General features: G+C 74.2%; 48 protein-coding genes (1 of these 48 running past the window's edge). 19 read left to right on the top strand and 29 right to left on the bottom strand.

The window, feature by feature from the left end; translation table 11 throughout:
* Window positions 1-90: 90 nt before the first annotated feature.
* Window positions 91-807, bottom strand: a complete 717-nt coding sequence (locus ABT160_RS20880) for a GOLPH3/VPS74 family protein (RefSeq protein ID WP_351649184.1) — start codon at window positions 805-807, stop codon at window positions 91-93.
* A 278-nt stretch (window positions 808-1,085) separates the two neighbouring features.
* On the opposite strand from ABT160_RS20880, the gene ABT160_RS20875 reads away from it, so the two are divergent.
* On the top strand, window positions 1,086-2,600 hold the full coding sequence (locus tag ABT160_RS20875) for a long-chain-fatty-acid--CoA ligase (protein ID WP_351649183.1): 1,515 nt from the start codon (window positions 1,086-1,088) through the stop codon (window positions 2,598-2,600).
* A 111-nt stretch (window positions 2,601-2,711) separates the two neighbouring features.
* Here ABT160_RS20875 and ABT160_RS20870 read toward each other — a convergent pair whose 3' ends face one another.
* A complete protein-coding gene (locus ABT160_RS20870; RefSeq protein ID WP_351649182.1) occupies window positions 2,712-3,323 on the bottom strand; it encodes a TetR/AcrR family transcriptional regulator in 612 nt (203 codons plus the stop codon).
* Window positions 3,324-3,409: 86 nt separating this feature from the next.
* Here ABT160_RS20870 and ABT160_RS20865 point away from each other — a divergent pair, with 86 nt between their 5' ends.
* Together ABT160_RS20865 and ABT160_RS20860 are read left to right on the top strand one after the other, a co-directional pair.
* Window positions 3,410-4,783, top strand: coding sequence for an FAD-dependent monooxygenase (locus ABT160_RS20865; RefSeq protein WP_351649181.1), 1,374 nt, complete (start codon window positions 3,410-3,412; stop codon window positions 4,781-4,783).
* A gap of 349 nt (window positions 4,784-5,132) precedes the next feature.
* Complete coding sequence (locus ABT160_RS20860) at window positions 5,133-6,767, top strand: ABC-F family ATP-binding cassette domain-containing protein (RefSeq protein WP_351649190.1); 1,635 nt, start codon at window positions 5,133-5,135, stop codon at window positions 6,765-6,767.
* Between the two features lie 44 nt (window positions 6,768-6,811).
* On the opposite strand, the gene ABT160_RS20855 is transcribed toward ABT160_RS20860, so the two are convergent.
* The 4 genes from ABT160_RS20855 to ABT160_RS20840 are packed head-to-tail and all read right to left on the bottom strand — an operon-like array spanning window position 6,812 to window position 10,265.
* Window positions 6,812-7,174: a DUF952 domain-containing protein gene (locus tag ABT160_RS20855; RefSeq protein WP_351649180.1), complete on the bottom strand. Its 363-nt coding sequence runs from the start codon at window positions 7,172-7,174 to the stop codon at window positions 6,812-6,814.
* A gap of 48 nt (window positions 7,175-7,222) precedes the next feature.
* Window positions 7,223-7,510: a hypothetical protein gene (locus ABT160_RS20850; RefSeq protein ID WP_351649179.1), complete on the bottom strand. Its 288-nt coding sequence runs from the start codon at window positions 7,508-7,510 to the stop codon at window positions 7,223-7,225.
* 52 nt (window positions 7,511-7,562) lie between these two features.
* Window positions 7,563-9,167 (bottom strand): DHA2 family efflux MFS transporter permease subunit, encoded by a 1,605-nt coding sequence (locus tag ABT160_RS20845; protein WP_351649178.1) that lies wholly within the window; start codon window positions 9,165-9,167, stop codon window positions 7,563-7,565.
* Window positions 9,168-9,224: 57 nt separating this feature from the next.
* The gene (locus ABT160_RS20840; RefSeq protein ID WP_502984274.1) at window positions 9,225-10,265 is read right to left on the bottom strand and encodes an NAD(P)/FAD-dependent oxidoreductase; all 1,041 of its coding nucleotides are present in this window, start codon (window positions 10,263-10,265) and stop codon (window positions 9,225-9,227) included.
* A 98-nt stretch (window positions 10,266-10,363) separates the two neighbouring features.
* On the opposite strand from ABT160_RS20840, the gene ABT160_RS20835 reads away from it, so the two are divergent.
* Both ABT160_RS20835 and ABT160_RS20830 read left to right on the top strand, forming a co-directional pair.
* Window positions 10,364-10,957 (top strand): helix-turn-helix domain-containing protein, encoded by a 594-nt coding sequence (locus ABT160_RS20835; RefSeq protein ID WP_351649177.1) that lies wholly within the window; start codon window positions 10,364-10,366, stop codon window positions 10,955-10,957.
* Between the two features lie 136 nt (window positions 10,958-11,093).
* Complete coding sequence (locus ABT160_RS20830; protein ID WP_351649176.1) at window positions 11,094-11,987, top strand: class I SAM-dependent methyltransferase; 894 nt, start codon at window positions 11,094-11,096, stop codon at window positions 11,985-11,987.
* 11 nt (window positions 11,988-11,998) lie between these two features.
* Here ABT160_RS20830 and ABT160_RS20825 read toward each other — a convergent pair whose 3' ends face one another.
* The 8 genes from ABT160_RS20825 to ABT160_RS20790 form a co-directional block, all read right to left on the bottom strand.
* Window positions 11,999-13,096 carry an agmatine deiminase family protein gene (locus tag ABT160_RS20825; RefSeq protein WP_351649175.1) on the bottom strand — a complete coding sequence of 366 codons (1,098 nt, stop codon included), beginning with the start codon at window positions 13,094-13,096 and terminating at the stop codon, window positions 11,999-12,001.
* A gap of 1 nt (window position 13,097) precedes the next feature.
* Window positions 13,098-13,928 (bottom strand): ABC transporter ATP-binding protein, encoded by an 831-nt coding sequence (locus ABT160_RS20820; protein ID WP_351649174.1) that lies wholly within the window; start codon window positions 13,926-13,928, stop codon window positions 13,098-13,100.
* Window positions 13,921-14,925: an ABC transporter ATP-binding protein gene (locus ABT160_RS20815; RefSeq protein WP_351649173.1), complete on the bottom strand. Its 1,005-nt coding sequence runs from the start codon at window positions 14,923-14,925 to the stop codon at window positions 13,921-13,923. The genes ABT160_RS20820 and ABT160_RS20815 overlap by 8 nt, the downstream gene beginning before the upstream one ends.
* On the bottom strand, window positions 14,922-15,782 hold the full coding sequence (locus tag ABT160_RS20810) for an ABC transporter permease (protein WP_351649172.1): 861 nt from the start codon (window positions 15,780-15,782) through the stop codon (window positions 14,922-14,924). Before ABT160_RS20810 ends, ABT160_RS20815 begins: the two co-directional genes overlap by 4 nt.
* A complete protein-coding gene (locus ABT160_RS20805) occupies window positions 15,779-16,747 on the bottom strand; it encodes an ABC transporter permease (protein ID WP_351649171.1) in 969 nt (322 codons plus the stop codon). Before ABT160_RS20805 ends, ABT160_RS20810 begins: the two co-directional genes overlap by 4 nt.
* Complete coding sequence (locus ABT160_RS20800; RefSeq protein WP_351649170.1) at window positions 16,744-18,402, bottom strand: ABC transporter substrate-binding protein; 1,659 nt, start codon at window positions 18,400-18,402, stop codon at window positions 16,744-16,746. Before ABT160_RS20800 ends, ABT160_RS20805 begins: the two co-directional genes overlap by 4 nt.
* Window positions 18,403-18,538: 136 nt before the next feature.
* On the bottom strand, window positions 18,539-19,552 hold the full coding sequence (locus ABT160_RS20795) for an agmatine deiminase family protein (protein ID WP_351649169.1): 1,014 nt from the start codon (window positions 19,550-19,552) through the stop codon (window positions 18,539-18,541).
* Between the two features lie 226 nt (window positions 19,553-19,778).
* Window positions 19,779-20,360, bottom strand: a complete 582-nt coding sequence (locus tag ABT160_RS20790) for a TetR/AcrR family transcriptional regulator (RefSeq protein WP_351649168.1) — start codon at window positions 20,358-20,360, stop codon at window positions 19,779-19,781.
* 99 nt (window positions 20,361-20,459) lie between these two features.
* On the opposite strand from ABT160_RS20790, the gene ABT160_RS20785 reads away from it, so the two are divergent.
* Both ABT160_RS20785 and ABT160_RS20780 read left to right on the top strand, forming a co-directional pair.
* Complete coding sequence (locus ABT160_RS20785) at window positions 20,460-21,092, top strand: TetR/AcrR family transcriptional regulator (protein WP_351649167.1); 633 nt, start codon at window positions 20,460-20,462, stop codon at window positions 21,090-21,092.
* Window positions 21,093-21,205: 113 nt separating this feature from the next.
* On the top strand, window positions 21,206-22,378 hold the full coding sequence (locus ABT160_RS20780; protein ID WP_351649166.1) for an agmatine deiminase family protein: 1,173 nt from the start codon (window positions 21,206-21,208) through the stop codon (window positions 22,376-22,378).
* A gap of 162 nt (window positions 22,379-22,540) precedes the next feature.
* Here ABT160_RS20780 and ABT160_RS20775 read toward each other — a convergent pair whose 3' ends face one another.
* Both ABT160_RS20775 and ABT160_RS20770 read right to left on the bottom strand, forming a co-directional pair.
* Window positions 22,541-23,491 carry an AEC family transporter gene (locus ABT160_RS20775; RefSeq protein ID WP_351649165.1) on the bottom strand — a complete coding sequence of 317 codons (951 nt, stop codon included), beginning with the start codon at window positions 23,489-23,491 and terminating at the stop codon, window positions 22,541-22,543.
* A 346-nt stretch (window positions 23,492-23,837) separates the two neighbouring features.
* Window positions 23,838-24,824 carry an AraC family transcriptional regulator gene (locus ABT160_RS20770; RefSeq protein WP_351649164.1) on the bottom strand — a complete coding sequence of 329 codons (987 nt, stop codon included), beginning with the start codon at window positions 24,822-24,824 and terminating at the stop codon, window positions 23,838-23,840.
* A gap of 538 nt (window positions 24,825-25,362) precedes the next feature.
* Between ABT160_RS20770 and ABT160_RS20765 the strand changes: the two genes are divergently transcribed.
* Entirely contained in the window at window positions 25,363-26,298 is a 936-nt protein-coding gene (locus tag ABT160_RS20765; RefSeq protein ID WP_351649163.1) for a helix-turn-helix transcriptional regulator, read from the top strand.
* 33 nt (window positions 26,299-26,331) lie between these two features.
* Entirely contained in the window at window positions 26,332-27,345 is a 1,014-nt protein-coding gene (locus ABT160_RS20760; RefSeq protein ID WP_351649162.1) for a helix-turn-helix transcriptional regulator, read from the top strand.
* Window positions 27,346-27,373: 28 nt separating this feature from the next.
* Here the strand turns inward: ABT160_RS20760 and ABT160_RS20755 are convergent, their stop codons facing one another.
* The 7 genes from ABT160_RS20755 to ABT160_RS20725 all read right to left on the bottom strand — a co-directional run bounded on the left by ABT160_RS20755 (window position 27,374) and on the right by ABT160_RS20725 (window position 34,486).
* The gene (locus tag ABT160_RS20755; RefSeq protein ID WP_351649161.1) at window positions 27,374-28,198 is read right to left on the bottom strand and encodes a rhomboid family intramembrane serine protease; all 825 of its coding nucleotides are present in this window, start codon (window positions 28,196-28,198) and stop codon (window positions 27,374-27,376) included.
* A gap of 77 nt (window positions 28,199-28,275) precedes the next feature.
* Window positions 28,276-28,632 (bottom strand): monovalent cation/H(+) antiporter subunit G, encoded by a 357-nt coding sequence (mnhG, locus tag ABT160_RS20750; protein ID WP_351649160.1) that lies wholly within the window; start codon window positions 28,630-28,632, stop codon window positions 28,276-28,278.
* The gene (locus tag ABT160_RS20745) at window positions 28,629-28,922 is read right to left on the bottom strand and encodes an MrpF/PhaF family protein (RefSeq protein ID WP_351649159.1); all 294 of its coding nucleotides are present in this window, start codon (window positions 28,920-28,922) and stop codon (window positions 28,629-28,631) included. The genes mnhG and ABT160_RS20745 overlap by 4 nt, the downstream gene beginning before the upstream one ends.
* Complete coding sequence (locus ABT160_RS20740) at window positions 28,919-29,500, bottom strand: Na+/H+ antiporter subunit E (protein ID WP_351649158.1); 582 nt, start codon at window positions 29,498-29,500, stop codon at window positions 28,919-28,921. Before ABT160_RS20740 ends, ABT160_RS20745 begins: the two co-directional genes overlap by 4 nt.
* A complete protein-coding gene (locus ABT160_RS20735) occupies window positions 29,497-31,053 on the bottom strand; it encodes a Na+/H+ antiporter subunit D (protein WP_351649157.1) in 1,557 nt (518 codons plus the stop codon). Before ABT160_RS20735 ends, ABT160_RS20740 begins: the two co-directional genes overlap by 4 nt.
* Window positions 31,050-31,598 carry a Na(+)/H(+) antiporter subunit C gene (locus ABT160_RS20730; RefSeq protein ID WP_351649156.1) on the bottom strand — a complete coding sequence of 183 codons (549 nt, stop codon included), beginning with the start codon at window positions 31,596-31,598 and terminating at the stop codon, window positions 31,050-31,052. The genes ABT160_RS20735 and ABT160_RS20730 overlap by 4 nt, the downstream gene beginning before the upstream one ends.
* Window positions 31,595-34,486: a Na+/H+ antiporter subunit A gene (locus ABT160_RS20725; protein ID WP_351649155.1), complete on the bottom strand. Its 2,892-nt coding sequence runs from the start codon at window positions 34,484-34,486 to the stop codon at window positions 31,595-31,597. The genes ABT160_RS20730 and ABT160_RS20725 overlap by 4 nt, the downstream gene beginning before the upstream one ends.
* A gap of 426 nt (window positions 34,487-34,912) precedes the next feature.
* On the opposite strand from ABT160_RS20725, the gene ABT160_RS20720 reads away from it, so the two are divergent.
* The 3 genes from ABT160_RS20720 (at window position 34,913) to ABT160_RS20710 (ending at window position 36,905) form a co-directional block, all read left to right on the top strand.
* Window positions 34,913-35,152 (top strand): DUF397 domain-containing protein, encoded by a 240-nt coding sequence (locus tag ABT160_RS20720; protein ID WP_351649154.1) that lies wholly within the window; start codon window positions 34,913-34,915, stop codon window positions 35,150-35,152.
* A gap of 99 nt (window positions 35,153-35,251) precedes the next feature.
* Window positions 35,252-36,214 (top strand): helix-turn-helix domain-containing protein, encoded by a 963-nt coding sequence (locus ABT160_RS20715; protein WP_351649153.1) that lies wholly within the window; start codon window positions 35,252-35,254, stop codon window positions 36,212-36,214.
* A 166-nt stretch (window positions 36,215-36,380) separates the two neighbouring features.
* Window positions 36,381-36,905 (top strand): mycothiol transferase, encoded by a 525-nt coding sequence (locus tag ABT160_RS20710; RefSeq protein ID WP_351649188.1) that lies wholly within the window; start codon window positions 36,381-36,383, stop codon window positions 36,903-36,905.
* A gap of 45 nt (window positions 36,906-36,950) precedes the next feature.
* Here ABT160_RS20710 and ABT160_RS20705 read toward each other — a convergent pair whose 3' ends face one another.
* A complete protein-coding gene (locus ABT160_RS20705; RefSeq protein WP_351649152.1) occupies window positions 36,951-37,343 on the bottom strand; it encodes a VOC family protein in 393 nt (130 codons plus the stop codon).
* The gene (locus ABT160_RS20700) at window positions 37,340-37,633 is read right to left on the bottom strand and encodes an ArsR/SmtB family transcription factor (protein WP_351649151.1); all 294 of its coding nucleotides are present in this window, start codon (window positions 37,631-37,633) and stop codon (window positions 37,340-37,342) included. The genes ABT160_RS20705 and ABT160_RS20700 overlap by 4 nt, the downstream gene beginning before the upstream one ends.
* Before the next feature lie 148 nt (window positions 37,634-37,781).
* Between ABT160_RS20700 and ABT160_RS20695 the strand changes: the two genes are divergently transcribed.
* The gene (locus ABT160_RS20695) at window positions 37,782-38,297 is read left to right on the top strand and encodes a DinB family protein (protein ID WP_351649150.1); all 516 of its coding nucleotides are present in this window, start codon (window positions 37,782-37,784) and stop codon (window positions 38,295-38,297) included.
* Here the strand turns inward: ABT160_RS20695 and ABT160_RS20690 are convergent.
* The 3 genes from ABT160_RS20690 to ABT160_RS20680 form a co-directional block, all read right to left on the bottom strand.
* On the bottom strand, window positions 38,294-39,121 hold the full coding sequence (locus ABT160_RS20690) for an SAM-dependent methyltransferase (protein ID WP_351649149.1): 828 nt from the start codon (window positions 39,119-39,121) through the stop codon (window positions 38,294-38,296). The genes ABT160_RS20695 and ABT160_RS20690 overlap by 4 nt on opposite strands.
* 241 nt (window positions 39,122-39,362) lie before the next feature.
* Window positions 39,363-39,923, bottom strand: a complete 561-nt coding sequence (locus tag ABT160_RS20685; protein WP_351649148.1) for a GNAT family N-acetyltransferase — start codon at window positions 39,921-39,923, stop codon at window positions 39,363-39,365.
* 7 nt (window positions 39,924-39,930) lie between these two features.
* Window positions 39,931-41,487 carry a carboxylesterase/lipase family protein gene (locus tag ABT160_RS20680; RefSeq protein ID WP_351649147.1) on the bottom strand — a complete coding sequence of 519 codons (1,557 nt, stop codon included), beginning with the start codon at window positions 41,485-41,487 and terminating at the stop codon, window positions 39,931-39,933.
* Between the two features lie 142 nt (window positions 41,488-41,629).
* Between ABT160_RS20680 and ABT160_RS20675 the strand changes: the two genes are divergently transcribed.
* From ABT160_RS20675 to ABT160_RS20650, 6 genes are all read left to right on the top strand, one after another.
* Window positions 41,630-42,325: a DUF6215 domain-containing protein gene (locus ABT160_RS20675; RefSeq protein WP_351649146.1), complete on the top strand. Its 696-nt coding sequence runs from the start codon at window positions 41,630-41,632 to the stop codon at window positions 42,323-42,325.
* A gap of 161 nt (window positions 42,326-42,486) precedes the next feature.
* Entirely contained in the window at window positions 42,487-43,104 is a 618-nt protein-coding gene (locus tag ABT160_RS20670) for an acyl-CoA-like ligand-binding transcription factor (protein ID WP_351649145.1), read from the top strand.
* A gap of 100 nt (window positions 43,105-43,204) precedes the next feature.
* On the top strand, window positions 43,205-43,969 hold the full coding sequence (locus ABT160_RS20665) for an SDR family NAD(P)-dependent oxidoreductase (RefSeq protein ID WP_351649144.1): 765 nt from the start codon (window positions 43,205-43,207) through the stop codon (window positions 43,967-43,969).
* Between the two features lie 119 nt (window positions 43,970-44,088).
* Window positions 44,089-45,129, top strand: coding sequence for an NAD(P)-dependent alcohol dehydrogenase (locus tag ABT160_RS20660; protein WP_351649187.1), 1,041 nt, complete (start codon window positions 44,089-44,091; stop codon window positions 45,127-45,129).
* Between the two features lie 198 nt (window positions 45,130-45,327).
* Window positions 45,328-45,966, top strand: a complete 639-nt coding sequence (locus ABT160_RS20655) for a peptidoglycan DD-metalloendopeptidase family protein (RefSeq protein WP_351649143.1) — start codon at window positions 45,328-45,330, stop codon at window positions 45,964-45,966.
* Between the two features lie 58 nt (window positions 45,967-46,024).
* On the top strand, window positions 46,025-46,780 hold the full coding sequence (locus ABT160_RS20650) for a LysM peptidoglycan-binding domain-containing protein (protein WP_351649142.1): 756 nt from the start codon (window positions 46,025-46,027) through the stop codon (window positions 46,778-46,780).
* 55 nt (window positions 46,781-46,835) lie between these two features.
* Here ABT160_RS20650 and ABT160_RS20645 read toward each other — a convergent pair whose 3' ends face one another.
* A protein-coding gene (locus ABT160_RS20645; protein WP_351649141.1) for a class I SAM-dependent methyltransferase crosses the window boundary here: on the bottom strand, window positions 46,836-47,419 show its 3' portion. It continues 124 nt past the right edge of the window; only the last 584 of its 708 coding nucleotides appear in the window; the start codon falls outside the window, past its right edge — the gene reads right to left on this strand; the stop codon is at window positions 46,836-46,838.

The raw sequence follows: 47,419 nt of genomic DNA, 5'->3' as shown, positions 1-47,419 counted from the left end.
GGCCCCCCCCCGCCCCCCCCCCGGGGGGCGCGCCCGGGGTGCGCCCGCCCCCGCGCCCCCTGCGGCATGAGGGCCGGGCCGTTCGCCGGTTCAGCTGGTCGCCGCGGTCACCGACGCGGCCACGGCTGCCGCGCTCGACGCGGCGACGGCGGCCGTGGTGCGCAGCACCGCCGCGCTGACCGCCTCCGCGCCCCAGTCGCCGCGCTCGATCTCCTTGGCCCGCTTGACGACGGGGCCGGTCCACGGCACGGAGCGGTGCAGGCTCACCAGGGTGCCGCTGGCCGAGAGCAGTCCGATGAGCGCGGCCGTACGGGCGTCGGGTTCCGCGCCGTCCACCAGGACGGCCCGCACCCGCTCCACCAGCGCCGCCTTGCGGCCGGTGTCGGCGACGCGCACGGCGGTGGTGGGGAACAGTCCGAGCGCCTTCCTGCGCTCGCGCGTGATCACGCCGCGCTCGGCGAGGCGGTCGAGCACGGGCTCGCGCAGCAGGGGGCCGGCGGACGCCAGCAGCGTCTGCACCCCGCGCGGCTTCTCGGCCGCCTTGTCGTACGCGTCCCGCAGCAGCGGGTCCGCGGGCGGGCGCCCGGCGACGGCGTGCACGCGCAGCCCGGTCAGGCCCTTGTCCCGCTCGTCCACCTCCACGTGGCCGCCGAGCGCGAGGTCGGCGAGGACGGCGCCGCCCTGGGTGTAGAAGAGCGTGCCGGCACCCGCGACCGCTCCTGACGCGTCGTCCATCATCAGGAGCGTCAGGTCCTCGACGATGAGCGGTTCGCTCGGCAGGTCGTCGCGCGTGGTGTCGTTCCGCATGGTCTCCTTCTTCCGGCCGTGGGCGTGGGGGGCCTCCGCGAGCGGGCCACCGCCCTCACCACTCTCGCGCCGCGCCGCGCGGATGCGGGGTGCGGCCTGTCACCACTGTTCATGACGAATGTCATCGCCGCCCGTCGACGGTCGGCCGGAGACGGCCCGGGTGTTGGCCAACCGACCGCTCACCGGGCGGGCGCGGCGGGTGGTAGACCGCTGGTGGAGCGGAAGGACCCGGTGACGCGCTCCAGGCAAGGCCAGTCGCCCGTGCGAAGGAGGCCGTGATGTACCTGACGCAGAGCCTGCACCGCGTAGTCCAGCGAGACCCCCACCGACCGTTCACCGAACACGGCGGACGCGTGCTCACGTACGCGCAGGGCGTCGAGAGGATCGCCCGCATCGCCGGGGGACTGCGCGACCGCGGGACCGGGCCGGGCGACCGGGTGGCGCTCCTCGCCCTGAACTCGGACCGCTTCCTGCACGTGCTGTTCGCCGTGCCGTGGGCCGATGCCGTGCTCGTACCGCTGAACACCCGGTGGAGCCCCAAGGAGGTCGCGTACGCCCTGGAGGAGGCCGAGGTCGGCACGCTCTTCGTGGACGACGCGTTCGCCGGGATGGCGGACGAACTCCGCGATTCCCTAACGGAGTTGAGAACCGTCGTGCACATCGGCGACGGCGAGCCGCCGGCGGATGCGGTACGGCTCGACGACTTCCTCGCCGAGCCGCTGCCCGACGCCCACCGCCGCGGTGACGCGCTGGCCGGGATCTTCTACACCGGCGGCACCACCGGCTTCCCCAAGGGCGTGATGCTCAGCCAGCGCAACCTGGTGGTCTCCGCGCTGGGCTTCTACGCGGCGTCGGAGGTCGCCACGCCCGGCGTCTTCCTGCACAGCGCGCCGCTGTTCCACCTGGCCGCCCTCTCGGCCGCGCTGGGCGCCGTCCAGCTCGGCTTCACCAACGTGACGCTGTCCGCCTTCGACCCGGCCACGGTGCTCGCGACGATCCAGCGCCGCGGGATCACCGACACCGTCCTGGTCCCCACGATGATCCAGATGCTGGTCGACCATCCGGAGGCCGACGCGTACGACCTCTCCAGCCTGCGCCAGCTGACCTACGGGGCCTCGCCGATCACCGCCGCGCTGGTCTCCCGCACCCGCGCCAGGCTCCCCGGGACGCGCCTGGTCCAGGGGTACGGGATGACCGAACTGAGCCCGCTCGCCACGGTGTTGCAGGACGCGGACCACGACGACCCCGAACGCAGGCGCTCGGCCGGGCAGTGCGTGCCGCACGCCCTGGTCAAGGTGGTGGGCCCGGACGGGGCCGAGCTGCCGCCGGGCACGGTGGGCGAGATCGCGGTCAGCGGTGACCACGTGATGCTCGGCTACTGGAAGCGGCCGCGCGAGACGGGCGAGGCGGTGCGCGACGGGTGGATGCACACCGGGGACGGCGGCTACCTCGACGGGGACGGCTACCTGTACGTGGTGGACCGGGTGAAGGACATGATCATCTCCGGCGGCGAGAACGTCTACTCCGCCGAGGTGGAGAACGCCATCGCCCTGCACCCGGCGGTGGCGCAGTGCGCGGCGGTGGGGGTGCCCGACGAACAGTGGGGCGAGCGGGTGCACGCCGTGGTGAAGCTGGTGCCCGGCGGCGAGCTGACACTGGATCAGCTGCGGGCGCACTGCAAGGAGCGGATCGCCGGCTACAAGGCGCCGAGGTCGCTCGACGTGGTGGAGGAACTGCCGACGTCGGCGGCCGGGAAGGTGCTGAAGGCGGAGCTGCGGGAGCGGTACCGCTAGCAGCGGTACGGGGAGGAGCGGCGCCGGTGTCAGCGGCGCCGTCCGGACGGCCGGGACCACGGTCCGGGGGCACTCCCCCGGACCCACCCGTCCGCGCTCACCCGTCCGGGCTCAGCCGGTCGGCGGCACTCCGGCCAGGCCGTGGTGGAGCAGGTCGGTCAGGACGTCGACGGCCTGCTCGTCGGTGATCGTGAGGCCGTCGGCCGGGTTGACCACCAGCCAGGTGTGGGCGAAGCCGTCCAGCAGGGCGTAGTACGCCGAGAGCCTGAGCTCGGGGCTCGACCGTGAACCGGGGAGCTCCGCAAGGTGTCCGGCCAGGTGCCGCGCGTCGTCGGCCAGGATCCGCTGCAGGCGCCTGCCGAGGTCGGGGTCGGCCATCGCGGCCTGCCTGACGGCCGTCATCTCGGCCAGGTGCGTCTTGTAGAAGCGCCAGTAGACCTCGACGTGCCAGCGCACCGCCTCGATCCGGCGGAAGTCGGAGTCGTGGCCCTCGACGCCGGCCACCGCCTCGTCCGCCACCGCGAGCAGGTCCCGCAGGAGCGCTTCGAGCAGCTCCTCCTTGCCGGAGAAGTGGTTGTAGAACGAGCCCGTGGCCCGTCCGGCCGCCGCGGTGATGTCGCTGATCTTGGTGTTCAGGTAGCCCCGCTCGGCGAACACGCGCCGGGCCGCCGCCTTCAGCGCCGCCTCGGTCTCGGCCGCCTTCTCCCTGCGTGTCGTGGCCACCGCCACCTCCCTCTTGACGTCGCACTCTAGCGCCGTCCACACTGAATGCAGATTCACTGAATCTCTATTCACCCAATGGAGGGGTCATGAACGTACTCATCGCCGGGGCGGGGCCGACCGGACTCACGCTCGCCATCGACCTGGCCCGGCGCGGCGTCCCCGTCCGCGTGGTCGACAAGGCGGCGGAGCACTTCACCGGCTCGCGCGGCGACGGACTCCAGCCGCGCACCCTGGAGGTCTTCGACGACCTCGGGGTGATCGACACGGTCCTGGCGCAGAGCCTCGCCTCGCCCCTGATCAGCATCCACGTCGACGGGGCGGTCGTCGGCGAGCGCCACTTCCACACGCCCACCGGGCCCCGGCCGGACCGCCCCTACCCCGACGGCCGGATGCTCGGCCAGTCCCGTACCGAGGCGATCCTGCGCGACAAGCTCGCCGAGTACGGCGTACGGGTCGAACTGGGCACCGAGCTCCTGCACTTCACCCAGGACGCGGACGGGGTCACCGCCACGCTCGCCACCGGCGAGGAGGTGCGCGCGGACTACCTGGTCGGCGCCGACGGCGGACACAGCACCGTGCGCAAGGCGCTCGGCATCCCCTTCGAGGGCGTCACCGACGAGTCGATCCGGATGCTGGCCGGGGACGTGTCGGCCAAGGAGCTCGACCACGCGAAGGGCCACTGGTTCGCACGGGCCGACAACCCGGTGGAGGGCGTGCTGCTCACCCCGCTGTCCGGGGGCGAGCAGTTCCAGTTCGCGGCGCCGCTGGTCCACGACGGCGTCCGCCCGGACCTGGAGTCGCTGCAGGCCGTGCTGGACGCGTACGCCGGACCCGGCGCCGTCACCCTGCACGACCTGACCTGGGTGACCGTCTGGCGCTCCAACGTCCGGCTCGCCCAGCGCTTCCGCGAGGGCCGGGTCTTCCTGGCCGGCGACTCCGCGCACGTGCACCCGCCGACCGGCGGGCAGGGCCTCAACACCGGCGTCCAGGACGCCTACAACCTCGGCTGGCGGCTCGCCGACGGCCGCGAGGAGGTCCTCGCGGACTACGAGCGCGAGCGCCGCACCAACGCCCTGCGCGTCCTCGGCATCAGTACGGACCTGCTGCGCAAGCACCTCGACGGCGACGAGCGCGCCCTGGAGCGCGGCGAGGACACCCGTCAGCTCGACGTCAGCTACCGCGACCCGGCCGACACCTCCCGTGTCACCACCGGTGACCGCGCCCCGGACGCCCCGCTGACCGCGCCCGACGGCGGCACGCTGCGGCTCTTCGACCTCTTCCGCGGCCCGCACGAGACGCTGCTGCGCTTCGAGCCGACGACCGCGGCACGCCATCCGCACACGGTCGACCTGTTCCGCGCGCCGGGCCGCGACGGGTACTGCGCGCCGCTCGCCTTCACGTACTACGACGCGGCGGACGGTACGGAACTACTGGTCCGCCCGGACGGCTACCTGGGCTGAGCCCGAGGGGGACTCCGGCCCGGCCCGCCCTGAGGGGCGGCCGGGGCCGGAACCGTCGCGCGCGGGGCCGGTGTTAGCCTGGGCCGCGAGTGATCTCCATGGGCACTCAGACCTCCAGGCCTCCAGGCCTCCAGGCCTCCAGTGAAGGAAACGACGATGGTGACGGCGGGCGACGACGACATCGTGGGGTGAGCCCCGCGCAGAGGCCGTCCGGTGGCGCACGAGGCGTCGGCGGGACGGCTGGTCCGTCATGTCCTTCCCACCGTTTCCCGGGCGCCGTACCCACCCCGGCCGAAAGGCCCGGCCGTGCACCGGCGCGCCCGTGGCGTTCCCGCGAGGATCCCCCATGATGTCCGACGCCCGCGTCGTCTGCTCGAACCTGTCCTTCTCCTGGCCCGACGACACCCCGGTCTTCCGGGACCTGTCCTTCACCGTCGCCCCGGGCGCCACCGGCCTGGTGGCGCCGAACGGCTCCGGCAAGAGCACCCTGCTCCAGCTGATCGCCGGGGACCTGCGGCCCTCCGCCGGTTCCGTCACCGTCCAGGGCGTGCTCGCCCACCTGCCGCAGAACCTGCCGTTGTCCTCCGGCCTCACGGTCGCGGAGGTGCTCGGCGTCGCCGACGTCATCCGCGCGCTCGACGCCGTCGAGTCCGGGGACGTGGGCGAGGAGCACTTCGCCACGATCGGCGACGACTGGGACGTGGAGGAGCGCACCCGCGCCCAGCTCGACCGCCTGGGCCTGGCCGGGCTCGCCCTGGACCGGCGCCTGGGCACCCTCAGCGGCGGGCAGATCGTCTCGCTCGGCCTCGCCGCCCAGCTGCTCAAGCGCCCTGACGTGCTGCTCCTGGACGAGCCGACGAACAACCTGGACCGCGACGCCCGGCACCGGCTGTACGACGCGCTCGACGGCTTCGGCGGCTGCCTGCTGCTGGTCAGCCACGACCGGGCGCTGCTCGACCGCATGGACCACATCGCCGAACTCGACCGCGGCGCCCTGCGCACCTACGGCGGCGACTTCACGCACTACGAGGAGGCGGTGCGGGTCGAGCAGGAGGCCGCCGAGAAGACCCTGCGCCACGCCGAGCTGGAGCTCAAGCGGGAGAAGCGCGAGCTCCAGCAGGCCCGCGAGCGCGCCGAGCGGCGGGCGGGCAACGCGGCGCGCAACCTCAAGAGCGCCGGGCTGCCCCGCATCTTCGCGGGGAACATGAAGCGCGGCGCCCAGGAGTCCGCCGGGCGGGCCGGGCAGACGCACGCCGCCCGCGTCGGCGACGCCAGGACGCGGGTGGACGAGGCCGGGCGGGCGCTGCGCGACGACCAGCGCCTCACCCTGGACCTGCCGGACACCAAGGTCCCCGCGGGGCGCGACCTGCTGGTGGCCGACGGCCTGCGCGTCGGCCGGGGCGGCACGCCCCTGTTCGGCGGTGACGGCCTCGACCTGACGGTCCGCGGCCCCGAGCGCATCGCGCTGACCGGTCCCAACGGGAGCGGCAAGACGACCCTGTTGCGCGTGCTGCTCGGTGAACTCGCCCCGGAGGAAGGGGTGTTGCGGCGGTCGGACAGCCCGGTGGCCTACCTCTCCCAGCGCCTGGACCTGCTCGACCCGGACGCCACCGTCACGGAGGAGTTCACGCGGCACACCCCGCACCGCACCGGGGCCGAGCGGATGAACCTGCTCGCGCGCTTCCTGTTCCGGGGCGACCGGGCGCACCTGCCGGTGCGCGCCCTGTCGGGCGGTGAGCTGCTGCGGGCGACGCTCGCATGCGTGCTGTGCGCCGAGGCCGCGCCGCAGTTGCTGCTGCTCGACGAGCCGACGAACAACCTCGACCTGGTGAGCACCGCACAGCTGGAGGGCGCGCTCGCCTCCTACCAGGGCGCGTTCGTCGTGGTCAGCCACGACGAGCGGTTCCTGGAGGCCATCGGCGTCGACCGCTGGCTGCGGCTGGCGGACGGGCGCCTGACGGAGGCCGAACCGCCCGGCCGGTGAGCACCGGAGCCTGAGGGATCCGCCGAGAACGGTGGGCCGGCGGGTCAGTGGTGCGGCGTGAGCTCCACGGCCCGTCCGGCCCCGTCCCAGACGACTTCAAGGACCTCGGTGACGGCCTCGCGGTCGAGCGGGCCGAAGACGTGCGGGAAGAGGACGTCCTCGGCGACGCCCGGCGGCGGGGTCGGCGCGGCGGCCTCCCACTCGGTGCGGGCCGTCAGCCGGTGCTCGTCGACGACGAGGACGAGCAGGGGGCGCGGGCTGTCCCGGTAGAAGGCGTTGACGACGGCGAGGGTGGTCGCGACGTCGGCGGAGCAGTGGACGAACCCCTCGGCGGCGAGCGAGGCGGGGGCGTACGGCCGGTCGGCCGCCGCGGTCCAGTCGCTCCGCGCCACAGCGTGATAGATCATGCCCCGGTTATACCTCAGGGGCCGGTACGCCACCGGGGCGCCGGGTGCTCACGCCCTGCCCGGCTCCGGGGTGTCGCCCGACCACTCCCAGCGCCCCGGGTCCCCCGCCCTCGGCACGTACCGCGCCCGGCCCCCGGTGCCGTACCGCCCCAGTTCGGTCGGGAGGTCCGCCCCCTCGTCGAACTCACCGGGAGCGGCCCCGGTGATGTCGAGCAGCAGGCCGTCCAGCGGGCCGCCCACCAGTTCCGCGTAGCTCCGTCCCGGCTTCGGGCCGGGGTCCTCGTGGTCGCGGCCGTACACCCGGCCGCGCAGCAGTTGCTCGTCGTCGCTGTCCATGGCGCACAGCCTCGCACCCGCCACTGACAACGCCGGTCCGGGGCCTCCGGGATCAGGTCCCGGGTGCCTCGTGCGCGCTGTCCGGGGCGCCGGCCGCCGCCGTCCGCTTCCCGGGGCCGCGCACCGCGACGTACAGGAACAGGGCGGCCATCACGGCGACGCCCGCCCACATGGCCTGCTGCCAGCCCTCGACGAACGACTGCCGGGCGGCGTCCACGACGGCCCCGGCCCGTGCTCCCGCGCCCGGCGCGGCCTCGACCGCGTTGGCGACGCCTTCGCGCGCCGTGGCGGCGACGGGCCCGGGGACGCCGTCCAGACGGCCGTCGACCGCACTGCGGTAGCCCGTCGACAGCAGGGCGCCGAGCAGCGCGACACCGAGCGCGGTGCCGAACTCACGGGTGACGTCGTTGAGCGCGGAGGCCACGCCCTGGCGCTCGCGCGGCAGGGCGGCGGTGATGGCCTCGGTCGAGGGGGTCATCGACAGGCCCATGCCGAGTCCCATGGCGAGCATGCCGGGCAGGATCGAGGCGTAGCCGCCGTCGACGGAGACGAGCCCGGCCATCAGGGCCAGGCCCGCTCCCGCGAGCAGGACGCCGGTGGCCATGGTGGCGCGGGGGCCGACGCGTGCGGCCAGCTTCGGCGCGAGGCCGGAGGCGAGCATCATCAGGACGGCCATCGGCATCATCGCGAGCGTCGACAGCAGGCCGGACCAGCCGAGTACGGCCTGGAGGAAGGGGAAGAGCACCACGAAGACGCCCGCCTGCACGCCGAAGACCGCGAGCAGCGTGACCGATCCCCCGGCCAGGCCGCGCTCCCGGAAGAGGCGCACGTCCAGGAGCGGGGCGTCCGCGCGGCGCAGCTCCCAGGCCACGAAGCAGACGGCCGCGAGGACGCCCACGACCAGGCCCGTCAGGGTGGCGGGCGCGGTCCAGCCGCGCTCCGGTCCTTCCTGGAGCACGAAGATGAGGCCGACGACGGCGACGACGGACGTGAGCGCGCCGACGAGGTCGAAGGAACCCGGCTTCTCCTCACGGGAGTCGGGGACCGCCCGGAGGGTCAGGCCGAGTGCCGCGAGGACCAGGACCACGGGCAGCACGAACAGCCAGCGCCAGCTGGCGGCGTCCACGAGCGCGGCGGAGAGGAACATGCCGAGGATGCCGCCGCCCCCGGCGACGCCGGTCCACACGCCGATGGCCCGGCCGCGCTGCTCCGGCGGGAAGGTGGAGGTGATGACGGCCAGCGTGACCGGCATGATCATGGCGGCGCCGACGCCGCTCAACACCCTTGCCGCGAGCATGACTCCGGCCGACGGGGCGAGTCCGGCGAGCACACTGGCGAGGCCGAACACGGCCAGTCCCGCGACCAGCATCGGCTTGCGGCCGAGCCGGTCCCCCAGCGCGCCGAGCGGCAGCAGCAGCGCGGCCAGGGTGAGCGTGTAGACGTTGATGATCCACAGGATCGTGTTCTGCGAGGCGCCGAAGGTGACCGCGAGGTCGGGCTGGGCGACGTTGAGGCCGGACACCGAGGCGATGACGGCCATCAGCGCGACGCAGACGGCGATCAGGACCGTACGCAGCTGACGGGCGTCGGGCACGCTCGCGTCCGGAGCGGCGCCGTCGGGTTCCGCCGACGGCTGTGCCAGCTGGTTCGTGGACATGGGTTCCTCTCGGAGGGCGTGGATGGATCGTGGGGGCGGCCGTGGGCGCCTCGTGGGCTACCGCGCGCCGGCGGTGGCCGCCGCGAGCGCCGCGTCCGTGTCGGCCACGGCGAGGTCGGCGTTGATGCGGGCCCCGGCGAGGGCGCCCGCCGCGGCGGAGGCGCCGACCTGGGCGGCGGGGTCGGTGGCGTTGCCCGCCACCCAGACGCCGGGCACGTCGGTGGCCCCGGCGACGCCGGAGGCGTAGTGGCGGCCCATTCCGCCGGGCAGGTCGCGCAGGGGCAGGCCGAGGCCGGCCAGTCCTTCGGTGCGCGCGGTCATGGTGGTGGCGACGGCCAGGACGCGCCGGGCGACGAGCGTCCCGTCGGCCAGCCTGACTCCGGCGATGCCGCCGTCGGCGGCCTCCTCGACGGCCGTGACCGGGGTGTCGACGACCCGGATGCCGCGCGCCGCGAAGCGCGCGCGGGTGTCGTCGTCCAGGTCGGTCCCGCGGGTGAAGTAGACCAGGTCCTCGGTCAGTTGGCGGAACAGCAGGGCGTGGTGGACGGAGGCGGGGCCGGTGGCGAGGATCCCGATGGGCTCGTCGCGCACCTCCCAGCCGTGGCAGTACGGGCAGTGCACCAGGCCCTTGCCCCAGTGCCGGGCGAGGCCGGGCACCCCGGGCAGTTCGTCGCGCACTCCGGTGGCCACCAGCAGGCGGCGGGCCGTCAGCGCCCGGCCGTCGGCGAGGGTGACGGTGAAGAGCGGGTCGCCCCCGGTGCCGGCGGGTGCGGCCGAGGCGACCTCGCCGGTGGCGACCAGGCCGCCGTAGTGGCGTACTTCCCGCCGTCCCCTGGCGAGCAGTTCGGCGGGCGGGGTGCCCTCCAGGCCGAGCAGTGCGTGGACGCCCTCGGCGGGTGCGTTGCGGGGCGTGCCGCTGTCGATGACGACGACCGAGCGGCGCGAGCGGGCGAGCATCAGCGCGCCGCTGAGGCCGGCGGCGCCGCCGCCGATGACGACGGTGTCGACGGTCGCGCCGGGGAGGGGGTCGCCGTGGGGCTCGGTGTCCCGGTCGTCGGCGGGGTGGGTGGTGACGTTGAATGTGGTGGTGTCAGCCATGGCTCGTACCCTCTCTGCGTCGCGTGGCCCCAGCCGTTCCGGGCCATCCGCACTGCGAAGGTAAGCGCATTTTGCGGCTCGGGCATACACTCTTGCCTATGACGCAAGACGATGACGATCTGGACAGCCTGGTACGCAAGCGGATCCGCGCCCTGCGCGTGGCTCAGGGCTGGTCGCTGGAGGAACTGGCCACCCGCGCCCGGCTCAGCCAGTCCACGCTCAGCCGCATCGAGAACGGCCAGCGGCGCCTCGCCCTGGACAGCCTGGTGACCCTCGCCCGCGCCCTGGACACCACCCTGGACCAGCTGGTGGAGACCGCGTCGGACGACGTGATCTCCAGCCCGGTCATCGACAGCGCGCACGGGCTGATGCGCTGGGCCGTGAAGGCCGACCCGGGGATGAGCGTGGTGCGCCAGCGGATGACCGCCCCGCCGCCGGACAACCCCGCGCGCCTGCGCGCGCACCCCGGCCGCGAGTGGCTCGTGGTGCTGTCCGGCACCGCCGTCCTCCTGCTCGGCCACCGGCGCTTCCGCGTCGAGACCAACCAGGCGGCGGAGTTCCCGACGATGCTGCCCCACGCGATCGGCGCCGAGGGCGGGCCCTGCGAGATCCTCGGCATCTTCGACCGGGACGCACGGCGCGGCCACCAGCGGCCGGACGGTGAGCCCGAGGCGGGCCAGGACGGGACCTGAAGAGAGCCGCGACGGAGCCTCTGACCTGCGGGAATCCTCGCGGTTTCTTGCGCGGACCGCACCGTGCGCGGCCACCTTCTTGCCATTGCGGCAAGCAGTGGTGCCGTACGCGCATGGGCACCGTAGCGTGGGCCGCATGCCTCACGCTCACTCGCACACGCCCCAGCACGCCGCCCACCACGGACACGGCGACCAGCACGGCCACGGTCACGACCACCAGCACGACGCGGGCCAGGCCGAGATCCTCGACCTCGACGCCCAGGTGCTGGCCGAGCACATCGCGGACATCACCGCGTGGCTGCCCGTCGGCGCTCCCCCGCGCCGGATCGTCGACCTCGGCTGCGGCACCGGAGCCGGTACGTTCGCGCTCCTCGACCGCTTCCCCGAAGCCCACGTCACCGCCGTCGATACCTCCGCCGGACACCTCCAGCGGCTGCGCGAGAAGGCGTGCGCCCAGGGACTCGGCGACCGGGTGAGCACCGTCCAGGCCGACCTGGACGAGCCGCACTGGCCCGACCTCGGCGCGCCGGACCTGGTGTGGGCCTCGGCCTCCATGCACCACATGGCCGACCCGGACCGCGCGCTGCGGCAGGTGCGCGACGCGCTGGCGCCCGGTGGCCTGTTCGCGGTCGTGGAGCTGGCGGGCTTCCCGCGCTTCCTGCCGCAGGACGCCCCCGCCGAGCGCCCGGGCCTGGAGGAGCGCTGCCACACCGCGAGCGAGGGCTTCCACGCGGAGCACGTGCCGCACCGGGGCGCCGACTGGGGCCCGATGCTGACGGCCGCCGGCTTCGCCGTCGAGGACCAGCGCACCGTGACCGTACGCATGGAGGCCGGGGGCGACCAGGCGGTCGGCGCCTACGCGCAGGGCAGCCTCCAGCGGCTGCGGGGCAGCATCGCCGAGGCCCTCGACCCGGAGGACCTGGCCGCGCTCGACGCGCTGCTCGACACCGGCGGCCCGCGCAGCATCCTGCGCCGTGACGACCTCGTCGTGCGCACCGAGCGCGACGTGTGGGCCGCGCGCCGCGCCTGACCGGCGGGTGCCTACGCCACCGGCTGCTGCTGGGTGACGCAGTGGATGCCGCCGCCCCCGGTGCCCAGGCGGTCGATGTTCAGCTGCACGACCGCCCGGTCCGGGTAGAGCCGGGTGAGCGTCGCCCGCGCCGCCTCGTCCGCGCGGGTGTCGCCGAAGTGGGCGCTGATCACCGCGCCGTTGCAGAGGTAGAAGTTGGCGTAGGAGGCGAGGAAGTCCCGGTTCGTCGAGCGGATCTTGTCGTAGTCGGGGCCCTGGAGCCGGGAGGTGGCCACGGGACGGCCGTCGGCCGTGGTGGCGGCCGAGAGCGTGGCGTACTGCGCCCGGGCGTCGCGCGCGTACACGTCGGTGTCGGTGCTCAGCGGCATCTGGACCAGGGCCTCGCCGGGGGCGAGGAAGCGGGACGTCGCGTCCACGTGGTCGTCGGTGATGTCCTGGCCGCGCACGCCGTCGAACCAGATGACCTTGGACGCGCCGTAGGCGGCGCACATCGCCGTCTCGATCTGCCGCTCGGTGAGCCGGGGGTTGCGGTTGCGGTTGACCAGGCTGCTGCGGGTGGCCATCAGGGTGCCCGCGCCGTCCGCCTCGATCGCGCCGCCCTCGCCGGTGAACGCGGCGCGGGTGAAGGGCACTCCGGCCCAGGCGGCGACGCGCTGGGCGACCTGGGCGTCCCTCGCGTAGGTCTGCTTGCCGCCCCAGCCGTTGAAGCCGAGGCCGACCGCGTCGAGGCCGCCCTGTCCGTCGGTGCGGAAGACCGGTCCCGAGTCGCGCATCCAGCAGTCGTCGACGGGGATCGACGTCAGCACGGTGACCGAAGTGCCGCACAGGGAGCGGGCCTTGGCCGCGCTCGCGCTGTTGGCGCACATCACCACCGGCTCGTACGCGGCGATGGTCCTGGCGATCAGCGCGATGTCGGCCTGGACGCCGCTCAGCGTGCTGCCCCAGATGGCGGTGGAGTCGGGCCAGGCCATCCAGGTGCGGGTGTGCCGGGCGTCCTCGACCGGGACCCGGAGGGCGCCCGCGGCGGCCCGCGCGGTGGCGGGCAGCGCGCCGGCGAGTGCGGCGGCACCGGTCGCCGCGAGGAAGGTCCGTCGGTTGAATCCGGTCATCTCAAGCCTCCTGAGGGGAAGTGGCCTGCGGGGACGGCAGCTCCTTGCGGGCCGCCGCGATGCGCTCCGGCTGCCACCCGGGTCGGGGCACCGAGTCCAGGAGCAGCCGGGTGTAGGGGTGTTGCGGCGCGGCGAGCACCGTCGCGGTGGGGCCCGCCTCCACGACGCGGCCGCGGTGCATGACGAGGACCTCGTCGGTGACGCACCGGACCACGCCGAGGTCGTGGGTGATGAACAGGTAGCCGATCGCGGTCCGCTGCCGGATGTCGGCGAGCAGGTTGAGGATCTGGGCCTGTACGGAGACGTCGAGCGCGGCGACCGCCTCGTCGAGGACGAGCACGGCCGGTTCCACGGCGAGGGCGCGGGCGATGGCGACGCGCTGGCGCTGGCCGCCGGAGAGGTGGCGGGGCAGGGCGTCGGCGGCGCGGGCGTCGAGGCCGACCTGGTCCAGGAGTTCACGGACCCGGGGCGCGGGGTCGCGGTCGGGGAAGTGCAGCCGCAGCGTCTCGCGCAGCACCCGCTCGACGCTGGTGCGCGGGTCGAGCGAGGAGTACGGGTCCTGGAAGACCAGCTGCACCTCGCGGGCCCGGGCCAGCCGCTGGTCACGGCCGCGGGCGCGGGTGGCGCGGACCCGGCCCCGTACCCGCACCTCGCCCGCGTCCGCGTGTTCCAGGCCGACGACGATGCGGGCGGTGGTGGTCTTGCCCGACCCGGATCCGCCGACGATGCCGAGGGAGCCGCCCTCGGGGAGGGTGAAGGCGACGTCGTCGACGGCGCGCACGGGGCCGTAGGCGCGGGACAGGCCGGTCGCTCGCAGCAGGGGTTCAGACATCGCGGGCCGCTCCTTCGGGGGCGAGGCGGTCGCTGTGGTGGCAGGCGGCGGTGTGGTCGGGGCGCTCCGGGTGCGGCCGCGTCGCGGGCCGGGTCCGGCAGAGGTCCGTGGCGAGCGCGCAGCGGTCCGCGAAGGCGCAGCCGGTCACGGGCGTGCGCAGGTCCGGTGGCCGGCCGGGGATGGCGGCGAGCCTGCCGCCGGGCGCGGTCAGGCGCGGGGTGGAGGCGAGCAGGGCGGCGGTGTACGGGTGCCGGGGGCGGGCGAACAGGGCCTCGGCGGGGCCGGTCTCGACGATCCGTCCCGCGTACATCACGTACACGCGGTCGCTGATGGCGGCGGCCAGGTCGAGGTCGTGGGTGACGAAGAGCAGCCCGGTGCGGAAGGCCGCCCGCAGCCGGGCGAGGAGGGCGATGACCTCGGCCTGGGTGGTGGCGTCGAGCGCGGTGGTGGGTTCGTCGGCGAGCAGCAGGGCGGGGTCGCCCATCAGGGCCGCGGCGATGACGACCCGCTGGAGCATGCCGCCGGAGACCTGGCCGGGGTAGGCGCGCAGCACGGAGGGTTCGAGGCCGACGGCGGTGAGCAGTTCGGCGGCCCGGGCTGCGATGGCCGCGTCGTCGCGCGGGCGTGCCGCGCGGGCGCCTTCGGTGAGGAAGTCGCCGATGCGGCGCAGGGGGTTGAGGGCGGCGCGGGGGTCCTGGAAGACCATGGCGGCGCCGTGGGCGCGCAGGGCGCGCAGCAGGTCGGGGCGTGCGGTCAGGGCGTCCTCGCCGTCGACGCGCACGCTGCCCTCGACGGCCGCGCCGGGTGGCAGCAGGCCGAGGGCGGCGCGGGAGGTGAGGGACTTGCCCGAGCCGGACTCGCCGACGAGGGCGACGGTCTCGGCGGGGCCGACGGTGAGGTCGACGCCGTCCAGGACGGGGCGCGCGGTCCCGGGCAGGGTCAGGCGCAGGCCCCGGACGTCGAGCGCGGGTGCCGGACCGGTGGTCGGGTGGTTCATCGTTCCCTCCTGGCGACGCGGTCGGCCCAGCGTTCGCCGACCACGTTGAAGGCGACGACGGTGAGGACGACGAGGACGCACGGCCAGATCGCGGAGAGCGGGTAGCCGTGCTGGACGGCGGTCTGGCCGTCGAAGACCATGCGGCCCCAGTCGGGGGTGAGCGCGGGGACGCCGAGGCCGAGGAAGGACAGGCCCGCCAGGTCCATCAGGGCGTAGCCGAAGTTGATGGTGGACTGGGCGAGGACGACGGGCGCGACCGCGGGCAGCACGTGGCGCAGACAGATCTGGAGCCCCGAGTGGCCCTGCACCTGGTAGGCGCTGACGTACGGGCGGGCGCGTTCGGCGAGCACCAGGGAGCGGGTCAGGCGGCTGACGTACGGCAGGTAGGCCAGGCCCAGGGCCACGACCGGGGCGAGCAGCCCCTCCCCGTACACGGAGACCACCAGGATCGCCAGCAGCATGCCGGGGAACGCGAAGACGAGTTCGGTGGAGCGGGACAGGACCGAGTCGAGCCAGCCGCCGCGCCAGGCGGCGGCGGTGCCGACGGCGACGCCCGCGAGGGTGGAGAAGACGACCACGCCGAGCGGTCCGAGCAGCGAGGTGCGGGCGCCGACGAGGAGGCGGGAGAGCGTGTCGCGGCCCGCGGTGTCGGCGCCGAACGGGTGGTCGGCGGAGGGTCCGGCGAGGGCGGAGCCGAGGTCGACGGCGTTGGGGTCGTGCGGTGCGACCCAGGGGGCGAGGAGGGCGGCGAGGACGACCACGGCCACGAAGAGCAGGCACACGAGGTGGAGTGGTGAACGCGCCGACCGGACGCGGAGCTTGGCGAGGCCGGGTCGCCGGACGAGGGCGGTGGTCACGGCGCGTCACCCCGGGTGCCGAGGGCGATGCGCGGGTCGACCAGCGGCAGCGCGAGGTCGACGAGCAGGTTGACGGCCATGAACAGGGCGACGATGACGAGGGAGATGGCCTGCACGGTCGGGAAGTCCTTGGTGGTGGTGGCGAGTTCGAGGAGCTGCCCGACGCCGCCGATGCTGAAGGCCGTCTCCACGAGGATCGTGCACACCAGGAGGGTGGAGACGATCAGGCCGCCGGTGGTGAGGACGGCGCCCAGGGAGTTGCGCAGCACGTGCCGGCGGATGACCAGGCGCTCGGGTACGCCCCGGCCCCTGGCGACGGCGACGTGTTCGCTGCCGAGCGCGTCGAGCATCGCGGAGCGGGTGACCCGGGCGAGCATGCCGATCAGGTACAGCGCCAGGGCCAGGGCGGGCAGGATCAGGTGCCGGACGGTGTCCAGGAATCCGTCACCGCCGCCACCGCTGGGGAACCAGCCGAGGCGTACGGAGAACAGGCCCTGGAGCAGGACCGCCGCGACGAACGACGGGGTGGCCACGGCGAGCGTGGTCCCGAGCAGCACCGCGGTGTCGGTGGCACCGCCGCGCACGGCGGCGACGCGGCCGAGCAGCAGTCCCGCGGCCACCACCACGAGCAGCGCCATGGCGATCAGGAGCAGGGTGACGGGCAGCCGGTCGGCGAGCAGCCGCGAGACGTCGGTGCGGTAGGTGAGCGAGCGGCCGAAGTCGCCCCGCAGGACGTCACCCAGCCAGTGCAGGTAGCGCTCGGCGAACGGATCGTCCAGGTGGTAGCGGGCGTTGACGGCGGCGAGTGCCTCCGGGGAGGCGGAGCGCCCGGAGAGGAGGAAGGCGGCGGGGCTGCCGGGTGCCAGGTACATGGCGCCGAAGACGACGAACGACGCGACGAGCAGGGTGAGCGCCATCTCCGCGACGCGGCGGGCGGCGAACCTGAGGAAGGGGACGGCGTTCACCGGCCGCCTCCCGCCGCGGCGGCGCCGACGTCGGCGGCCCACGGGTAGTACATGTAGGCGATGGTGGTGGGGGCGCCGGTGATCCGGTGGTTCAGGAACAGCGCGGTGGGCCACTCGGCGACCGGGATCCACGGCAGCTCACGGGCCGCGAGCCGCTGGAGCTCCCCCTCCACCCGCAGCCGCCGCTCGGGGTCCTGGGCGGCGGTGGCCCGGTCGACCAGGGCGTCGTAGCGCTGGTCGCTGTACCCGGCGAAGTTGAGGTAGGCGCCGGTCCTGAAGTTCACCAGGACGTCGAGCGGGTCGGTGATCGAGGCGTAGTACGTGAGCGGGAAGGCGTCGATGCCCTCGCGCGCGCCGGGGTCGGTGAACAGCGCCGTGAAGGCGTTGGGCGCGATGGACTTGAGGGTGACGCGCAGCCCGATCTGGGTGCCGGCGGCCTGGGCGGCGGTGGCCAGCAGGGAGACGTCCTGGCCGATGGAGCTGGTGGCGATGGTGACGGTGCGGCCGGTGGCGCCGGCCTCCTTGACGAGGGCCTTCGCCCTCTCGACGTCCCGCGCGGTGGGCGGCAGCCCGTCGAAGGCGGCGGCGCGGGTGGCGGGGGACGCGGCGGCCCAGGCGGCGCGGGTGGTGGGGGCGGTGGTGGCGGTGGCGGCGCCGCCGAGCCCGGCCTTGACGAAGCCGGTGCGGTCCAGGGCGAGCGACAGGGCCTGGCGGACCCGGACGTCGCCGAGGGCGCCGCGCATGTCGGTGATGCCGAGGTTGACGGTGCTCAGGCCCTCGCCGAAGTACAGGGTGCCCCGCCCGCTGGCCTTCAGCCGGCCGTAGCTCTCGGTCGGTATCAGGTAGCCGCCGTCCACCTCGCCGCTGAGCAGCGCGTTGGTGCGGGCGGAGGCGTCGGTGAGGAAGCGGAAGACGACGGCGCGGGACTTGGCCCGGGTGCCCCAGTAGCCGTCGAAGCGGCGCAGTTCCAGGGACTGGCCCTTGCGCCAGGTGCCGAGTGCGTACGGTCCGGTGCAGCCGAGGCCGCCCGACGTGCCGTAGTCCCGGCCGGACCGGGTGACCGCCGCCTTCGAGGCGACGGCTCCGGCGGCGGTGGCCATGAACTGGGGGAACTGCGAATCGGGCTTCTTCAGCCGCACGGTGACCTGGAGCGGGCCCGTGGCGCGCACGGAGGTGACGTTCTCGAAGTTCTGCGCCCAGGCGGCCGCGTTGTCCGGGTCCCGCTGGCGGTCCAGGCTGAAGACGACGTCGTCGGCGGTCATGGTGCGCCCGTCGTGGAAGCGGACGCCGGGCCGCAGGTCGTACACCCAGGTCCTCGGGTCGGGGCTGGACGCCCTGCGGGCGAGTCCCGGCTCGACCGCGAGCCCGGGGGTCCAGCGCATCAGGCTCTCGCAGACGTTGGACAGGATGGTGTTCTGCGGGTAGTCGAACGCCATCGTGTAGTCCAGCGTGGGCGGCTCCGCGTACAGCGCCCAGCTGAAGGAGCCGGTCTCCCCGCCCGGCCGGGGCGTGCCCGCCGACAGCGCGAACGACGCGACGCCCCCGCCCCGGGGCGGGCCCGCGCAGCCCACGAGGGCGGCGGCCGCGGTGAGGACGGCGACGGCGGTCCTGGCCAGGCGTCCTGGGACGCGGGACGGAGGTGGTGCGGTGCTCATCGTCGCGCTCTCTTTCACTGCGGCGGGCTGTCACTGCGGCGGGCGGGGCGAGGCTGCGGAGGGGCGTGCGCGGGGGCTGTACGGAGGGGGCGTACGGGAAGGTGCTCGGGCGTGCGCGGGTGCGGGACGGTCGCGGTCAGTCCTGGTGGCCGGCGGCCGGGACCTGCTGCGTGATGCAGTGCACGCCGCCCCCGCCCCACGCGACGACCGGCGCCGGGACGCCGACGACCTTGCGGTCGGGGTACGCGGAGGCGATCACCTCCAGCGCGGCGGCGTCCTGCGGCACCCCGGCGACGGGGACGACCACGCCGCCGTTGGCGACGTAGTAGTTGAGGTACGAGACCTCGACGGGCGCGCCCGCGACCTCGGCGTACGCGGTCTGGGGCACCTCGACGACCTCGAAGGTCCGGCCGCGCGCGTCAGTGGTGTGCTCCAGGACGGCGCGGTTGGCGCGCATCCGCGCGTGGTCGGGGTGCCCGGGGTCGTCGGGCAGCGAGACGACCACCTTGCCGGGCGCGGCGAAGGCGCAGACGCCGTCGACGTGCCCGTCGGTCTCGGTGTCGAGCAGTCCGCCGTAGGGCAGCCAGACGACCTTCTCGACGCCGAGGCGCGCCTTGAGCTCCGCCTCGATCCGCTCCCGGGTCAGGTCCGGGTTGCGGTTGGGGTGGAGCAGGCACTGCTCGGTGGTGATGAGGGTGCCCTCGCCGTCCACGGTGAGCGCACCGCCCTCCAGGACCATGTCCGAGGCGATGCGCTCCACGCCGAGGTGCTCCAGGAGCAGGGCGCTGACGCGGTCGTCGGAGTCGTACGGGTGGTGCTTGCGGCCCCAGGCGTTGAACCGGAAGTCGACACCGGCCCGGCGCCCGTCGTCGTCCAGGACGAACAGCGGGGCGGAGTCGCGGAACCACGAGTCGTCCAGGGGCAGTTCGACGACGGTGACGTCCTCGCCGCAGTGCGCGCGGGCGTCGTCGGCGGACCCGGGCGGGGCGACCATGGTGACGGGTTCGAAGCGGGCGATGGCGCGGGCGACCTCGGCGTACTCCCGCTTGGCGGCGTCGAGGACGCCGTCCCACAGGTCCGCCCGGGTCGGCCAGGCCATCAGGCAGCCCTCGTGCGGGGCCCACTCGGCGGGCATGCGGAATGCGGTCATGGGAGTTCTCTCCTCGATCGTGGCGGGAGGCGGGCGGGGTGCCCGGCCGGGCCGGAAGTGGCCTCACTGTGGCACTGACTGAAATTTCAGTCAACACTTCGAGGACAAAAGAACGAGGGCAAGAGAACGAGGACGGGAGAACGAGTGCCGGAAGCAGAACGGCGGCCGCCCCTGGGCAGCCGCCACTGATCCGTTCACGGAGCCCCCGGGGCCCCGCCGGCGCGCACTACGCGGTACGCAGCCGCGCCAGCTCCACCTCGACCGCCTCGGACACCAGGGTGCGCGCGTGCTCGACGGTGAGCCCGCCGCTGAGCCAGCGCATGCTCAGCCCCTCCAGCAGCGCGGTGAGCCGCTCGGCGGACGCGGCGAGCGCGGCGGCCGGCGACAGCGGCGTGACCTGGCCGAGCAGGGCCGCCACCTCCTGCACCCACACGAGCGTGGCCCTGGCGAGGTCCTCGCGCAGGACCGGGTCGAAGACCGCGCTGGCGCGCAGTTCGCCCCACGCCGTGCTGTTCTCCCGCACCTCCGGGGTGTCCTGGAGCTCCAGGAGCAGCACCTGCTCCAGCTCCTCGCGCGGGGTCGGCGGCCGGGCGTCGGGCTCCTGGGCCGTGGTGTAGCGCTCGGCGCGGTCGTTGATGAACTCCAGCGTGCTGCGCAGGATTCCGGTGCGGTCCTTGAAGTGGTAGTAGATGAGCCCGGTGGAGACCCCGGCCTCGGCCGCCAGTTCCTCCACGCGCAGCCCGCGGACCCCGCGCCGGGCGATGACCCGGGCGGCCGCTTCCAGAATCTGAGTACTGCGAGACGCCATGTCCGAACCCTATCCGGACGACCGCGTACGGTGATCTCCGTACGGCCGATTGACCAAAGTTTCAGTCAATGGGCAGATCCGGGTTCGGGAGGAGACAGGGTGCGGGACCGGACGACGCGGGACCGGAAGACGGCGATCCTGGAGGCCGCCGCGCGGGTGATCGCCCAGCGCGGGGTGCGCGGGCTGCGCATCGAGCAGCTGGCCGGCGAGGCGGGGGTGTCCAAGGCGCTGGTGTACTACCACTTCGGCGACCGGGCCCGGCTGCTGCGGCACACCCTGGCCCTGGTCGGCGAGCGGGCCGAGCGCTACACGCGGGGCCCCGCCGGGCCGGACGCGGGGCGGGACCGGCTCCGGGAGCTGGAGGACCGGCTCCTCCTGGAGTTCCGGGACGCCCCGGCGGTCCGGGAGAACAGCACCGTCTGGGGTGAGCTGCGGGCCGGCGCGGTCTTCGAGCCCGAGCTGCGCGAGGGGCTGGCGCGGGCGAGCCGGGAGTGGACGGAGGAGGTCGCCGGGCTGCTGGGGCGGGTGGCGCCCGGCGCGCCGCACGAGCGGCTGACCGGGGCCGCCGAGCGGCTGACGGTCCTGGTGGAGGGGCTGAGCACGCGCTGGCTGATCGGCGTGCTGCCGGTCGGGCACGCCGTGGAACTGCTGCGGGAGGCCGTCGCGGCGGAGGCGGGCGCACTGCGCCGCGCGGATGACGCCACGCCGACGCCCCTGTGCGTGTTTGACTGAAATTTCAGTCAGTGCCAGACTCACGGTACGGCCACCCCACCTCGCGCCGCACGCGCCGCCGCTCCTGCCGGCGGCCGCGACCCGCGCGAGGGCCCCACTGATCGGAGCACCTCGTGTCCCACTTCCCCCCCTCCCGGCGCACCACCCTGCGCGCCTTCGCCGGCATCACCGGGGCCCTCGGCCTCGGGGCCGCGGCCTGCGGGCCGGACGGCGGTGCGCCGTCCGGCGCCGCGTCCTCCCCTGGCCGCACCACGGGCGCCGCGGCCGCGCGCGGCGAGCGCCGGTTCGGTGCCGAGTGGGACAGCCACGCCCGTACGTTCATGTCCTGGCCGGCGCTCGCCTCGGTGTGGGAGGACGACCTGCCGTACGTGCGCCAGGACATCGCGCGCATCGCCCGCGCCGTGGGCGAGTACGAGGCGGTCGTGATGATGGCCAGGCCCGACCAGGTCGCCGCCGCCCAGCGGGCCTGCGGCTCGCAGGTGGAGGTCATCCCGCTGGCCGTGGACGACCTGTGGGCGCGCGACACCGTCCCGGTCTTCGTCGAGGACGGCGGGAAGGTCGTGGGCGTGGACTTCAACTTCAACGGCTGGGGGAACAAGCAGGAGCACGCGAACGACGCCCGGGTCGGGCGCGAGCTCCTCGCCAAGTACGGCATCCCGCGCGAGCAGGCGCCGCTGGTGGCCGAGGGCGGCTCCTTCGAGACCGACGGCGAGGGCACCCTGCTGGTCACCGAGAGCTCGATCGTCAACGACAACCGCAACCGCGGGAAGACCCGGGACCAGATCGAGGACGAGCTGATCGAGACCCTCGGGGTGGAGAAGGTGGTGTGGCTCGCGGGGGTGCGGGGCCAGGACATCACCGACGCGCACGTGGACAGTCTCGTACGCTTCACCGCGCCCGGAGTCGTGCTGCTCGACCAGGCCCACCCCGGCACTCCCCCGGACTCCTGGTCGCGCTCGGCCGACCAGGCGCGCTCGGTGCTGGACAAGGCCACCGACGCGCGCGGGCGGCGCTTCGAGATCATCGACCTGCCCCAGCCGGACCTGGACCGGATCACCGGCGAGGGCGACGACTTCGTGTCGACGTACGCGAACTTCTACGTCGCCAACGACTCCGTGTTCCTGCCGAAGTTCGGCGACCGCGCGGCCGACGCCCGGGCGAAGTCGATCCTGCAGGAGCACTTCCCCAAGCGGGACGTGGTGCAGGTCCAGATCGACACGATCGCGTCGGGCGGCGGCGGCATCCACTGCTCCACGCACGACCAGCCGGGCAGGCCCGCGGCCTGACCGGTCAGCACGCTCCCCGCCCCAACAGGGGCTTTCCGGAAGCGTGTTAGCGAGACGTTAGCGGGAGTGGCTAGATTCGTTCCCGTCCGGGCCGGCCGCGCCCCCCGTCGCGTCCGGCCCGGTGTCCCCCGCCCCGGTCGCGCGCCACCGGGCCGCGGCGGCTCACGTCCAGCGCGCCACCAGGTGGGTCCACAGGGGCAGCAGGACCAGGGCGACCGCCGAGCTCTTCACCACCACCGACGCCGACAGGCCCACGTCGACGTCGTACCGCTGGGCGAAGACGAACAGGTTCTGCGGCGTCGGCATCGCCGCGATCAGCACCAGCTGGGCCAGCCAGGTGCCGTCGAGGCGGAAGAGGTAGTGGCACACCGCGAACGTCAGCGCGGGGAAGGCCACGCACTTGAAGGCGATCAGCAGCCCCTCCTGCACGCTGGTGCCGCGCACCGCGAGCCCGCTGCCGCCCAGGTGCAGCCCGAGGGCGAACAGCGCCACCGGCGAGGCGCTGTCGCCGACGAAGTCGAAGCCGTCGAGCAGGACCCCGGGCACCCCGACGGACAGCAGGTTGAGCAGGATGCCCGCGTTGCACGCGATCACCAGGGGCGTCATCAGCGACGCGCCCACCGCGGCGCCGAGCTGCCTCCCGAAGCCGCCGGAACGGTCCTCCCGGCCCAGCTCCATGATCGACAGGATGACCAGCGACAGGACGCACACCTGGAACAGCAGTACGGGGAAGATCGGCGCCGCGTCGCCGAACAGCATCACGAAGACCGGCACGGCGAAGTACGCGGTGTTCACCTGGACCGCCGCCATGATCCGCAGCGCCACGGCGCGCGGGTCGCGCACGCCCAGCGTCCGCGCGGCCGTCCCCACGAGCAGCGCGGCGACGGCCGCCGCCGCCGCGTAGCCCGAGATCGCCCGCCAGTCGAAGAGGCGCCCGAGGTCGCTGCGGTAGATGTTGCCGAACAGGAAGCAGGGCACCGCGAAGAGGAACGCGTAGTCGGCGAACGCCTTGGAGCTGTCGGCCGGCACGACCTTGCGCCGGGCCAGCACGACGCCCGCGCCGAACGCGAGGAGGACTGGTACCAGCTTCTGTGCCGCCGCCACCGTGCCCATGCGCGCCCTTGCCGTCACTCCCCCGCGCCGATGCCCTCAGGACACCGCACGCCCGTTCCCCGGGGAGCCTCTCACATCCGAGGGCGGGCGAAGGCGGAGGGCAGGGTCCGGGCCGCGTCCGGAGGGCACCACCGCGGGGCGGCCGGGACCGGGGTGGCGAGGCTGCAGACGGGCGGCGCCGACTCCGTCCGTGTGCCGCCCTCCACCACGCTCCTGCGGCCATCAGGAAGCGTAGGCCCGGGCCGCTCCGGCGACGATCCGCTAAGCGCGGGGCTGTCCGCGAAACGCAGTGGCGTCGTGGCCCGCGGCTGTCCATCCGGTGAACTCCCTTGACGGGCGGCCCTCTTCAGCGTGCGGCCAGCGTCTGGGACGGGCTCTCGCCGAAGCGGGCCCGGTAGCGCTGGGCGAACCGGCCCAGGTGGGCGAAGCCCCACTGCCGGGCGATCTCGGTGACCGTCGCCGCGCCCGGCGCCGAGCTGCGCAGCTGGCGGTGCGCCCGCTCCAGGCGGACCTCGGAGACGTACGCCATCGGGGACATGCCGAGGCTGCGGCGGAAGGCGTCCTGCAGCGTGCGCACGCTGACCTGGGCGATCGCCGCGAGTCCATTGGCGTCGTACGGCTCCGCGGGCCGGTCCCGCACCGCGTCCATGACGCGCTTGACGTGGGCGGGGCGCATGCCGGGGGCCGGGCGTTCGAGGACCGTGCGCCAGCGGTGGTCGGCGGTGAGCAACAAGCCCTCCAGGAGCGACTGTTCGAGGCGTCCGGCGAACATCGGCTCGTGCAGCAGGCCGCCGGGGTCGGCACGGTCGCGCAGGGTCCACGCCGCGAGTTCCAGCCAGCTGCGGCCCCGGCCGCCGGTGAGGTCCACCCGCGGTCCCAGCCTCAGCTCACCCGGCACGGGCCGCCCGATCAGCTGCTCCAACTGCCGTACGACGGCGGTCTTGTCGACCTTTACGGTGAGCACCCGGCAGCCCGCGGAGATCTCGTCGATGCGGATGTACTGCGCGGGGTCGAAGAGCACGCCCTCGCGGGCGGACGCGTACAGCGGGTCGGCCAGGCCCTGCTGGACGCTCAGCCCGCCCTCGAAGGGCAGGGCCAGGTGGAACGCGCCGGGCTGGCCGAACGCGGTACGCACCTGGGCGGTGTAGTGCGCGAGCCCGATGGTGAGGGCACCGACCTGGACCACGTCCAGGGACAGGGCGAAGTCCTCGCGCACACCGGTCACTTCGAACCGCATGTCGTAGAAGTGGGCCGCCACGGCCGTCCGCGCCTCGTCCAGCGAGCGCGTGAGGTACGACTCCACTCCGGTCGCAGGCTGTTCCGGCCCCGCCATGGCGCCCTCCCTCGAACCGGCTCCATCATGGCGCGCATCGGGGCGCACGGGGACGGTCCGGCCGATTCCGTACGGCCGGCCGTCCTGTTTCCGGGCGTGCGGGCGCGAGCCGCCGGAGCGGCGCGCGCCCGCACCCGGCCGGTCCTTCCGCACCGGCTCCCCTCGCCCTGTGCGGCCGGACCGGACCGACCACGGGCGGTGGCGTGCGCGCTGATCCCGATCGGCGTCGGATCACCGCCGCCCCCGCCCGGGGTGTCCTGGTCCCGGCTCCTCGCCCCGTCTTCGCGGACGGGAAGGACGCCTCCGCCCATGCTGACGGCTCCCGCCGCCCGCGCGCAGCCTGCGCGGCGAAATGGCTCGATTGGCTTGTACGCGGGCCGCCAGTCCGCCCAGCGAAGCGGCTCCGGGCCCCGGCAGGTCCGTGGCGCGTCTGTCAACCCCCCTTGCCGCGCGGGAGAGTTGGCGGTATCGAGGGATACTCGGGGTACACCGGCAGCTCGTCGCGTGCGCCCCGCCACTCCCGGGGAGTGACTTGCTGGTGAACACGCCACACGACCGGTTCCCGTTCGTCCATGTTTACGGTCGCATCGCCTTGCTGGGCGCCGGGCAGGACAACCACTGCCTCGCGCACCTGGCCTCGGGGCCGGTCACCGTCGACCACGTCGTCCGCGCCCATGCGCGCACCGCGGGACCCCTGCCGTTCCACGCCCTGTGCCTGCGCTTCGCCGCCCCCGAGCGCACCCCTGACCAGGCGCGGATACGGCGCGCGGTGCGCCGGTTGCGTCCGGCCGGGGACCTGGCCCTGGTCTGCCACCGCGACCTGCCCCACTACCACGACCCGGAGTGCGCGCCCGGGGAGCCTGGCCTGGAGACGCTCCTGGACGCCACCGTCGTGGACACGACGGTGGCGGGTGCCGGTCCGCCGACGGGCCGGCTCGACGTGGTCGAGCACCTGCCCGTCGCCCCCGAGGCGGCGGCCCGCCTGGAGGCCACGGTGGGCTGCCTGCGCACGGTGCTGGCGCTCGGCCCGCAGGACGGCGCGGGCTCGCCGGCCCTGCTGGACTCGTTCGCCCGCCTGCTCGCCGCCAGTCTGCTCGGCTGCATGCCGCGCCCGCACGGTCCCGCCGTCCCGGACGCGTACCCGGCGACGCTGCGCCGGGCCGTGGACTACATCCACGCGCACGCCCACCAGCCCGTCGCGCTGTCCGACATCACCACGGCCGCACAGGTCACGGCCCGGGCCCTGCAGTACGCGTTCGCCCAGATCCGCACCACCCCGCTGGCCTACCTGCGCGACGTGCGCCTCGCGCGGGCCCACGACGACCTGCGGGACGCGCGGCCCGGCAGTGCCACGGTCACCGACGTCGCGTCACGCTGGGGCTTCGCGCACCCCGGCCGTTTCGCGGCGTACTACCGCTCCGCGTACGGAACGAACCCTTCGGCGACGCTCAACCGGCCGCCGCCACCGGTGTGACGGCGGCGGGGACACCAGGCGAGGGAGGACCGCGTGGCTCGGGAACCTGAACGGGAACAGGAGAGCGAACAGGATCGGCCGCCGGTGGAGCCGGCCCTGCTGGCCGTCCGTACCGAGAGCATCCGCGCGTCCCACCCGGACGAGGCGACCGAGGCGGTCAGCGCGCTGTACGGCCGCGCCCGCTTCCGCCCGCCGGGGGACGGCTCCCCCTTCCGCATCTCGCTCTCCTGTCACGGGGCGGGCGGGCTGACCCTGGTCGGCTTCGACGTGCGGACGGAGGCGGACGTCGTCACGCACGTCCACCCGACGGGCGTCTTCGGGCACGTGCGCAGCGGCTCGTCCGGCATGGCGGGCCCGGGCACCGACCGTCAGGTGCGCCCCGGTGACCTGATCGCCTACCCGCCGGCGTACGCCCGGTTCGCGTTGCGCCCGCTGCGGGCGAGCGTCCTGTCCCTGCCGCCGGGCACCTGGGAGCGCGCGGTGGCCGAACGCGGCCACGACCGCGCCGCGCTGGAGGCGACGGAGCCGGTCAGCGGCCCGGCCGCGCGCCGCTGGCTGGCGGTGTTCGCCTACGCGGAGCGGCTGCTGCGGGACCCGGGCACGCCGCTGGCGGAGCCGCTGCTGAACGCGGCGGTGACCGAGGTCCTGGCCCGCACCGCCCTGAGCACGTTCCCCAACGCCACCATGGCCGTCCCCTGGCCGCGCCCCCCGGGGTGGGTGCGCGGCCCGGCGGTGCGCCGGGCCGTCGCGTACGCCGACGAGCACGCCCACGAACCGGTCACGCTCACCGACCTCGCGCGGGCGGCGGGGACCGGGCCGCGCGCCCTGCAGTACGCCTTCCGGAGGCAGTACGGCGTCACGCCGCTCGGGTACCTGCGCCGGGTCCGCCTGGCCCACGCGCACACCGAACTCTCGGCCGCGCGTCCGGGCTCGGCCACCACGGTGGCGGTGGTGGCGGCGCGCTGGGGCTGGGCCAGCCCGGGCGCGTTCGCCACGGCGTACCGGCGCGCCTACGGGGTCGGTCCCGCGCACACCCTGGGGCGCTGAGGAACGCGGCCTTCCGCCGGTCCGGGCGTCACCACTGGCCGCGGTGGCGCGAGCGCCTGCCCCACAGGATGCCCTCCGGTTCCGGCGGCGGGACCGTGCCGGGGCGCAGGGGCACGGCCAGGGCCATGCCCACGACGAAGCCGGCCACGTGGGCCAGATAGGCGACGGCGCCCGCGTCCGAGACGCCCGCGCCGTACGAGTAGAAGGCCTGGAGCACGAACCACAGGCCCAGGACGATCCAGGCGGGCAGCCGCAGCGGCAGGAAGATGAAGAAGGGCACCAGGACCCAGACCCGGGCGGTCGGGTAGAGGACCAGGTAGGCGCCGAGGACGCCGGCGATGGCGCCCGAGGCGCCGATCAGGGGCGTGGCCGAGTCCGCGTTGGCGAGCGCGTACCCGTAGGCGGCCGCGTAGCCGCAGACCAGGTAGAACAGCACGAACCGGACCCGGCCCAGGCGGTCCTCGATGTTGTTCCCGAAGATCCACAGGAAGAGCATGTTGCCGAGCAGGTGCAGCCAGCTGCCGTGCAGGAACATCGCCGAGAGCACGGAGAGCGGCGGCACCTTGTCGTACCCGGCGGGGGCGAGCACGCAGCCGGGTCCCGCGTCTCCCACGCCGACCTGCCCGGTCGGCACCAGCCGGGGCAGCTGACCGTGGATCAGCTCGCGCGGCACGGCGGCCCAGTGCTCCAGGAACGCCTGGAGGTGGCAGGTCTGGGCGAGGCTCGCCCCGCCCGTGAACGACCCGGCCATGCCCGGCGTCAGCAGGAACACCACGACGTTGGCCGCGACCAGCGCGTACGTCACCCAGGGGGTGCGCCGGACGGGATTGATGTCGTGGACGGGGATGACCATCTGCCCGCTCTCCTCTCGCCGTCGGCCGCCCGTGCGGACCGTCCGGTCAGTGGTCTCACTGAACCACGGTGGCGTACTCAGGGCCTGTCGTCGTTCGGGCCCTCGCTCAGCTCGTCGAGGAGGAGGGCGCACTCGCCCAGCTGGCCGGTGCGGTAGGCCGCGCGGGCCACCAGGTGGGCGGCGACCGCGCTGGTGAGGAGCTGGAAGAAGGCGACGAGGGCGAGGGTGCCCAGGTCGACGCCGGAGCGCAGCCGCAGGGCGACCCCGGCCAGCAGGACGAGCATGCCGAACGTCTGGGGGTTGGTGGCCGCGTAGCCGCGGGTGAAGACGTCGGGCAGGCGGACCAGGCCGATCACTCCGGTGAGGCAGATCGCGGCCCCGGCGAAGAGCAGCGCGGAGCCGGCGAGGTCGGCCGCCTGGTGCCAGTCGGTCACGGGCGCTCCTTGGTACGGGGGCGGTCGCGCAGGGCGATGAAGCGGGCGATGGCGACGGAGCTGGTGAAGCCGAGGAAGGAGAGCACCAGCATGATCGACAGGTAGTAGCGGGTGTACGTCATCGCGGCGTGCACGCCGATCCCGGCGATGATGAGGACGGCGGCGACGTCGACGGAGACGGCCCGGTCGAGCATCGAGGGGCCGCGGCCGACGCGTACGAGCAGCAGGGCGCCGGCGATGACCAGCAGGACGAGCGCGGCGTTCAGGAGCAGGTCGGAGGCGGTCCTCACGGTCCGGTCCCCTCTCGTTCGTCCGGGGCGTCGCGCGGCTCCCGCAGGACGCGCGCGACCTCTTCGCGGGTGCCGAACGCCTTGACGACCAGGGTCTCCAGCTGCCAGGCGTCGCGCCGGGCGCGGGCCAGGGTGGCGGGGTCGTCGGCGCCGGAGACGTGCAGGTACAGGGTGGCGGTCGCGGCGTTGACCTCGACCAGGGCGCCGCCGGGGACGCTGGAGACGGCGACGGAGGTGGCGGCGATCATCAGGTCGCTCCGGCAGCGCAGCGGGACGCTGATCACGGCCGCGCGCCCCCGTCGGCCGGTGAGGGCGAGCCGGGTGACGGCGACGCTGGAAGCGATCATGTCGACGAGCAGGTACTTGGCCAGCAGCAGGATGCGCAACGGCCGCAGGCGCAGGCCGAGTTCGACGGGCGGCAGCGGGAAGACGAGGCACAGGACGACGCCGACGAGGATGCCGTTGATGACGTTGCCCCAGGTCACGCCGGACCAAAGGAGCATCCAGATGACGGTGAGCCAGGCGATCAGCGGGACGTCGATGCGCCGCCACCGGCCTCTGAGCGTGGGCGAGTTCATGATCCGAGGACTGCCTTGACGTAGGGGGTGCGGGCGAGGAGTTCGGCGGCCGACCGGTCGGCGAGGCCGGTGAGCGGGGTGGCCAGGGCGGTGTAGGCGAGGCCGAGGAGCACGGCGGCCAGGGTCGCGGCGGTCATCAGGCGGGGCACGGGCGGTGCGGTGCGCACGGCGGTGGCGGTGGCCGTCGCGACGGCGGTGCCGCCCGCGGGGGCGTCGGGTCCTGCCTCCTCGGGGCGGGGGGCCGCGCGCCAGAAGGCGAGGTTCCAGACCTTGGTGACCGCGTACAGGGTGAGCAGGCTGGTGACCACGGCGGCGCCGAGCAGGACGTACGCCCAGGTGCTGCCCTCGGCGGCGCCCGCCCGCATCAGGCCGAGCTTGCCGATGAACCCGGACAGCGGCGGGATCCCGGCCAGGCTCATCGCGGGCACGAACCACAGGGCGGCGAGCAGCGGGGCGGAGCGGGCGGCGCCGCCGAGGCGGGTGAGTTCGGTGGTCCCGTAGCGCCGTTCGAGCAGTCCGGCCCCGAGGAAGAGGGTGGTCTGCACGGTGATGTGGTGTGCGGTGTAGACGATGGCGCCGCCGATGCCGTCGCGGGTGCCGAGCGCGAGTCCGTACAGCATGAAGCCGATGTGGCTGACGAGGGTGAAGGAGAGCAGCCGCTTGAGGTCGGTCTGGGCGACCGCGCCGAGGATGCCGATGACCATGGACGCGCAGGAGACGACCATCAGGACGGTGACGAGGCGGTTGCCGGGGAAGAGCAGGGTCTCGGTGCGGATCATGGCGTACACGCCGACCTTGGTGAGCAGTCCGGCGAAGACGGCGGTGACCGGGGCGGGGGCGGTGGGGTAGGAGTCGGGGAGCCAGGCGGCGACGGGCCAGGCGGCGGCCTTGACGCCGAAGACCGTGAGCAGCAGCGCCTCGATCAGGGTGCGCACGCCGAGCGGCACGTCGGGCAGCCGGGTGGCGAGCTGGGCGAAGTTGACGGTGCCCGCGGCGGCGTACGTCACGGCGATGCCGGTGAGGAAGACCAGCGAGGAGACCAGCGAGACGACGACGTAGGTGGATCCGGCGCGCACGCGCGGTTCGGTGGCGCCGACGGTGATCAGCACGAAGCTGGCCATCAGCATGATCTCGAAGCCGACGTAGAGGTTGACCAGGTCCCCGGCGAGGAAGGTCAGGGACACCCCGGCGACCAGGACCTGGTAGGCGGGGTGGAAGAAGTCCAGGGGCGCGCCGCCCCGGTTCGGCCGGTCCTGGCCGAGCGAGTAGACGAAGACGATCAGGGTGACGGCGCCGGAGACGGTGAGCATCAGCGCGGAGAGCCGGTCGGCGACCAGGGTGACGCCGAGCGGCGGGGCGAAGCCGCCGAGGTGGGAGACCAGGGGCCCGTTGCGGTCGGCCTCGATCAGCAGGAGCAGGTCGACGGCGAGGACCGCGGCGAGCATGGCCACGGAGACCGCGCGGTGCACCCGGGGGTGGCGGGGGCCGAGGACGACGGACCAGCCGCACACCGCGAGGGGCAGGATGACGGGCAGGGGGACGAGCGAGTTCACCGGGTCTCCTCTTCGGGGTCCGCGCCCAGGACGTCGTCCCAGAGGTCGTCGGAGAGCTCTCCGGACCTGGCCTGGTAGGCCCGGTCCTCGCGCAGCCGCTGGCGCAGGTCGCGCCGTGCGTCGCGCCAGGCCTGGCGGCCCTCCTCGCGGCGGCGGGCCCGCAGCCGGGCGCGTTCGGCGGTGTACTCGGCGCGCAGGGCGACGCGCCGGTCGGCGAGGTCGTCGGGGACGAAGTCGGAGCCGGTGAGCTGGGTGCTGCGGTAGGCCATCGCCAGCACGAAGGCGGTGGTGGCGAGGGTGATGACGACGGCGGTGAGCACGATGGCCTGGGGCAGCGGGTCGCTGATGCCGGTGCGCACGACCTCGGGGTAGAGGAGCGGCGGGTCGGCGGCGGGCCCGCTGGCGGCGAGCACGAGCAGGTTGACGCCGTTGCCGCAGACGATGACGCCCATCAGTACGCGGGTGAGGCTGCGGGCGATGATGAGGATCCCGCCGACGAAGCCGAGTACGGCGGCGCAGGTCAACAGGGTTGCGCTGACGGTCACTTGGGCTCCTCCCCGGCGAGCGCGCGGGCCGCCCGGTGCTCGGTCTGCTGGTCGATCCAGCCGCCCAGGGCGCGCACCGCGTCCAGCACGACGCCGGTCACCAGGAGGTAGACGCCGAGGTCGAAGAAGACGGCGGTGCCGACGTGCCAGTCGCCGATGAGGGGCAGGTGGCCCTTCCAGGTCCAGGCGTTGAGGACGGTGCCGTCGATGAGCCCGGCGAGGCCGACGGTGCTGGAGAGGGCGAGGCCGAGGCCGGTGAAGAAGCCGGGGTGCACGGGCGCGGCGGCCTCCAGTTCGTGCCGTCCGCCCGCGAGGTAGCGGATGGTGAGGGCGACGCCGGCGACCAGGCCGCCGACGAAGCCGCCGCCGGGCAGGTTCTCGGCGCACAGCAGCAGGTAGACGGAGAGCATCAGGATGGGGTGGAAGATCAGCCGGGCGATGACCTCGAAGACGACCGAGCGGTGCTGGGGCGCCAGGGTGTCCCCAGCGACCAGCCAGCCGTGCTCGGGGGCGCCTTCCTCGTACGGTCCCGCGGCCGGGCGGCTCTTGCTGCCCAGGGACCAGGCGGTGGTGCCGTCGGGCAGGTCGGGGGCGGGGCCCGCGGGCACCACCTGGCCGCGGTCGGCGTAGAGCAGGCTCATCACGCCGATGACCGCGACGGCGAGGACGGCGGACTCGCCCAGGGTGTCCCAGGCGCGGAAGTCCACCAGGATGGCGGCGACCACGTCCTTCAGGCCGTGGTGGGCGGTCTCCTCGACCAGCGCGGCGCCCGCGGGTTCGGCGCGGCGCGCGGCGGCGGCCAGCCACAGGGCGCCGGAGACGACCACGGCGCTGCAGACGCCGATGACCATCCCGGCCGCGCGGCGGTAGCGGTGGCGGGCGTCGCCGAAGTAGAGCGGCAGGCGGCGCAGGACGAGGACCAGGACGACGGTGGAGACGGTCTCCACGCCGAACTGGGTGAGCGCCAGGTCCGGGGCGCCGTGCACGACGTACAGCAGGGCCGTCCCGTAGCCGGTGAGCCCGGCGAGGACGGCGGCTTTCATGCGCCGCTGCACGGTCAGGCACATCAGGGCGCACGCGCAGGTCAGGGCACCGACGGCGGCCTGCCACGGGGAGTCCCAGAGGCGGGGCGCGGGGGCGCCGTGCCAGGGCCGGTCGGTGGCGAGGACGGCGATGAGACCGGTGAGCATCACGCCCATGACGGTGGCGACGTAGGCGGGCAGGGAGCCCTTCTGGACGGATCCGGTGAGCTGGAGCGCGGTGCGTTCCAGGCCGAGGACGGTGCCGTCGAAGGCGTCGTCGGCGCTGGGCCAGGCGAGGCGGCGGCCCAGGCCCGCGACGGGCTCGCGCAGGGCGAAGAGCGCGGCGCCGCCGAGCCAGGCGAGCGCGGACAGGCCGAGCGCCAGGCCGAAGCCGTGCCACAGGGCGAGGTGGTAGGGGTGCGCGGGGGCCGGGAACTGCTCGGCGTACCGCTCGAACAGGGTGGTGAGCAGGCCGATGCCGGGGCCGAGGGCGAGGCAGCCGAGGGCGAGCAGGGCGGGCGGCGCCAGGAGCGCGGCGCCCACCGGGTGGACGCGGGTGTCGGGGGTGCCGGGCTTGCGCGCGAAGGCGCCCCACAGGAAGCGCAGGGTGTACGCGGTGGTGAGCGCGGAGCCGAGCACGATGAGGGCGAGCACCCAGCGCTCGGCCGGGCTGCCGTCGAGCAGGGCGCCGAAGGCGGCTTCCTTGGCGACGAAGCCGAGCAGCGGGGGCAGCGCCGCCATCGACGCGCCGGCGACCACGGCGACGGCGCACACCAGGGGCAGTGCCCGTCCGACGCCGGAGAGGCGGCGCAGGTCGCGGGTGCCGGCGGCGTGGTCGACGATGCCGGTGACGAGGAACAGCGGGGCCTTGAACAGGGCGTGGCCCAGGAGCATCGCGACGGCGGCGAGGGCGGTGTTGTACGAGCCGGCGCCCGCGAGGACGACCAGGAAGCCGAGCTGGCTGACGGTGCCGTGGGCGAGGACGAGCTTGAGGTCGCTCTGGCGCAGCGCCCGCCAGCCGCCGAACAGCATGGTCGCGGTGGAGAGGGTGAGCAGCAGCGGGCGCCAGGGGGCGGTGTCGCTGAGGGCGGGGGCGAGCCGGGCGACGAGGTAGACGCCCGCCTTGACCATGGCGGCCGCGTGCAGGTAGGCGCTGACGGGGGTGGGGGCGGCCATCGCGTTGGGCAGCCAGAGGCTGAGGGGCCAGATCGCCGACTTGGCCAGGGCGCCGCAGAGGATGAGCACGACGGCGGCCGAGAGGGTGCTGCTCGCGGCGGGCGGGGACTCCAGGATGCGGGAGATGCGGTACGTGCCCGCGGCGTGGCCGAGCATCAGGAAGCCCACGAACATGGCAAGTCCGCCGAGCGTGGTGACGGTGAGGGCCTGGAGCGCCGAGCGCCGGCTGTCGCGCTTCTCGCTGTCGTACCCGATGAGGAGGAACGACAGGATCGTCGTGAGCTCCCAGAACAGGTACAGGAGCATGAGGTCGTCGGCGAGCACCAGGCCGAGCATCGCCCCGGCGAAGGCGAGCAGGTTCCCGGCGAACGGGCCCAGTTGGCGCGTCCCCGCGTCGAAGTAGCCGACGCAGTAGAGCAGCACCAGGGCCCCGATGCCCGCGGCGAGGAGCACCATCACCAGGGAGAGCGCGTCGAGGCGGAAGGCCACCTGGACGTCGTAGGCCTCGATCCAGGTCCAGGACTCGGTGGCGGCGCCGCCCGAGGTGACGGTGGACCACTGGGTCAGCGCCCAGCAGAGCGCGGCCGCCGGGGGCAGGGCGAGCAGGAGGAACGCACGTGGGCCCGCGCGGCTGACGAGCGGGGCGGCACCGAGTGCGAGGACGAAGTGGGCGAGGACCAGAACGGTCATGAAGGCATGCATATCGGGACATAAGTCATGCGGTGCGCGCGGCGCGCCGAACGGCTCCCGCACGTCAGCCCGACGCGCGCCGCGTGCGCCGGAGGGCGGGGCGGGCGCACGAGCGGAGGAGGGGTGGTGGCGCAGCCGAGTTCGAGCGCCGCGCGCGCTTCACCCGTTCCAGTGAACGCCGAGGGTGCTTCCGCGCCAATCTCCGTCCCCGCGCACGCCGTTCCCACCCTGCGGGGACCGGCCTCGGAGCCGTTCACGGCGGGTTCGCCCCGGCCACCGCCCGGCGGGATTTCCTTCGAACAAGGCGGGCCCGGCGACCGGGAGGGGTACGTTCCCGCGCGGGGCGGAGGATGGAATTTCATCCGGGATTCCACGGCGCCCCGGCACGGGGGTGGAACGCCCGTGCGACACCAGGGGAGGAAGACCATGTCGCAGGCCGCGCAGAACGGGGTCCGGGCGAGCGCCATCGAGGGGGTCGTCTGGGTCAAGAGCCGCCACAGCAACGGGGACGGCTCGTGCGTGGAGGTGGCGTCGCTGGACGGCGGCGGCATGGCCGTGCGCAACTCGCGCTTCCCCGACGGTCCCGCGCTGGTGTTCACGGCGCGTGAGGCCGAGGCCTTCCTTTCCGGTATGCACGAAGGTGAGTTCGATTTCATTGTTGGCTGAAATCCCCTGAGGAAGGGGGAAGTTCGCCTCAGCCGGGGCCGCCGTCGCGATACTTGGGGATCTCCTGAGACCCCGAACACTCCGAAGAGGAGCACAGGCATGCCCGAGCCGGGAGGGGCGCTCCCCCGCCCCGCGGCGCACCGCGGCGGCGCGGCGCACGTCCTGCCGCTGCGCGACCTGGGCCGGGCCGCCGGGTGCCCCTCCGCCCTCAAGGTCATCACGGGGCGCAAGCTGCGCGACCTGCGCGACGCGAGCGGACTGCCCACCAGCCGGGTCTGCCGGCAACTCGGCTTCTCCCAGGCCAAGCTGAACCGGATCGAACTGGGCCGCCAGGGCTGCAAGGTCCCCGACGCCCGGGCCCTGCTCGCGCTCTACGGGGTCACCGACCGGGACCTGGTCGAGGAGTTCGTCCGGCTGGTCGAGGAGTCGCTGCGGCCGGAGTACTTCCAGCGCTGGAACGACAGCGTCGCCGAGTTCTTCCACCCGCTGCTCGCCCTCGAGTACGCGGCCGACCAGATCCGGGTGTACGAGCCCAACTACGTCCCCGGCCTCCTGCAGACGCCCGCCTACGCGGCGGCCGTGATCCGCTCCGAGTGGCCCCTGCGCCCCCAGTGGGACGTGGAGCGGCTGGTCGAGCTGCGGATGGCGCGCCAGGAGCAGTTCCGCGCCCAGGCCGACCGGGCCGCGAACCCGCGCCTGTGGGTGGCGGTGCGCGAGGAGGCCCTGCTGTGGTCGGTCGAGGACAAGGCCGTCCTGCACGAGCAGCTGGGACGGCTCATCGACGCGGCCTGGGGCGGCCAGGTCCCCGTCCAGGTCGTCTCGCCCCGCACCATGGCGCGCGTACCGATCACCCAGAACATCACGTACCTGCGCTTCTCGGCCGCCGAGCTGGACGACGCGGTCTACACCGAGCAGGCGAGCAGCAGCATCTTCCTCCAGGACCGCGCCCGCGTGGAGCACCACCTCCAGCTCCTCGACCGCCTGGCCGCGGTGACCCGCACCCCGGAACAGTCCCTGAAGTGGCTCCAGGAGCAGCAGCGCAGGCTGGAGGACGGCGGCTGACGTGAGGGCCTCGCGCGCGCGGCGCGGATCACCGATGATCGCGTACATGTCGCACGCCACAGACCCCGCGTCCCCGTCCGCAGCCCCCGACACGGACTCCGCGTCCCCCTCCACCGGGGCACGGCCCGCCGGGGACTTCCCCGAACAGCGCTTCGGCTGGTCCAACATGTTCGTCGGCCCCGGCGAGGACCCCCGCACCGACGGGGCGTTCCGCGGCGAGCGGGCCGTGCTCGCGGGCTACCTCCGCGACCAGCGGCTCACCCTGGAGCTCAAGTGTTCCGGCCTCGGCCCGGCGGACCTGGCGCGGCGCGCGGTGGAACCGTCGAGCCTGTCCCTGCTCGGCCTGCTGCGGCACCTGGCGGACGTGGAACTGAAGTGGTTCCGGGTCGTGATGGCGGGTGAGACCGCGTCCTGGCACTTCCGCACGCCGGACGACCTCGACGCGGCCTTCGACGACGCGCTCCCGGACGCCGGGACGGTGGCCGCCGCGTGGGCCGCGTGGCGGGCCGAGGTGGCGTTCGCCGAGCGGTTCACGGACGGCGCCGCCTCGCTCGGCGTCACCGGCACCCGGCCCGACGGGAAGGCGGTGGAGCTGCGGGAGGTGCTGGTGCACATGATCGAGGAGTACGCCCGCCACAACGGCCACGCCGACCTGCTGCGCGAGCGGATCGACGGCCGCGTGGGCCAGTAGCCCCGGCGCACGGCACGGCCGCTACGCTTTGGTGCGCGCGATCGGCTACGCCTTGGTGTGCACGATCTGGATGAGGTTGCCGCAGGTGTCGTCCAGGACCGCCATCGTGACGTCGCCCATCTCCAGGGGCTCCTGGGTGAAGCGGACGCCGAGGGCGGTCAGCCGCGCGTGCTCGGCCTGGACGTCGTCCACCGCGAAGGACGCGGCCGGGATGCCGTCCGCGACCAGGGCGTCCTTGTACGGCTTGACCGCGGGGTGCCCGGACGGCTCCAGGAGCAGCTCGGTGCCCTCGGGCTGCTCCGGGGAGACCACGGTGAGCCACCGGTCGTCGCCGCCGACGGGGACGTCGTGCTTGGTCACGAAGCCCAGGACGTCGGTGTAGAAGCGCAGCGCCTTCTCCTGGTCGTCGACGAAGACGCTGGTCATGTAGATCTTCACGGGGTGCTCTCCGGGGGTTCGGGCCTGAGCCATCGCGTCACGACGGCCTGCAGGGGGTCGGTGTCGAGGTGGTGGAACTTGTAGCGGCCCTCGCGCCGTGTCACCACGAGGCCCGCCGACTCCAGTACCGCCAGGTGCTGGCTGACCGCCTGGCGGGACAGCCCGAGGCCGTGCCGGGACACCAGCCGCGCGCAGATCTCGAACAGCGTCTGGCCGTCCCGCTCCACCAGCCCGTCGAGTATGTGCCGGCGGGTGGGGTCGGCCAGCGCCTTGAAGACATCGTCAGCCATGGACCCAGGATAGGCAAGCCCACGCTTGCCTATCAAGGCGGGCGGATCAGCGGACCGGGCGGGACCCACCCCCTCCGGGCCGGACCCGGCGGCTCCACCTGCGTAAAAGCGTTCGACACGCAGGTCCCCGTACGTCAGACTCCCGGCGATGACTCGACTTACCGACACGCCTCCCGCCTGGGACGAGCGCACCCAGCTGTCCACCTTCCTCGACTACGCCCGCGACACCGCCCGCGCCAAGTGCGAGGGCGTCTCCGACGAGGACGCCCGCAAGGCCCCGCTGCCGGGGTCGCCCCTGATGACCCTGTGCGGGGTCATCAGCCATCTGCGCTGGGTCGAGCACTGGTGGCTGGACGTGGTGCTCCTGGGCGGCGAGCTCCAGGGCCCGCTCGCCGACGCCACCGACGAGGACCCCGACCCCGAGATGCGCACGGCCGTGGACGTGCCGCTGCCCCAGCTGCTCGCGGAGTACGAGGAGCAGAGCGTCCGGCTGCGCGCCCTGGTGGCCGCGCACGACCTGGACACCAAGGCCGTGAAACCGACCGGGAGCGGCAGGTACGTCGACCTGCGCTGGATCCTGCTGCACCTGATCGAGGAGACGGCCCGGCACAACGGGCACCTGGACATCGTGCGCGAGCTGCTGGACGGCAGCACGGGGGTCTAGACGGCGCGTACGCGGGCGACCCCGCCCCACTCTTCCCACTCGAAGGTGCGCTGGGGCCTGACCAGTTCGTTGTCGGGCATCCACTCGGACACCTCGAGGAGGCCGGGCGGGTCGACCAGTTCCAGGCGCTCGTCGGCGAGGAAGGTCCTGACCTCGTCCTTCTGGCGGACCCGGCCCCAGTGGCCCTGGGTCGCGGCGGCCATGTACTCGGTGACGAACTTGCGTACCTGCTCGTCCTCGCTGACCAGCTGGCACACGACCAGGAAACTGCCCGGCACGAGCCTGGACGCGACCTCGCGCACCAGGCCGGCCGGGTCGTCGTCGTCCGGGATGCAGTGCATGACCGACACGAACAGCGCGGCCACCGGCTGCTCGAAGTCGATCAGCCGCCGGGTGTCGGCGTGGCCGAAGATGTGGTCGGTGTCGCGCATGTCGGCCTGGAGGACCGCCGTCCGCTCGTCGGCGCCGAGCAGGGCGCGGCCGTGGGCGAGCACGATGGGGTCGTTGTCGCAGTAGACGACGCGCGAGGCGGGGTTGACCCGCTGGGCGACCTGGTGGACGTTGTCGCGGGTCGGCAGGCCGGAGCCGTGGTCGATGAACTGGGAGATGCCCTGCTCGGCGGCGAGCCAGCGCACCACGCGGCGGAGGAACTCGCGGTTGTTGAGCGCGAGGTCCTTCATGCTGGGCACCTCGCGCAGCAGCACCTCGCAGGCGTCCCGGTCGGACTGGTAGTTGTCGCGGCCTTCCAGCAGGTGGTCGTACATCCGCGCCACGCTCGGCACGTTCGGATCTATCCCCGGCGGGCTCCACTGCTGGCTCGACACTGGTCCGTCCCCCTGCTCGTGCTCCTGTGGTGGGCGGCCATCCTAGGAAGGCGCCGGCGCCGCCCGGAAGTACACGCGCGGGTAAGTGGCCCCGGCATGGCCGGAATTCGGCCATCGGCGCGCCCGCCCGGTCCCGCCACACGCGCCACCACGGCCCGGTCCGCACCTCAGGACCGTCCGGCGACACTGCCCAGATCACGTGCGCCGCAAGGGAGTTGAGGGCGCGCAGACGATACGGGGATCAGCGGCCCCGGTGCGGATCGGCGGCGGTCAGCTCGTACTCCACTTCGCCGTGTTCCGATCCCTCGATCGGGTGAGGCCACTCGCCGTCGAAGTGCCGCAGGAACACCAGCCCCGACTTCTCCATGACCCTGCGCGAACGCGTGTTGACCGCCATGGTGTTCGCGGTCACCCGCCGCACGCCGAGCTCGGCGAAGCCCTTGGCGATGAGCGCGCGGGACCCCTCCGTCGCGTAACCCCGGCCCCAGGACGCCCTGTTGAGCCGGTAGCCGAGCTCGACCTCGGCGGCGTCGTCCTCGGCCGGCGGGCGGAACTCGAACCACCCCAGGAACGCCCCGGTGGCCTTCTCCACCGCCGCCCAGTAGCCCCGATGGCCCCAGCACGGATGGACCCGCATCAGCCGGGGCAGCGTCCGGGTGCGCACCACGTCGCGGTCCGCGGGCTCGCCCCCGTTGATGAAGCGCATCACCTCGGGGTCGTCGTCCAGGGCGAACACGTCGTCGGCGTCCGCCTCGGTGAAGGGCCGCAGGACGAGCCGTTCGGTCTCCAGGAAGTGGTCCATGCGGTGATCATGCGGGCGCGGGGCCCCCGGCGCCAACCGGTTTGTCCCGGCCGGGCCCGGACCCGTCGGCGAAGGGCACCGTGCGCCACCGCGCCCGGACCTCGCTGGTCGCGTCGTCGGCGAGGCCGTCGTCCGGGGTCGCCCATACGCGTACGGGCGAGGCGTCGGCGGTCACCGCGGGCCAGCCGGGGTCGCCGCAGGCCGCGAAGCCCGCCCAGGCGCCCCGCATCCGGCGGGACAGCGCGTGGTCCTGCTCGTCGGGCGCGCCGCCGATGAGGAAGGCGGCGCCGTGCGCGTCCAGGTTGCCGAAGGCGAAGGGGACGTCCGCGGTGTGCCAGGGGCGTACGGCACGTCCGTCGGCGGTGCGGTCGCGGGCGAAGCGGGCCAGGTGCGCGCGGCCGCCCGCGCGGGCGTGGGCCTCGGCGAGACGTGCGCCGTACTCGCCGAACCGCGCGTCGCCGAAGAGGGCCAGGTAGCGGTCGAGGACCGGCGCCCCGGGCAGGTCCTCGGCGTACGCGGCGAGCAGGTGGTCCGGCAGGCCCAGCGCCCGTACGAAGGACGCGAGTTCGGGCTCGGTACGGACCGGGCGGACGGCCCCGACCTCGTGCAGGAACCAGCACTCCTCGTCGGCGCGGCACACCAGCAGGTCCACGTCGCGGGCGCGGGCGGCGGCGAGCGCCGCGAGCGGGTCGGCGGGGAGCACCCGGCCGTCGAGGACGGGCTGGAAGACCACGGGGTCGTACGCCTGGACCGGTGTCACCGGGTCGGCGGCGTACTGGGCGGCGACCGCGTCGACGGCGGCGACCAGGTCCCGCGGGGAGGCGGCGATGAGGCCTTCGGCGGTCGCCGGGACCCCGGCCGCCGCCGCGATCCGCCCGGTGGTGGCGGCGGCCTGCGCGGGGGTGTGGAAGGCGTGCGGCACGCTGTGGGCGATGACGCGGCGGAACAGGCCGCGCGCGTGCTCCGAGGCCATCAGGCACACGGCGGACCCCGCCCCCGAGGAGTGGCCCGCGACCGTGACGTTGGCCGGGTCGCCGCCGAACGCCGCGATGTTGTCCCGGACCCAGCGCAGGGCGGCGGCCTGGTCGAGCAGGCCGCGGTTGTCGGGCAGGCCCGGCACCCGGCCGAACCCCTCGAAGCCCAGCCGGTAGTTGGCGGTGACGACGACCAGTCCGGCGCGGGCCAGTGCGGCGCCGTCGTGGTCGGGCTGGGCGGAGGAGCCCATCACGTAGGCGCCGCCGTGGATCCAGAACAGCACCGGCATCGGCCCGGCGGCGGGGCGTGGCGCCCAGACGTTGACGGTGAGGACGTCCTCGTCGCCGGGGCGCCAGACGGGGGCGCCCGGCAGTTCGGCCGACTGCGGTGCCACCGGTCCGAAGGCCGTGGCGTCGCGGACGCCGTCCCAGGCCGGTGCGGGCCGTGGCGCGTGGAAGCGGTGGGGGCCGAACGGCGGTGCCGCGTACGGGATTCCGAGTGCGGCCACCACGTCGTCCGCCACCCAGCGCCCACGTACCGGCCCGCCGGTCGTACGGAAGTCCGGCGCCGCGCGCCTGTTGTCGTCCATGGGGCGGGAGCCTCTCACACCGCCCGCCGAGCCGCGCCGCAATATCAGCCGCCTGACCTCGGAAGAAGCTTCTTGTCGGGGAGTTGATCACGGGTTATGGTCCCCGGGCACGTATTGGGGGGATCTTCGTAAGTGGGGGGACATGACGGACGAGAAGGGCGCGCCCAGCCCATGGGCGCAGGCCGTACTGGCGCTGGCACTGGTGGGGGCGCTCGGTGTCGGGCTGCTGTACCTGGGGCAGCAGGACAAGTCCCGGCAGGACGACGCCGCGCGGCAGCCCGCGGCCTGTGACCACGGGGACCGGGAGGAGGAGGTCCCGGCGGGACACGTCTCGGGCACGAAGCTGTGCGACGCGCTCAACCGGGCCGACCTCGCCCAGCTCCTCGGCACGCCGGTCGAGAAGCCCAAGTCGGCCTACGGCAGCAGCCATTCGTCGAAGAAGGGCGACGGCAGGAAGGTCGACACGTCGCAGGCCCGGGTCGAGTTCGACACGTACACCGTCACGGTGGAGGCCAGTTACGACCGGGTGCCGGTCTCGGCCCTGGCGCCGCTGCTCGGTACGGAGTCGACCGTGCACCGGTTCCTTGGGCACCCGGCGTTCACGTACGCCGACCGCACGATCAGCATCAGCTTCCAACCGGGCAAGAGCACCGGCCGGACCGGGTCCGGGGTCCCGGCCCGGACGCTGGCCGTGGCGCTGGACCCGAAGGACACCGGCGGCTCGCTGACGATGTCGGTGTGGCGCTCGGACGGCGTCGCGCCGGAGGAAGCGGTGCTGCTGGGCCTGGCGGAGAAGGTGCTGCCGTCGGTGCCCGGCTTCACGAGGGCCGCGGGGTAGCGCCGGCCGGTCACGCGCAGGAGCAGCAGGAGTCGCAGGAGCAGTACGTCAGGGGTCGTCCCGTACGGGGCGGCCCCTGACGCGCGTCCGCGGCCGGTCGGTGACCTGTCCCACCGAGCCAAGTGTCCCGATGGGACATTTCGAGGAGTACAGTCGGGGCCATGAGCAGCACGGAGGGCCGCCGGGTCCGCAAAGTCCAGGAGAGTCGCGAGGCCATGGCCCGCGCGGCGGTGGACCTGGTGCTCGAGCACGGGCTCGACCAGGTGACCGTCGAGGCCATCAGCGAGCGCGTCGACGTCTCGCGGCGCACCTTCTCCCGCTACTTCGCGGGCAAGGAGGACGCGGTCGTCGACACCCTCCGCGCCGACTTCGCCCGGATCAACGCCGCCCTGGCGGCGCGCCCCGCCGGGGAGAACCCGCTGACCGCCTACCACCGCGCGCTGCGGGACTGGCTGGCCGGGGACCCCTGCGCCTGGCACAAGCGGGCCCGCTCCGGCGAGCTGCTGCGGCTGCTGCACCACGAGCCGTCGCTGCTCGCCGCGTACGGGCACGTCAGGGACGAGGCGGAGGCCGCGACGGTGGAGGTGATCGCCGGGCGGCTCGGCCTCGACCCGGGCCGCGAGCTGCGGCCCGCGCTGGCGACGTCGCTGGCGGTGGGGGCGTTCGGGACGGCCGTGCGCTTCTGGATCGCCCCGGACTCCCGTGCGGCCCTCCCTGATCTGATCGACCAGGCCTTCGCGGCGCTGGCGGCCGAGCCCGCGCCGGACCCCGGCCCCTGACCGGCCGCGCGGCACTGCGCCCCCGCGCACCACGTCCGCGGCCTTCGCGTACGACCACCACGGCCTTCGCACACCACCACGAGTGAAACCAGGTAGCACCATGACCACCAGCAACACCACCGCCGAGTTCGCCGGGAAGACCGCCCTGGTGACCGGCGGCGCCTCCGGCATCGGCCTGGAGATAGCCCGCCGCCTCGCCGAGGGCGGCGCGGCCGTCGTCGTCGCCGACTACAACGAGCAGGGCGCGAAGGAGGCCGTCGAGGCGATCACCGCCGCCGGCGGCCGGGCCGCGGCGACGATCCTGGACGTCACCGACCCCGAGTCGGTCCGCGCCGCGGTGGACTTCGCCGTCGAGACCTTCGGCGCCCTGCACCTGGCCGTCAACAACGCGGGCGTCGCCGGCGCCTCCGCGCCGACCGCCGAGTACCCGCTCGACGAGTGGCGGCGGGTGATCGACACCAACCTCAACGGCGTCTTCTACGGGCTGCGCTACGAACTCCCGCGCATCCTGGCCTCCGGCGGCGGCGCCGTGGTCAACATGTCCTCGATCCTGGGCAGCAACGGCTTCCCCGGCTCGGCCGCCTACTCGGCCGCCAAGCACGCCGTGGTCGGCCTCACCAAGACGGCCGCCGTCGAGTACGCCGCCCACGGCGTGCGGGTCAACGCCGTCGCCCCCGGCTTCATCGACACCCCGCTGCTGTCGAACGCGCAGTCCCAGCGCGACCACCTCGTCTCGCTGCACCCGCAGGGCCGCCTGGGCACCGCCGAGGAGGTCGCCGAGCTGACCCTGTTCCTGCTGTCCGACCGCGCCTCGTTCGTCAACGGCAGCTACCACCTGGTCGACGGCGGCTACGCCGCGCGCTGACCTCGGCCACCGGGAAGAACACCCGCACCACCCCCGCGCCCACCGAGAAGCACTCCGAGAAGCACTCCGAGACACACAGCGAGAAAGAGGCAGCAGCCATGTCCGCGACCCCCGAGACGATGAAGGCCGTCCAGTACCGCGCCGTCGGCGCCGCGCCCGAGGTCGTGACCGTCCAGCGCCCCGAGCCGGGTCCCGGTCAGGTGCTGCTCAAGGTCACGGCCGCGGGCGTGTGCCACTCCGACATCGCCGTGATGGGCATGCCGGCCGAGGCACTGTCCTTCCCGCTGCCGCTCACCCTGGGCCACGAGGGCGCGGGCACCGTCGCCGCGCTCGGCCAGGGCGTCACCGGTCTCGCCCTGGGCGAGTCCGTCGCCGTGTACGGGCCGTGGGGCTGCGGCACCTGCGTGATGTGCGCCCAGGGCAAGGAGAACTACTGCCTGCGCGCCGACGAGCTGGGCATCCGGCCGCCCGGGCTCGGCGCGCCCGGCGCCCTCGCCGAGTACATGCTGGTCGACGACCCGCGCCACCTGGTACCGCTGGGGGACCTCGACCCGGTGACCGCCGTACCGCTGACGGACGCGGGCCTCACCCCGTACCACGCGATCAAGACGTCGCTGCCGAAGCTGGTGCCCGGCAGCACCGCCGTGGTGATCGGGACCGGCGGCCTGGGGCACGTCGCGATCCAGCTGCTGCGGGCGCTGACCCCGGCACGGGTGGTCGCCCTGGACGTGACGGAGCAGAAGCTGGAGCTGGCCCGCGAGGTGGGCGCGCACGAGACGGTGCTGTCCGACGAGCACGCGGCGGCCCGGGTGCGCGAACTGACGGGCGGGCTCGGCGCGCAGGCCGTGTTCGACTTCGTCGGCGCGGCGCCGACCGTGGCCACCGCCACCGCGTGCGCCGCGGTGGAATCGGACGTGACGGTGGTCGGCATCGGCGGCGGGGCCGCCGCGGTGGGCTTCGGGACGGTGCCGTACGACACGGCCGTGCGCGCCCCCTACTGGGGCTCGCGCGCGGAGCTGATCGAGGTGCTGGACCTGGCCCGCTCGGGCGCGGTCGGGGTGCACGTCGAGACGTACACGCTGGACGAGGCGCCGAAGGCCTACGAGCGGCTGCACCACGGGCAGGTGCGGGGCCGCGCGGTGATCCTTCCCAACGGCTGACATCTCGACGGGCGTCATGGCTGGTCAGGGCCCGGTTCCGGAGGCGGAGCCGGGCCCTTCGTCACCCGTTCGGCCGATCCCTGAGTGAGCCGGGCGGCGCCGCGCACCAAGCTGGCAGGTGTCCGCTCCCCCGGCCGCGCCGAGCGCCGGGGGCGGCCTCCCCGCCCCCGGGAAGGCCCCGTCGAAAGGACGCGGCACATGAGCTGGAACATGCCCGTGGCCAAGGGAAGGGTCACCGCGAAGTACCGGCAGCCCGGCGGCTGGGCGGCCGGCTTCCACACCGGCGTCGACTTCGGCTGCCCCACCGGCACCCCGGTCAGCGCGGTCGGCCCCGGCACGGTGGTGGTGGCCGGGGACCAGGGTGCGTACGGGAACTGCGTGATCCTGCAGATGGAGGACGGGCGCTTCACCCTGTACGCGCACCTGAGCAGCGTCGACGTGAAGGCGGGCCAGGGCGTGGGCGGCGGGCAGCGCCTCGGCCTCTCGGGCGCCACCGGCAACGTGACGGGACCGCACCTGCACTTCGAGGCGCGCACCGCCAACAACTACAACGGCCACACCGACCCGATGGCCTACCTGGCGGGCAAGGGCGTGGCCAAGGCCGGGGGCGCCAAGAAGTCCACGGCGAAGAAGGCGGCCCCGAAGAAGGCCGCGCCGCGCGCGACGACGGCGAAGGCCCCCGCGACGTACACGGTGAAGTCCGGCGACACGCTGTCCGGGATCGCCCTGGCGAAGCTCGGCAACGCGATGCGCTACCCGGAGATCGCCAGGCTCAACGGCATCCCGAACCCCGACCACATCCAGGCGGGCCAGAAGCTGAAGCTCCCGCCGAAGTAGGGAGCGTCTTCACCATCCCCAGGAAGTGACGGGCCCGACGCACCCCCAGGAGGTCCCGGTGGCCGATCCGCTCAGCGCCGACGCCTTCCTCGCCGCGCTCCGCGACGAGGGTGTGAGGATCGTCGAGTACGAGGGCTGGCGCGGCCGAAACCGTGACCACAAGGGCACCTGGGGCCCGGTGAACGGGGTGATGGTGCACCACACGGTCACCCGGGGCACCGAGGCGACCGTGCGCCTGTGCGTGGAGGGCCGGGAGGACCTGCCGGGGCCGCTCTGCCACGGGGTGATCGCCAAGGACGGCACGGTGCACCTGATCGGGTACGGCCGCGCCAACCACGCGGGCCTGGGCGACCCGGCGGTCCTCGACGCCGTGAAGGCCGAGGGTCCGCTGCCCCCGGTGGGCGAGCCGGTCACGGACGGCAACCGGCACTTCTACGGCTTCGAGTGCGAGAACATGGGCGACGGCAAGGACCCGTGGCCGCCGGCGCAGGTCGACGCGATCGTGCGGGTGTGCGCGGCGCTGTGCCGTGCGCACGGCTGGGGCGCAGCCGGCGGGACCTCGGTGATCGGGCACGCCGAGTGGCAGACCGGCAAGATCGACCCGCTGGGGCCCGGCATCACCATGCCGGGCGTGCGCGCCTCCGTGACCGCGCGGCTGCGTGCGCCGAAGGAGGTCACCGTGCGGGCCGGGGACACGCTCGGCGGGATCGCGCAGGCGCACGGCACGACGGTCGAGGAACTGCTGCGGCTCAACCCGGAGATTGCGAACCCCGACCTGGTGGTCGTGGGGCAGCCGGTGCGCGTACCGGGCTGAACGGGCGGACGCGCGTCACGGCGTCGCTGCGTCACGGCGTCACGGCGTCGCCGCGTCACGGCGTCGCGCGGAGCAGCACCAGCGAGCCGGTGTACGTGGGCCGGTGGCGCAGGTGGCCGAACGCCTCGTCCCAGGCGCCGGAGCCCAGGGCGTGGCGCAGCGAGGTGTCGAAGTCCTGGCGGGCGCGGTCGTCCAGGAAGCTCCAGGCCGGGGAGGCCTGGCGGGATGCGGGGTCGAGGAGCAGTTCGGGACGGCCGTAGTAGGCCTCGTTGAAGCCGTCGGTGCAGTCCAGCGGGATGGGGACGGGGTGGCGGGTGACCGTGCCGCCGAGGGCCTCGGCGAGGAGGTCCAGGCGCGGGTGGCGGCGGGCCTCGGTGTCGAGGACCTCCGGCGCGTACTCGTACAGCCAGAAGTCGCGGACGCGGGCCGGGTCGCAGGTGAGGACGACGACGGGGCCCCGGGTGACGCGGCGCATCTCCCGCAGTCCGGCGGCGGTGTCGGGCCACTGGTGGACGCTGAGCAGGGTGAGGGCGGCGTCGAACTCGGCGTCCTGGAAGGGGAGTCGTCCGGCTCCGGCGCCGATGGCGGTGGTGGTCGTGCGGTCGCCGCCGATGGTGCCCGCGCCCGCGCCGACGTTCA

The organism is Streptomyces sp. NPDC001941 (assembly GCF_040296945.1).
Taxonomy (GTDB): domain Bacteria; phylum Actinomycetota; class Actinomycetes; order Streptomycetales; family Streptomycetaceae; genus Streptomyces.
Note: the sequence above shows the minus strand (reverse complement) of the source record. Positions and strands in the feature narration are given on the sequence as shown.

Bases quoted from the DNA above. Each gene is read 5' to 3' on its own strand.
- ABT160_RS20880 (WP_351649184.1), bottom strand. From the start codon at position 807: ATGCGGAACGACACCACGCGCGACGACCTGCCGAGCGAACCGCTCATC.
- ABT160_RS20875 (WP_351649183.1), top strand. From the start codon at position 1,086: ATGTACCTGACGCAGAGCCTGCACCGCGTAGTCCAGCGAGACCCCCAC.
- ABT160_RS20865 (WP_351649181.1), top strand. From the start codon at position 3,410: ATGAACGTACTCATCGCCGGGGCGGGGCCGACCGGACTCACGCTCGCC.
- ABT160_RS20860 (WP_351649190.1), top strand. From the start codon at position 5,133: ATGTCCGACGCCCGCGTCGTCTGCTCGAACCTGTCCTTCTCCTGGCCC.
- ABT160_RS20855 (WP_351649180.1), bottom strand. From the start codon at position 7,174: ATGATCTATCACGCTGTGGCGCGGAGCGACTGGACCGCGGCGGCCGAC.
- ABT160_RS20850 (WP_351649179.1), bottom strand. From the start codon at position 7,510: ATGGACAGCGACGACGAGCAACTGCTGCGCGGCCGGGTGTACGGCCGC.
- ABT160_RS20845 (WP_351649178.1), bottom strand. From the start codon at position 9,167: ATGTCCACGAACCAGCTGGCACAGCCGTCGGCGGAACCCGACGGCGCC.
- ABT160_RS20840 (WP_502984274.1), bottom strand. From the start codon at position 10,265: ATGGCTGACACCACCACATTCAACGTCACCACCCACCCCGCCGACGAC.
- ABT160_RS20835 (WP_351649177.1), top strand. From the start codon at position 10,364: ATGACGCAAGACGATGACGATCTGGACAGCCTGGTACGCAAGCGGATC.
- ABT160_RS20830 (WP_351649176.1), top strand. From the start codon at position 11,094: ATGCCTCACGCTCACTCGCACACGCCCCAGCACGCCGCCCACCACGGA.
- ABT160_RS20825 (WP_351649175.1), bottom strand. From the start codon at position 13,096: ATGACCGGATTCAACCGACGGACCTTCCTCGCGGCGACCGGTGCCGCC.
- ABT160_RS20820 (WP_351649174.1), bottom strand. From the start codon at position 13,928: ATGTCTGAACCCCTGCTGCGAGCGACCGGCCTGTCCCGCGCCTACGGC.
- ABT160_RS20815 (WP_351649173.1), bottom strand. From the start codon at position 14,925: ATGAACCACCCGACCACCGGTCCGGCACCCGCGCTCGACGTCCGGGGC.
- ABT160_RS20800 (WP_351649170.1), bottom strand. From the start codon at position 18,402: ATGAGCACCGCACCACCTCCGTCCCGCGTCCCAGGACGCCTGGCCAGG.
- ABT160_RS20795 (WP_351649169.1), bottom strand. From the start codon at position 19,552: ATGACCGCATTCCGCATGCCCGCCGAGTGGGCCCCGCACGAGGGCTGC.
- ABT160_RS20790 (WP_351649168.1), bottom strand. From the start codon at position 20,360: ATGGCGTCTCGCAGTACTCAGATTCTGGAAGCGGCCGCCCGGGTCATC.
- ABT160_RS20775 (WP_351649165.1), bottom strand. From the start codon at position 23,491: ATGGGCACGGTGGCGGCGGCACAGAAGCTGGTACCAGTCCTCCTCGCG.
- ABT160_RS20770 (WP_351649164.1), bottom strand. From the start codon at position 24,824: ATGGCGGGGCCGGAACAGCCTGCGACCGGAGTGGAGTCGTACCTCACG.
- ABT160_RS20755 (WP_351649161.1), bottom strand. From the start codon at position 28,198: ATGGTCATCCCCGTCCACGACATCAATCCCGTCCGGCGCACCCCCTGG.
- ABT160_RS20740 (WP_351649158.1), bottom strand. From the start codon at position 29,500: ATGAACTCGCCCACGCTCAGAGGCCGGTGGCGGCGCATCGACGTCCCG.
- ABT160_RS20725 (WP_351649155.1), bottom strand. From the start codon at position 34,486: ATGACCGTTCTGGTCCTCGCCCACTTCGTCCTCGCACTCGGTGCCGCC.
- ABT160_RS20720 (WP_351649154.1), top strand. From the start codon at position 34,913: ATGTCGCAGGCCGCGCAGAACGGGGTCCGGGCGAGCGCCATCGAGGGG.
- ABT160_RS20715 (WP_351649153.1), top strand. From the start codon at position 35,252: ATGCCCGAGCCGGGAGGGGCGCTCCCCCGCCCCGCGGCGCACCGCGGC.
- ABT160_RS20710 (WP_351649188.1), top strand. From the start codon at position 36,381: ATGTTCGTCGGCCCCGGCGAGGACCCCCGCACCGACGGGGCGTTCCGC.
- ABT160_RS20700 (WP_351649151.1), bottom strand. From the start codon at position 37,633: ATGGCTGACGATGTCTTCAAGGCGCTGGCCGACCCCACCCGCCGGCAC.
- ABT160_RS20695 (WP_351649150.1), top strand. From the start codon at position 37,782: ATGACTCGACTTACCGACACGCCTCCCGCCTGGGACGAGCGCACCCAG.
- ABT160_RS20685 (WP_351649148.1), bottom strand. From the start codon at position 39,923: ATGGACCACTTCCTGGAGACCGAACGGCTCGTCCTGCGGCCCTTCACC.
- ABT160_RS20680 (WP_351649147.1), bottom strand. From the start codon at position 41,487: ATGGACGACAACAGGCGCGCGGCGCCGGACTTCCGTACGACCGGCGGG.
- ABT160_RS20675 (WP_351649146.1), top strand. From the start codon at position 41,630: ATGACGGACGAGAAGGGCGCGCCCAGCCCATGGGCGCAGGCCGTACTG.
- ABT160_RS20670 (WP_351649145.1), top strand. From the start codon at position 42,487: ATGAGCAGCACGGAGGGCCGCCGGGTCCGCAAAGTCCAGGAGAGTCGC.
- ABT160_RS20665 (WP_351649144.1), top strand. From the start codon at position 43,205: ATGACCACCAGCAACACCACCGCCGAGTTCGCCGGGAAGACCGCCCTG.
- ABT160_RS20660 (WP_351649187.1), top strand. From the start codon at position 44,089: ATGAAGGCCGTCCAGTACCGCGCCGTCGGCGCCGCGCCCGAGGTCGTG.
- ABT160_RS20655 (WP_351649143.1), top strand. From the start codon at position 45,328: ATGAGCTGGAACATGCCCGTGGCCAAGGGAAGGGTCACCGCGAAGTAC.